Raw genomic sequence first — 56588 nt, forward strand, 5'->3', positions numbered from 1 at the left:
TTTTTCGCGTCACTTCAAATTTGCGACGGAACCCGACGAGCCGTTCGCCGCACTCGACGCGCTCACCCGTCTCAAGACGCAGGGGCTTGTCGCGTCGCTCTGGAAGACACATCGACCCGCCATTCTGCTGGTCACCCACGATGTCGATGAGGCACTGCTTCTCGCGGACCGTGTGCTGATCCTGGACAAGGGGCGCATTGCACTCGACTGGCCGGTCGACCTCGAGCGGCCACGGCGCCACGCGCAGCCAGGATTTGCCGAGTTGCGGATTGGTCTGCTGCGCGAACTTGGAGTCGAGGAGGAGAGCGCCGAGCCGCTCGAGCATCCGTCACCGCTCTGATCAAAACGCGGCCCGATCGTGATCTGATCGTGTCCCACGTCGGCGTAAGTTTATGAACAAGCAGGAGATTGGCATGACCAAGGACGTCGAGTTCATCGGGTTTGTCGGCACCCATTACGAATCGGAGATCCACCCGGGAGGAGGAGCCGTCATTGATCGGGACTACATCCGGGCGGTGGCACAGGCGCAGGAATATGGTGGCTTCGACCGCTTCCTCGTCGCCTTCCACTCGACCTCACCGGATAGCCTGCTGGTCGCTGCTTACGCAGCTTCCGTCACGGACCGTATCAACCTGATGATCGCGCACCGGCCGGGTTTCGTGGCGCCGACAGTGGCTGCACGCCAGCTCGCGACGCTCGATCAACTCGCCAACGGCCGCGCCGGCGTGCACATCATCACCGGCGGCAATGATCAGGAACTCAAGCAGGATGGTGACTTCCTGACGAAGGACGAGCGCTATGCGCGCACAAGTGAGTATCTCGATGTGGTGCGCGCATCGTGGACGAGCGCGACACCGTTTGACTATGCCGGCGAGTACTATCGCTTTGAGAACGCCTTCTCGACCGTCAAGCCGGTGCAGGCCCCGCATCTGCCGATCTATTTTGGCGGCTCATCCGAGGCAGCGATTGCCGTGGCGGGAAAGCATGCGGACATCTACGCCCTTTGGGGCGAGACCCACGCGCAAGTCCGCGAGACTGTCGCCCGGGTGAGGGCGGCCGCCGCCCGGCATGGTCGCGAAGACCACATTCGCTTCAGCCTGTCGTTCCGGCCGATCCTGGCGGATACCGAAGAGGTTGCGTGGGCGAAAGCCGAGGCGTTCCTCGATCGCACCAAGGCAGTCCGAGAGGCGAGGGGCCTCAAAGACGCAGCCCCTCCTCCCAATGAAGGTGCGCGGCGCCTGCCATAGCGCCAGCCAAGCTGGCGCACCTTTCCCCAACCGACGAGGCATCTTTTCATGAAGCTTTCGAAGATCACTCCCTTTTTGTCTGTCTCTGACCAGCTCACCGAACAGGATCTCGCGGCAGCAGCCGAGCGTCTGGGGCTCGCCTACCGGCATAGTCCCGTAGTGTCCGGTAGGTGACGGACGAGGATGCCGCAGCCTTTGGCCAGGCGCTCGGCGAGGTGAGGGGCCCCGTGCTGGCCTTCTGCCGGACCGGCACCCGCTCCACCACCTTGTGGGCCCTGACCGAAGCCTCGCATCACGATCCCGATGCCGCCCGCGTCGATTGACGCCGGAAGCTTTAAGCCTAAAGTATTTTCGCTTCCGACAGGCGAAGCATCAACAAGCTAAGGGGATTCGACTTATGAGCGATCCAGGCCGCCCGACGGAAGACTCCGGTCCCGCCTCCGAGGGGATGCACCGCCGTGGCTTTCTTCGCAGCACCGCAGCCTTTGCCGCAGCCAGTGCAGGAGCCATGACCCTCAGCCCCAAGACCGCAGACGCACAGAGCGCTGGGCCTTCCGCAACTGCCACGGGGGGAGAGTTGATCATTCGCGGGGGGCATGTCCTCTCGATGGACAAGAGTATCGGAGACCTCACCGCAGGCGACGTCCATATCAGGAACGGCCGGATCGTGCAGGTCGGTGAACACATAGAGGCACCCGGTGCGGAGGTCATGGAGGCCCGCGACATGATCGTGATGCCGGGGTTCGTCGATACGCATTCGCATCTCTGGAACGCGTTCCTGCGCGGTTCCATCCGCGGTGACGATCGGGTGCGGGGCTATTTCCCGACGACGAACAGAGCCGCGCCGCTCTGCACGTCGGACGACGCGTTCAACTCCGCCAGGTTTGGCTTGATGGAGGCCCTTCTCTCGGGAACGACCTGCGTCAACAACTTCTCGCACAACACCCGGTCCGTTGCTCACGCCGAAGCCGAGATCCGTGCATCGCTCGATGTCGGGATCCGTACGCGGTTCTCGTATGGCCCGCCCGGACGGGACCAAAGGCTGGATCGGGCCGGGCTCGAAGAGATGAACAAGCGGTGGAGATCGGCGAACCCTCTCGTAAGGCTTGGCGTCAATCTCGATACGCCGGCTCCGGATGTCCTGAAGAGCGGCCGCGACGATGAGGACTTCATCAACGATGTGCAGTTCGTCCGAAATCTAGGCTTGCCAATCTCATTCCATTACGGAAACACCGCCCACGGTCTCGTCGGATTGCTGAACAGGCACGGCCTGCTCGGTCCGGATATCCTGATGATCCACACCCAGGGCTTCACCGCTGAGGAGCGCGAAGCCATGGTTGCGAAGAATGTTCAGTTCTCGATGTCTCCTGCCATCGAGATCCCTTATTCGACGGTGCGCAACGGGTATATTCAGTTCGCGGAACTGGAAAAGCTGGGAGCAAGCCTCAGCCTTTCCGTAGATGCCTCGAGCGCCATGGCGACCGCAGACTTCTTCACGGTGATGAGGGCGCTGCAATGGTCCCATAAGCAGCGATCCGACGTGGATCGGACCCTGGAGCCGAAGAGGATCCTTGAAATCGCCACGATCGGAGGCGCAAGAGCCCTACATCTTGATGCCGAGATCGGGTCGCTCACGCCGGGAAAGCGGGCAGACGTCATCCTGATCCGGAAGAACGACATCAATATCGCTCCCGTGATCGACCCGTATTATTCCATCGTTTACTCCGGAAGCTCACGCAACGTGGATACTGTCATCGTCGGCGGTGAGTTGGTGTTGAGACAGGGCAAGCACAAGGCGCTGGACATAGCGGAAGTTGCAGGCGCCGCTGCCAAGGCTGGAAGGGACATGCACGACAAGCTGGAGAGAATCATCGCCAGCAGCAAGTGACGGTCCAAGTCAGTCGCTCGACGCGGACGGGGTGTCAGGGAGTTCCGCTCCCCGACACCTACTCATCCATGAGCGAGGATGAGCAGGGACAACGGTCTCCGTATGTGATCCGTTCACGCCATTGCCGACCTTCAAATCCGAGCTAGTTACCTCCCGATCCCAGGAGGTGCACCATGCTCAGGATCGGGGACAATCAGGGTGTGCGGCATGGCTCTCAATCACTCACCGAGATTCCAGGTCGATGAATCCGGCCTGATGACCGGATTGAGAGCCATGCTGCACATTGTTGCCGATTTACATCAGAGAAGCTAAGGCTCTTGCGCAGAGGTTAAAGGAGTGACCAATGCCCATTAATATTCGCAAATGGGATGCAGCAGAACACCTCGAAAGCGGAGAGGATGTTGCTGCCTATCTTGATGCTGCCCTCGAAGATGGCGATCCAAGACTCGTGGCGGCTGCTATTGGCGATATTGCTCGAGCTAAAGGCATGTCCCAACTAGCGCGCGACACCGGGCTATCTCGAGAGAGCCTTTATCGTGCCCTTTCTGCCGAAGGGAACCCAGAATTCGGAACGGTCCTCAAGGTCCTCCATGCCTTAGGACTCAAGCTTGAGGCACGACCAACCGAGCTGCCCGAGCGACAGTGCGCTTGAACTTTGACTGATGGAACGCGGTGGCGTCGATGACTACACTCGGCAAACGACTTATCCAGGCAGCAGAGGATGCCCGCACAATCGCACGCGGCGAGGCCGATCCTTCAACCTATCGCGTTCACGTCCCCGCTGACATCGATGTGAAGGCCATTCGCAAAGGCCTCAAGCCCACTCAGGCAGAGTTTGCCAACCGCTTCGGCTTTCCGCTCGCCACGCTTCGGGATTGGGAGCAGGGCAGGGGAAAACCTGACACGTCCGCCCGTGTCTTGTTGATGGTACGCGAGCCTCAGGTCGTCGAGCGCGCTTTGCAAGCAACGTGAGGGAGATCCTAATTGTTGAAGGACAGGTGGCTCGACGTGAGTGCGGCGCCGCATGATGGCACGCCAGTTATACTATGGCTGGAAGATGCCGAGGCTCCGCCCGCATTCCCGGTAACCGTTGGAGTTTGGGAGACCGACGAGGCGATGGGTCCCGTTGGCTTTTGGCGCGTGTTGGGCGCTAAGGATGGAACGTCCATTTACTTCGACCAGCAAGTCGTAGGTTGGAAGCCACTTCCCCCACCCTCAAGATAATCTCCTTTGATGAGCAACCACGATGACCGACAAGCCCAAGCCTGAAGCGATCAAATAATTAGGTTCCACACGATGAGTTATCAAGAGACCGTGGGCTCGTGATCCTCCAGGAGCTGGATGCTGAACTGCTGTTAATCGGTTTTTAGATGAGTGCGGAGAGGTCAGTAGACGCAGTAATCGCTGCCGCAACGCGGCTGCGCGGGAGCCGGTTCAACTGGGCTTGTATTGGAGCGCGTCTCAAAATTGCCCTGTTGACTTCCGAATACGCTCAAAAGGCACAACATCCGGTCATACAGGGGTTTCTGCGAATTATGCGGTATTTTTTCACGTACGTGGCACGCACGTGGGTATCTTCATCGAAGCACGAACTTTAATCTGATTAGGCCGTGAACTCATAAATGCATCATTCGTCGACCGATCGGAGTCCGCTTCTTGATGGTTTTCGGAAGTCGCCGAGGGCCGACGGGCCTTCCGTTATGTGCCAGTACTGGTCATCAGTCCGGATTAGCAGGTTAGCTAGCGTTGACCGTTCATCCCCCTCAACTGCAGGAGGGATGTCCCAAGGCTCACCCAGCGTTTTTGCTGCGAAACCCCAACTCAGATCATGGAGGAAATCACCTTATCCGCGATGTGGTGCGCTGGCCGTGGAGGGACTATTGCATTTGATCTCCCTAGCCTCTTTGCAAGGTTTTCTTTATCCTTTCGTGGTGGATCAGTCACAGCGAGCAGAGCGGAAGCTAGTCGCGATCCTCGCCGCCGACGTGGTGGGGTACAGCCGTCTTATGGGTCTTGACGAGACGGGCACCCTGGCACAGCTCAAGGCGCTTCGTCGCGATTTTTTTCACCCGTTAATCGCGAGCTACCGCGGCCGTATTGTGAAGCTCATGGGCGACGGGGCGCTGGTTGAGTTCGCCAGCGTAGTCGATGCCGTGGAGTGCGCCGTGGAGATCCAGCGTTCGATCGCAAAGCAACGCGACGCCCTTGCCGAGCACTCGCGGATTTCATTCCGTATTGGGATCAATCTTGGTGACGTCATCATCGATGGCGACGACGTTTACGGCGATGGCGTCAATGTTGCGGCTCGGCTGGAAGGGATTTGTGAGCCTGACGGGATCGTCATCTCCGGTACGGCCTACGACCAAGCCAAGAACAAGGTCGATGTGGGGTTCAAGTCGCTCGGTAACCTGCATCTGAAGAACATTGCCGACTCCGTCCGAGCTTATGCCGTCCTTTTGAACCTGCCGGCTGGGGCTCAGCGACGGCCATTGCGACAACGGTTCAGGCTAGTCACAATGATAATTTTCCTGGTTGTCGCGGCGGGATTTGGCCTGGTGCTTTGGCCTTACGCTTCGGCACTGTTGTCAGAACACCCACGCTTGGCTGCGCCTGCGGGAGGCAAGCCCACGATAGCTGTATTGCCTTTTGGCAGCCTCGGTGACAACGCCCAGGAGGACTATTTCGCGGACGGTCTCACCGACGACCTCATCACCGATCTGTCGAAGGTTTCGGGACTTGTGGTGATTGCCCGCAATTCCGCGTTTGCATTCAAGGGTCAGCCCAAGAACGTTGAGCAAGCCGCCCAGCAGCTAGGCGTTCGTTATGTCCTTGCAGGGAATGTCCGCCGCGCTGGTGATAGGATTCGCGTCAATGTCCAACTGGTCGACTCGGCCACCGCTAGCAACGTTTGGGCAGAGCGTTACGAAGGTGACCTCGCCAAAATTTTTGAGCTTCAGGATCGCTTGATCCACCATGTCGTCGAGACACTATCCGTCAGGTTGACCGAAAACGAAACGTCTCAAATCTCTCGCTTGCCGACCCGAAATCTTGAAGCCTATGATTTCTACACGCGAGCCGAACAAAAGGTCTATGCCGTTGATCGCAAAGCCCTTGGTGATGCCCTCTCCTTGTACGAGAAGGCGATTTCCATTGATCCAGAGTTCGCCGATGCCTACGCGGGCTATGCCAGAGCGATTGTAGACGTCCTCAGTTTCGACTTTCAGCCTGTGGTGCTCAGCGCCGTTGCCCGCCAACGTGCTTATGAGTTTGCGGGCCGAGCCCTCGAACTCAATCCAAAGATCCCGCGAGCTTATGCTGTCCTCAGCATCCTACAGATGCTCGACGGAGAGATCGACAGGGCAATCGAGTCGGTTCAACAAGCAGTGGCGCTCGGTCCGAACAGCGCAGACGCCAAGCTCAACCTCGCCATCGTCCTTACCTATGCGGGGCGAAACCCGGAGGCTCTCGCGGCCATCGAACAGGTCCTGCAACTCGATCCGAAACCAAAAGCGCAAGTCTATGACTACTATAGCCTCGTGCTGTACATGAACCACCGATACGAACAGGCGCTGAAGGCTCTTCGCTCCGCCGGACCTGACGATTTGGGGGATATCGGCTTAGAAGCTCTGGCAATGGCAAGCGCGCGATTGGGCCGCATGGCGGACGCACGCAAGGCCGTGGAGGCAATTCTCAAGCGGATACCTTCCCAGAACATTGCCAGTCTCCGCATTATGTATAGTCATCATCAGCGACAAGAAGATCTTGATCACCGGTTAGCCGCCCTCCGTGAGGCTGGTCTGCCAGAGTGGTCTTACAACATTCGGGGCCGTCCCGAAGATCGGCTAGACGCCGCAGCCATCCGCGCCCTAGCGATGAACAAAATCTGGATGGGACATCTCCAGGATGGCGTGCAGTTCATCATGCAACTGAGTCCCAACGGCGATTTCGCTTTGCGCGCGCAAAGGATTATGGTCGTTGGGAAGTTCACCTTCGAACATGATCTGTTCTGTACCCAATCCTCGGCAATCTTGCTCGGTAGAAAGTTCTGCAGCCCAGTATATCGCAACCCTGGAGGAAGCGCCGAAGCGCACAGTGAGTACGTTTATCCTGACTCAACTTCGGTTCGATACTTTTCCGTCGCTCAGTAACGTCAACTAATGAAACGCGCAGGAGTCGTAATACGCTTGACGATTCATCAGCATCGATTGAGATCGTCAGCACGGGCCATCTGAGCGTCTCGGCTCGGGATACGAGCACTTATATTGAGAGCCCCGCTCAGTTGCCATTCTGCCGCGCGCGGAACTCTTTCTGCTGGACCTCTGGCCACTTCAGGTCTGCCATCCCGATCACCGCAGCGGCACGGGCATCGAAATCCTCGTCAAGACCTTCCTTTCCGGAGAATAGATATAGCTTTCCGTCCACTATCCGCCAAGCTTCCGGATCGATGTTGGCTGAGGCTTGTTCATTGGCCGTTCCCAGTGCGCAGAAGCCGCCATACTGTGGCGCATACCGGATTGGGTCAGAGGCGAAAGTGTCCCGGTGCTTGGCCTTCGAAAAATACCAAGTGGCGCCAAGCCACGTCTGGCTGATGTCAGGAGAACCTTTCGTCGGCCGGCCCTCGGTGAAATAGGAAACTGGGTCATAGCCCCCAATGGCTACGTTGCCGAAGTACCCAGTGTTCACGCCGTCGGCAGCCACGGCAGCACCGATGCTCAAAGAAAGCAACAATGGCACCAGTTTCATTGGGCGAAGCAAGGATCCAAGTGTTGCAAGGCGGTGTGAGGTCATATCAAGAACTCCTCTTCGACAGTCAATTTCCAGCCGCAAGGCACGCCGCCTGCGATGAGCCAACTGTTTCCCTAGGTTGGCACTTGGCGCCGTGCCTTTTGAGTAACGCCATAACCTGCGCGCTCTTGTAGAAGGTAGCTCGGCTCAACGGGGTGAAGCCGTCGCCCTGAATCGCCTCAACATCAGCTCCCCGGGCGATCAACATCTCGGCTACAGCGGTTTGATTTTGCTCGGCAGCGACATGCAGAGGTGTAATCTTGTGCATGCTCCGCGCATCGACCGTGGCGCCACGGTTCAGCAGCAGCGCCGCTATACTTTGACTTCCCGAGTAGGCCGAGGCATGGAGCGCGGTGAAACCGCGGTCATTGCGTGCTTCGATGTCGGCTCCAGCCTCGATCAGCACCGCGGCCGCAGTTGGCTGATCGGCGAGGGCCGCCTCGATCAGTGGCGTCTCGCGGTTCTCATCGCGGCCGTTCACATCACCGCCTTGGGCGACAAGCTGCTTGACCTTGTCAGCATCGCCCGTCCGTGCAGCGTCATGCAGCGCCGCTGCATTCACTTTGCCGCCTGCAACGACGAGACAGAACGCGAAAGCTAGTTTCGAAATATATGGAGGTCGCATCACGCTCATCTCCAGCGTGTACCCGATCCAGATCGCTCCGGGTGGTTTCGCGCTTGGTGCGGCGGAAGCCAATGCCAACTCGGCTATAAAATTGAACCCAGCAGGCTGCATCGGTGAGGTAAGATAGTACGCCCGATACCCGAAAACGCAAACGACCATTCACTTGGCATGTGGGGCCTTGTAGTCATCCGTTTCGCTCGACCAGCGGGTCGTGCCCGCGTGGGAGTTGAAGGATGAGGTATTCAGCGGAGAGGATCGGCCCGGAATGGGACGACTGACCAGGGGGCCGAGACGGGAGGAAACAAGACGCTATGCCCCAGAGATGCAAATTATGGCTCAGCTTGGCCCGCTTCTTCTTCTTGTACGGGCAATTCACGAAGATCCAACCTCGAACGATAGAGTGCCCACATTGCGCGGAAAGTCCGTTCGGGGTCATTTTGAAGTAATTGGGCATCGTAGCTATGTCCGCTTTGACGGCAACTTCGGACGCGCGGATGGGGCCATTCCAACTCCCAGCCGGAGCTTTGGATCATGCGGTATGAACTCAGCGATCGCGAATGGGGTGTCATCAGGCCGATGCTCCCAAACAAGCCACGCGGCATTCCCCGTGTCGACGACCGGCGCGTTCTCAACGGTATCTTCTGGGTCTTGCGATCAGGTGCGCCTTGGCGCGATCTGCCGGTGGGCTACGGTCCCCATACGACTTGTTACAATCGCTTCGTCCGCTGGCGGCGGTCTGGCGTCTGGGATCAGATCATGGACGCGCTGGCAGAGGCTCACGATGCGGCGGTGCAGATGATCGACACGTCGGTCGTGCGGGTGCACCAGCATGGGGCCTGCATCGCGGGCAATCGCGAGCAACAAATGGGGCGTTCGCGAGGCGGACTGACAAGCAAGATTCATGCGGTCGTGGACGCCGATGGCCTGCCGGTGCGCCTCGGCCTCACGCCCGGTGAGGCGCATGACAATCGGCTTTGTTCGGTTCTTTTGACGGCATTGCAACCGCGAACAACGTTGCTGGCAGATCGCGGATATGACGCCGACTGGATCAGGGAGTTAGCGAGTCAGAGAGGCGCGTGGGCAAATATCCCGCCGAAACGCAATCGCAAGGAGCCGATCTGTTTCAGCCCCTATCTCTACCGAGCGCGTAACTTGGTTGAGCGGTTCTTCAACAAGATCAAGCAATGTCGGCGCGTCGCTACGCGATACGACAAACTCGCGGCCAACTATCTTGCCTTCGTCAAGCTCGCATCCATCCGGTTATGGCTGCGCTTTTATGAGTTCACGCCCTAAGTCGAGAGCCTTGGCATCCCACGGCATTGAAGCTGGTCTTGGTCAGCAGCTTGATAAAATCAGCATTGTCAGGCCCGTCCCAGCAAAAATCCGTCGATGGTCCCGTTGGGGAGCCTATCAATTCGGCTGCTTGGCAAGCCAAGCTCGTAAGGTCGCTATTTCGGCCTCCTGCGCCCGCACGACATCCTCGGCGAGCTTGCGAATGTCGGGTCCTTACCAAAGGCAACAGTGATCTTCGCCATTTCGATGGCACCCTGATGGTGGGCGATCATGGTCGCTGCAAAGTCCGCGTCCACATTGCCGGTCTTCGGGATTGTCATTCCGCGATGCATCTTGTCGGTGACTGCATTAAAGGCGAGGCTGGGCACACTGTCGTCGCCGCTGGGCCGCGTAGCGGCATCCGACATCGCCCCCATGCCGCGCCCCGCCCATTGTGCCTGCCATGCCGCTCTGCATCATGGGGCACATCATCATCATGCCACCTTGGCCACCCATCATTCCGGACATGCCGGGCATCGGCTGAGCCATCGGCATCGATTGTTGCGGCTGAGCCGCCGGTTGATTTGGTGAGCTACCTGTTGGAGGCTGCGCCATTCCAGGCATATCCTGTCCCTGAGGGCCACGCATCATCCCTGGCATGCCCGGCATACCGGACGTTCCGGGCATCTGGCCCTGAGCGAGAGCCGGGACGGCGAGCGTCATTAACGTGACGGCGGTGAGGAGTTGGTTCTTCATGGCAGTCGTCCTCTCCGTGAGTTGGAGCGACGAGACCGTCGGCCGAGGCCTCCTGGTCGGACACGGCGAACGGGGCCGCGTAGAGGACATCTTAGCATGACGAGCGGGCCGGCTGTTAAAAACCACAAGCAGGGTATTCCCGCCCTTTGGCTCGCCTTCCTCTATCCTGCGATCGTACTGGCTCCAGTCGTCGCCGCATTTTGGGGGCCGCCCCCGCTCAATTGGGCCGCCGAGTTGGGTAGTGCCGCCGGGCTCGCCGCCGGGTCTATGCTCATCCTGCAATATGTGACCTCAGGTCGCTTCGAGAAAATTGCTGGGCGCGTCGGCATTGACCGCGTGATTGGCTTCCATCGTTTCGCCGGATGGGCTCTCATCATCGTCCTCCTGGCTCACATCGTTGCTCTGGCATTGGCTGGAGGCGGCGATCCTGCACAGGTCCTGCGGCGGCTCATTCGTCTCCTGACCGCGCCCAGCCTCCTGACCGGGGTCGTGGCGGCTGTCCTGATCGGATTGGTCGTTTGGGCCGCTCTGCGGCGGGACCATTTTGGCTTGCGCTACGAGATTTGGCGCTTCTCGCATAGCGTTGGCGCGACCGTCGCGCTCGTCTGCCTAGTAGACCACGCCCTCGCACGCGGTACCTACATCAAGGTTCCGGCCGTCGCGCTGATCGCCTCGGCTCTGGCTCTGGTCGCTGTAGTCTCGTTGCTGGATATTCACGTGTTCCGTTCAGCCCGTGTGCTGGGCGCGCGATGGCGCGTCGAGACGGTCCGACCTCTCGGACCCAAACTATGGGAGTTGCTGCTTCGTCACGAGGCCGGTCGGCTGTTTAAGTTTCGTGCCGGCCAATTCGCCTGGGTCTGCTTCCACGGCCAGCCGACCTTCTGTGACAACCCGTTCTCGATTGCCTCCACGCCTGACGAACTGCCTGCCCTCCGCTTCGTGATCAAGGAGGTGGGCGACTTCACCAGCGGGATCGGCCAATTGCCGCCCGGCACTGTGGCGACGCTGGATGGCCCGCATGGCAACCTTGTCGACTGCGACGACGCAGCATCCGCCGTAATCCTGATCGCTGGTGGGGTGGGTATAGCACCCATTATCGGCATCTTGCGTTCACTTGCGAGGTCCTGCGACAGGCGGCCGGTGCGCCTCGTCGTTGCGACCCGCACAGCCGCCGAGCAGGTCTTCGCCAAGGAAATTTCTGCACTCGGGAGCGAACTCGACTTCAAAAGCATCGGCGTCGTGGAGGTATCTTCGCCAGACTGGAGCGGTCGCGTCGGGGAGGTCGATGACGAGGCGCTTGCGTCATTGCTTGAGGGGCTGGACCGGGAGCGTGCCATTTCCCTTCTGTGCGGCCCCAAAGCCATGATGGAGTGGGCTGCGGGGGCGCTCGACCGCCTTGGCATACCGAGTGACCGCATTCGGTACGAGCTTTTCGACTACGGCACGGCTGCCGATGCTTCGAGCCGGCGTGCCAAGCACATATTCCAAGTGATGCTGCTGGCAATCGGCCTCGGCCTTGTCGCTTTCGCAACGCGCGCGCTGGTTAGCGACGGTTGAGCGTCGCCAGGTAATCGATGATCGCACGGCGCTGCTCCGCATTGCGGGTGTAGTGCCGAGCGAGGAAGCGGTCGAGCTGAGCCTGGGTCGCCGGATCGTTGAGGCTCCCGGTTCGGCTGATGACCGCCGACGGGCCGCCATGACAGGAGGCGCAGGTCGAAGCATATGCCACCTCTCCGGGCTGTGAGGTGCTCACCTGGGCCGCACTGCCCGTTGAAGCGAAGGCCGCACTTAACGTTATCCCAAGTGTACTCAAGGTTTTGATATCAGCGACCATCACGCCCTCCCTGCGGGCCTAGTCCCTCATGGGCAGCTTGGGTGCTGCGCCAGATCCTCAAGCGCGAGCGCGCCTAGCTCAACTGTCGGCCTTTAGAATACGCTTGTTTCGCCATGCTCTCACTATCAAGCGGCACGGCTCGAGGCCTCCTCAGCCCGCTGAGGGATGTTCCATAAACGGGTCCAGCTTTCCTGTGGTAGCTTCCAGTAGCAGTAAGGGTGATGATAATGCCCAAGATGAAAGTTGCGATCTTCGTCGAACCCAATCGGATCGTCCTAGATGAGAAACCAATCCCCGCGGTCGGACCTCTCGACGCGCTGTTACGCATTACCACGACCACAATCTGCGGCACCGATATCCACATCCTCAGGGGCGAGTATCCGGTCGCCAGAGGGCTAACTATCGGTCATGAGCCGGTCGGCATCGTCGAGAAGCTCGGCTCGTCCGTGCGTGGCTACCGCGAGGGGCAGAAGGTTATCGCTGGCGCGATTACGCCAAGCGGCTACAGCGAAGCATGCCTATGCGGATTTCATTCGCAGGACGGGGCTGGCACCAAGCATGGCTGGAAGCCGCTCGGCGGATGGCGCTTCGGCAATACCATCGACGGAGCCCAAGCGGAGTATCTGCTCGTTCCCGACGCGATGACTAACTTGGCTCCGGTGCCGGATGGCCTCTCAGACGAGCAGGTGCTCATGTGTCCCGACATCATGTCGACGGGCTTCTCTGGGGCGGAGAGCGGTCGTATCCGCATCGGTGATACCGTGGCGGTGTTCGCGCAAGGGCCCATCGGGCTCTGTGCCACGGCAGGGGCGCGCCTGATGGGCGCCACGACCATCATTGCTGTAGAGAGCGTGCATGATCGAATGGAGATGGCGCGGCGGATGGGTGCAGATCACGTCGTTGACTTCTCGAAGATCGATCCGATCGAAGAGATCCAGCGCCTGACCGATGGACGGGGCGTGGACGTTTCCATCGAGGCGTTGGGGCGGCAGGAAACCTTCGAGGCCGCATTGCGCGTGCTTCGGCCAGGCGGAACATTGTCGTCGCTCGGTGTTTATTCGGGCGATCTTAGAATTCCTCTTGATGGCTTCCTCGCGGGACTGGGCGACCACACTATCCGGACGACGCTCTGCCCTGGTGGCAAGGAACGCATGCGGCGGCTGATGACCGCAATCGCGTCGGGCCGGGTCGACACGCGCCCCCTCGTGACGCACCGCTTCAAGCTCGATCATATCGAGGAGGCCTACGATCTGTTTGCCCACCAGCGAGATGGCGTGTTGAAGGTGGCTATTACACCGTAAGGTTTCGATACTAGGCAATTGAACTCATTGTCTCGGCAGAGGCGAGTTCACGAGTTCAGGTTTCAAGTTCTGATAGGCCGCAGGCACTCACTCACGGGCCCGGCAATGAAAAACGGTGACCTGAATGGCCCGCATCGCCATCATCCAAGGTCATCCCACGCCGGGAGGCAAGCATTTCTCCCACGCGCTGGGAGAAGCCTACGCTGAAGGCGCCGCGGCCGGCAGCCATGAGGTACGGTTTATCGCGGTGGCCGAACTCGATTTCCCGCTAATCCGATCGAAAGCCGATTGGGACGGCGCTCCGCCCCCGCTCGTCATTGCAGAGGCACAACAGACGATCAGTTGGGCCGAACACCTCGTCATCTTCTATCCCCTTTGGCTCGGAGGCATGCCTGCACTCCTCAAAGGTTTCCTAGAGCAAGTCTTGCGACCCGCTTTCATGACAGGTGGCCGGGAAGGCGCGAGTTGGAAGAGTGCGCTCAAAGGCAAGTCTTCCCGGATCGTCGTCACAATGGGCATGCCGGCCTTCATCTATCGTTTGTATTTCGGGGCTCACAGCCTCAAGAGCCTCAAGCGCAGCATTCTTTCCTTTGTTGGGTTCGGCCCGAACCGGCACACGCTCATCGGCGCGATCGAAAGCATGGACGACGCCAAAAGGAAGGCATGGCTTGATGTCATGCGCAAACTCGGCAAAACGTCTCGATAACTGCGTGGTCCTTTCTGGCGGCACCGCTTGCATCGACTGATGCGAAACCTCCTAATGGTGACAACCTTCCACTCGGAATGGACCTGCCCATGCATGGTGTTGAGAAAACCAACTCGTCAGCCTCTCATTGGCTTTGGCTTTCCCACACGCCGACGGTCCCATCGCTGCAGGACCTTCACAAGCTTATCCGCCCCATCCTCGTCATTTTGCCTACGTTGGGGCTGCTTCTGGGCTTCGGCGCACGTTTGGTTGGGAGCGGGCAGTGGTCCGAGACGATTTGGGCAGCGGCGACCCTGCCAGTGCTGGGAGCGTTGCTCGTGGGGATCATCGCGAGCCTGCGGCGCGGCGACGTCGGCCTGGACATCGTTGCCGCCCTCTCAATGACCGGGGCACTTGTCTTCGAGGAGCACCTCGCGGCCGCCGTCGTCGCTCTAATGTATGCGGGCGGGCAATATCTCGAGAGTTCTGCGGAGCGCCATGCCAATCGCGAGATGACGACGCTCTTGGCCCGCGTGCCGCGAACCGCTGTTCGCTACCGGAATGGCACGCTCGAAGAGGTCGGCCTTGATCTCATCAAGCCTGGTGATCGCTTACTTATTCCCCAGGGCGATGTCGTACCTGTCGACGGGCTTATCATCGAAAGGACGGCTACCCTCGATCAGTCAGCGCTGACTGGCGAGTCGGTGCCCGTCCGGAAGATGGCCGGCGAGTTAGTTATGAGCGGGGTGACGAACGCAGGCGATGCCTTCGACCTCTTCGCCAAGCACCCGGCGGCTGAAAGCACATATGCCGGCATTGTTCGCCTGATTGAATCCGCGCAAGCCTCAAAGGCGCCCATGGCGCGGCTCGCGGATCGCTTTGCCATCGCGTTCCTTGCGGTGACAGTCCTTCTCGCTGGCGGGGCCTGGCTGTGGAGCGGCGATCCGATCCGCGCCTTGGCAGTCCTCGTCATCGCGACGCCGTGCCCCCTGATTCTTGCCGTTCCTGTCGCCATCATGTCGGGCATATCACGCGCGGCAAAGGCTGGGGTGCTGGTGAAGGGGGGGAGGGCGCTGGAGACGCTTGCTCGCGTGAAAGTTCTCGTTGTCGACAAGACTGGAACTCTCACACACGGGCAGGCGCGAATCGTCGGGATCCGCCCGGTGGCGAACTTATCCGCCGAGAAGCTCCTTCAACTCGCTGCATCACTCGACCAGGCGTCGAAGCACATCATTGCGCGTTCCCTTGTCCTGGAAGCGAAGGAGAGAGGGCTTGACCTCCTGCTTCCCACTGAAGTCGAGGCGGTCCCGGGCGAAGGGCTAGAGGGTATCGTGGACGGCCGGCACGTTCTTGTGGGCGGGACACGATTTGTGGCGGAGCGCGTTCCGAGTGCCTGTGAGATTGTTGCCAGCGGTCAATACCCTGTAGGTTCGGTGGTGGTGGCTGTGGCCGTCAACGGTCGACTCGCGGGGGTCCTGATCCTGGCGGACAGGTTGCGCTCGGAGGCGGCGCAGGTGATCAACAGCCTTCGTCGGTTGGGGATTGACCGCATCGTCTTAGCCTCGGGTGACCGCCGCGATGTGGCGGAGGCAGTCACCGTCGGATTGCACCTCGACGCGGTCCATGCCGACCTCACGCCAGACCGCAAGACCGCCATCGTGCAAGCTGAGCGCCGCTACGGGCCCGTCATGATGATCGGCGACGGTGTCAACGATTCCCCGGCCCTTGCGGCTGCCGACCTCGGGGTCGCCATGGGGGTCAGGGGGGCGGCCGCATCCGCTGAAGCCGCCGACGTGGTTCTCCTGGTCGATCGGATGGACAAAATTCCTCTCGCAATCCAAATCGCGCGCTGGTCCAGGCGCATCGCGCTCCAAAGTGTTTATACCGGGATCGGCCTTTCCTTTGCAGGCATGATCGTGGCTGGGCTTGGGTATCTCACCCCTGTGCAGGGAGCTCTAATCCAGGAGGTCATCGACATTGCCGTGATCCTGAATGCCCTCAGAGCTCTTCGGGCACCGACGGCGTTGTAGCCCTGACTCCCTGCAGCTGCCCGCTGACTACCGACACTCCTGCAGGAGTTCAATCTGGAAATCTTATATTCCGGCAAAGGCGCTCCCACTGGCGGTTGACGAGATTGTTGAGCTTATCCTGCAGGTGTCGGATCTCCAGCTCGGCAGGTAGCAGGGGATGTGTCGGATCAAACCTCCAGCTGTGCGGGAAGGAAACTTAGCCGCTCGACACCCCAGAGCCTAGATGCGATGCTGACCATCCCAAGTCCTTGGCGTCGGGATCGTTTCGCGAGCGGGCCAGCCCATTTCGCCGCATCCCAAGCGCGAATTTCAAGGGAGTGCATCTTGTCGCTCCGACTTCACTTTTACGGTGCCGCCGGTGCGGTGACGGGATCCTGCTTCATGCTCGAAACGAGCGCGGTGCGTGTTCTCGTCGATTGCGGGATGTTTCAGGGTTCGAAATCCGAGCGTGAGCTCAACTACCGCCATTTTCCTTTCCGGGCTGCCGGCATCAGTGCCCTTTGCCTCACTCATGCGCATATTGATCACAGCGGCCTCATCCCAAAGCTGGTGAAGGCCGGATTCGACGGTCCCATCTACGCGACCGAAGCCACGGCCGATCTCGCGTCCATCATGCTTCCGGATTCCGGCCACATCCAGGAGATGGAGGTCGAGAACCTCAACCGTCGCAACAGCCGCCGCACGCGACCCGCCGTGTTTCCCATCTACACAGCCGAGGAGGCTGCCGCGAGCCTGTCGACGTTCCGATCGGTGCCTTATGGGCAATGGGAGGCGATTGCTCCGGGTTTTCGAGCCCGGTACTGGAATGCGGGCCATCTTCTTGGCTCGGCCTCCATCGAAATAGAGGTAACCTCCGAAGGAGGCGAAAAGCCGATACGCCTTCTGTTCTCTGGTGATATCGGCCCAGACCACAAACTGCTGCAGCCGGGGCCTGATGGCCCGCCTGATTTCGACTATGTCATCCTGGAGTCCACATACGGAGACACAGACCGTGCTGGCATGACAATCGAGCGGCGCCGGCGGATGCTCCGCGACGAGGTGCGGGCGGCAACGCGACCGAGCGGGGTACTGCTCATCCCGTCGTTCGCCGTCGAACGGACGCAGGAACTGTTGGTCGATCTTATGAAACTGATGGATGCTGGCGAGTTGCCCGATATTCCGGTCTTCATCGACTCACCCCTTGCCTCGAAGGCGAGCGCGATCTTCAAACGCCACGCGGGAGAGTTGCGCGAAGGTCAGGATCTCGTTCGTGCTTTAGAATCGCGGTGGGTGCGGTTCACGGAAAGCGTGGACGAAAGCAAAGCCATCGACCGGATCCATAGCTTTCACATCATCATCGCGGCGAGTGGTATGTGCGACGCAGGACGGATCCGACATCATCTCAAGGCTTGGCTCTGGCGCGAGGATGCGACGGTCCTCTTCGTCGGATATCAGGCCCAAGGTACGCTGGGCCGGATTCTGCAGGAAGGCGTCTCGCGCATCAGGTTGCGCGGGGAAGAGATCAGGGTCAGAGCCCGCTTGAGAACGCTCGATCTCTATTCGGGGCATGCAGACGCGCCGGAGTTGCTAGCCTGGTTGAAAGATCGCCTGCCAGTCCGGCGCGGAGTTTTTCTCGTCCACGGCGAGGCACCAGCGCTGAATGCTCTGCGCGCATCAATGCCCGACGTTGTTCCCGCCCATAGGACAATCATCGCCAGCCTCGACGAGATCTACGAGTTGTCGGGAGAGGCGGCCGTCTTGATCGAAGATCAGGAGCGTCGTCTGTCGCCTCAGAGCGTGGGACATCGTGACTGGCACAACGACTTCTCGGAGCTTCTCCTCGATCTCAATGCGGCCATCGAGAGGGCAGCCGACCGCAAAGCCAAGGAGGCCATCATACGCCGCGTGAGGCGGGCTCTGGAAACGGAATAGCCAGAGCAGGGTGCTGCCACAGCACTCGGTTGATCGAGATCAAAATGGAAGCAGCGCTTCCAGCCTAGACTTTCGCGGGCAGCGCGTTCTACCACCTCAGGACCCGGAGAGATCCAAGTGCTTCATCACATCACGCTCCATCTGGCTCGCAGCCGTGAGTTCCCGGAAGGGAGTACGCTGCATGGCTACGAGATCACGGCGCCTCTCGACGCGAACGGAATGCTCGAACCGGGTGAATGGGCGAGCAAGCGAGCGCACTGCCGTGTCAGGCGGTTTTGGCCAAACGCCGCGGACCGGCAAGGCGTCCTGATCCACCGGCAAGGTGGATCGGGCGGTGCAACGTGGATGATCGACTACAACACGGACCGTCCGGGCGACGAAGAGGCGGGCTACCGCCTGAACCAGCATCGCTTCGCACCAGGTGAATACGTGACCATCGAGGATGAGAACGAAAAGCCCTATACGTTCGAGGTTGTGGCGGTACGTGCCGCCGAGCAAACCGGCTCTGCGAAACATAGCTGAGATGGGACGCGCTGGAAAAATTGGCTTCGCGCTGGCGTCGATCGCCATCGCGACTTCGGCCGCCGTGATGGCCCAGGAAGGCCGGGTGCAGCGGGGACTCGTCTTTGTACGCACGCACTGCGCGCAATGCCACTCTATCGGACGGTTCGGCGATAGTCCCCTTGCTGAAGCGCCACCTTTCCGGACATTGCACACGCGTTATCCCATTGAAAATCTTGCAGAGGCATTCGCTGAAGGCATCACGACCGGGCATCCCTCTATGCCTGAATTCCAGCTGGACCCGGCCCAGATCAATGACCTGATCGCCTATCTGAAGTCGATCGAGCCCTGAAAACCGCCAGGGTGAGCGGCTCGCCTGTGCCTAATAGACATCCTGTTGGTCCCCGCTGCGGAAGTCAGCGGCTAGCCGAACCGTTGCTTAAACGGACGTCGAGCTTTGGCCGCATGATTGTGTAAATCCCAAGAATGCCCAGCAGCATCGCACCTGCGAGCGCAGGAGCCCTCCAGTCGCCGGTGGATACGCGGACTGCGATCAGCGCCAGACACACCATCGCGCCCAAGGCTGGAATAATCGTCGGGATTTCGAAGCGGCCTTGGGGCTCCCCGGCTCGACGCTTGAGCAGGAACAAAGCCCCGTTCACAATCGTGAACACCACCAAAAGCATCAGCACTGTCGCGGAGGCGAGTTGGCCGATGCTGCCAAGCGCGATCAGCGGTGCGAGGATCACTAACAGGCACCCGACGGCAAGATGTGGCGTACGAGTGCGTGCGTGAATGTTACCTAGCGATTCCGGAAGAAGCCCCTGGCGTGCCATGCCATAGATCAGGCGGGACGCGGTGACGTAGTTGACGAGTGCAGTGTTCGCGACCGCGAACAGCGTGATGGCCGTGAAGACGATGGGCGGGAACGCGGGCGCGGCGCGGCTCATGACGGCGTCATGGCTCTTACTGAGTCCCATGCCGGGACCGATCTTGGACTGCTGAAGACGGGAGCCAAGCTACAACTAGACGGCAGCTACAAAATCACAGGCACTAAGATCTTCATCTCATCTGGAGACCATGACTTTGGGGGCAATATAATTCATCTTGTTCTTGCCCGCTTACCAGACGCGCCCGACGGGGTGAAGGGCCTCAGCCTCTTCCTCGTCCCTAAATTCCTTAGCAACGAGCAGGGCGAACCGAATACACCCAATGACCTGAGTGTAGGTGCGCTCGAGCAAAAGATGGGGATCCATGCTCAGCCGACCTGCGTCATCAACTATAATGGCGCGAAAAGCTGGTTGATCGGCGCGCCTAACTGCGGCCTCAGCGCCATGTTTACTATGATGAATACCGAGCGTCTCTTCGTCGGCATCCAGGGGCTTGGTATTGGCGAAGCCGCCTATCAGGGGGCGCGCCAGTATGCTTGTGAGCGGCTACAAGGGCGCTCGCTCGACGGCAGTCGTGCACCAATCCCAATTATTGAGCATCCCGACGTGCGCAAGATGCTTCTGACCGCACGCGCGTTGACCGAGGCCGGTCGCGCATTGTCTGCCTGGACGGCCTTGCAAATGGATCGTGCGGCCCGTGACCAAGACAAGTGTAGGCGGGCGACAGCCGAGGGTTTCGTTGCTCTCTTGACGCCTGTGGTTAAAGCCGCGCTTAGCGATTTCGGCTTTGAATCGGCTGTCGTCGCACAGCAGGTCTTAGGCGGCCATGGCTATATCAAAGACTGGGGTATGGAGCAGCTCGTACGTGACGCCCGCATTACCCAGATTTACGAAGGCACAAACGGTGTGCAAGCAATGGACCTTGTCGGTCGGAAACTCGCTTACGAGGACGGGAACCTCGTTTACAAATTCATAGGTTTGATGCGAGACGACGTTGAGAGCCTCAGCCATGTTGCGGGAATCGCGGAAATCGCGCAAGAAGCTGCTTCAGCCATCGATCGTCTTGTTGTGGTTACCAACGCTGTCCGAGCAAACTTCAATAGGCCTGGTTGGACAGGTGCATCAGCCACTGACTATCTGCGCTTATTCGCGTTGGTTAGCTATGGCTGGCTCTGGGTGAAGATGAGCGCAAAGGCGGCCGAGAGGCGAAACGATCTATCGGTCTTCGCGGAGGGGAAGCTACAGGTCGCGCGTTTCTTTATCGCACGCATTCTGCCGCAAACGCTCGCACTTGAAGCGGCAATCCTTGCTGGTCCGGACTCGATTCTCGTTTTTGACAATGCGACCATATAGGTTACTCGTGTTGCAAGCTAGCAGACATTGGGCCCCGTAAGGTCTTGAGCCGCCTGGCATGGTTGTAGGCATCCACCAACGAGATGCGCGGATATTCGGAGCACGCGCAGGAGGTCATCAAGCAACCCGGACACCTTGCCTGGAACATCTATGACGAGCGTTGCGAAAGGCCGGCGCTCGGATTTCATGATTATCGCGAGATCACGAAGCTCGGGTCGATCAAGCGCGCAGAGACGATCGAGGAGCTTGCAGCGGTAACCGACCATCCCGTCGAAGCATTGAAGCGGCCGTGGAGGATGTGAGGGATTATGCCGCCGGAGTGAACCCGATCCTCTGGGACGTGACTTCACGCAACAGCCACCGCTGGCAGCGCCTTATCTCGCGGTGAAAATAATGGCGCTCTGTTCCACACGCAGGGCTGGTTGGTCATCGACACGCAGACCCGTGTGCTTAAAAAAGACGGCACGCCGTTGCCCAATGTCTTTGCGGGAGGCGGCGCGGCGCGTGGCCTCTCGGGGCCTTATGATCCCGAACTGGATAAGGGCCATCCGGCAGGCCGACCGGCCCGCGTCGCCGTCACGATGAAGGATGGAACAGTTGATCGGGCCGATGCCAGCATTTCCCGTCGCGATGTGGCCAATCCCCTGACAACGGAAGAGCGCCGGGAAAAAGCGGTGGCCTTGTTCGACGCAGGCCTCGGCACCGGTAAGGCATCGGTCATCCTCGCCGCGATCGAGAACTTGGCCGGGACGGGATCCCTCAAAGACCTCGGCACAGCCCTTCGTAGCTCATTCTGACTTATCCTTCTGACAAGGTAGCGCGGATCATGGAATCGATCAGGACAATCGCCATCATCGGCTGCGGAACAGTGGGTGCGAGCTGGGCTGCCCTTTTTCTCGCCGGTGGCTATGATGTGATAGCGACCGATCCGGGGCCCGATGCCGAGCGCAAACTGAAAGCCTTTATCGAGAGAGCGGCGCCTCAAGCCTCAACTGGCGGCCCTCGGACTTGCGAAGAACGGCACCCTCAACTTCGTGGACACGCTGGAGGAAGCGGTCGCGAAGGCGGATTTCGTTCAGGAGAACGCTCCCGAAAATGAGGCGTTCAAGCGCGACCTTCTCGCCCGGATCGACGTCGCGGCCCCGCTCCACGCGATTGTAGGCATCAGCACATCGGCGCTACTGCGCAGCAGGATCGTGGCGGATTGCAAGAATCGGAAGCGCCACATCGTGGCACATCCTTTCAACCCGCCGCACCTTCTGCCGCTAGTCGAAATCGTCGGCGAGGATGATGCGATTATCGCGCGAGCATGCGCATTCTATCGCTCGCTCAACCGCAGGCCCGTCATCCTCAAAAAGGAGGTCCCGGGGCTTTGTCGCAAACCTTTTGTTTCAGAGTTTCAGCTACTGGGATGGCGGTCTCAGTAGCGGAGGAACGGGTGTTCAAGGGCAGGCATTTTGATCGTTCGGTAATCCTGCTCTGCGTTCGGTGGTATCTGGCTTACAATCTGAGCTTACGGAACCTTGAGGAGATGATGGCCGAGCGCGGGATCTCCGTCGACCACGCCACGGTCGGCCGCTGGGTGGTCCGCTACTCACCCGAGCTTCTCGAGCTGTTCAATCGACGCAAGCGACCCGTCAGCCGGAAATGGCATGTGGATGAGACGTATATCAAAGTCCGCGGGCGTTGGATGTATCTTTACCGGGCCATCGACAGCAACGGCGACACGGTTGAATTCTGGTTCAGCGAGCGGCGCAACCTAGCTGCTGCCAAACGATTCCTGGGCAAGGCTCTCAAGCGACATGGTCGGCCTGAGCGGATTGTGATCGACGGCAGTCAGACCAACAGAGAGGCGATCTTGTTCTGTGACGCAACCAGCCGGCTCGAGGACAGATCGGGGGGCAAGCTGAAGCCCATCGGGATCAGGCAGAGTCAATATCTCAATAACCGCATTGAGCAGGATCATCGCGCAATCAAGCGCCGTGTGCGTCCGATGCTCGGCTTCAAGTCCGTCGACAGTGCCCGTATGATCTTGGGTGGCATCGAGTTGATCCATATGATGCGAAAGGGACAGGCGAAGTATGCCGGGAATTCGCGACTCTCGCTGGCTGATCAGTTCGAGCAACTCGCCGCATAAGCGCCAAACGAGAATGATCTCCGGCTTTATACTCGAGCCCAAATTTGCGACAGAGCCTCCGGCTGGTCGTTACGCGTTCTCAATTCTCGATGAGAGCGGCACTTCTCACGACATTCCCTTACGAACGGCCATATGATTGACGGTTGAGGATCCGCGGTTCGGGGCGTTCCCTCACAGCGGTGAGGAATGCCGGGCAAACAAAAAGGCGAGTGTCTTAGCGCGTGGGTTTGGAAGGATGAACTGTTGCCGTTCCTGACTGAACCTGAGCCCGAACGGCGCCTGCCGATACCAGTGGCTTCGGGCATCCGGCGGATTGTCGCGTCGAACCCGAGCCTGATGACCTATCATGGCACCAACACCTACCTGATCGAGTCGGAGGAGGGCACCATCGTGCTCGATCCCGGGCCGGACGATGACGGCCATCTCGAGGACATCCTGCGAGCGACGGGCGGCCGGATATCATCGATCCTGCTCAGCCACACGCATTCGGATCACTTCGGCTCGATGGCGGCGCTGAAGGCCCGCACTGGCGCCCGAACCTTTGCGTTTCATCTCAGCGCCGACTCGGCCTTCGCGCCTGATGTGCCCTTGAAGGACGGCGACACCGTTGCCGGGATGGTCGCTCTCCATACGCCGGGTCACGCCAGCGACCATCTGTGCTTCGCCCGTCCTGATGGCATCGTCTTCAGCGCGGACCATGTCATGTCGTGGTCAAGTAGCATCGTGTCGCCGCCCGGGGGCGACATGGCGTCCTACTTCACGAGTCTGAGGCGGATGCTGACCCGCGACGACCGGCTCTTCCTGCCGGGCCATGGGCCACCGCTGCCGAACCCGGCGCCGTACGTCCAGGAACTGCTCGATTCCCGACTCAAGCGCGAGGATGCGATTGCCGCCGCTCTGCTCGACGGTCCGCACGGAACCTGGGATCTGGTCGATCGCCTCTACTCGCAAACGCATCCGTGGTTGCGCCAGGCTGCCGAACGCAATGTCACCGCTCATCTGCTCAAGCTGCGATCGGAAGGCCGGGCCGAGCAGCATGGCGAAATCTGGGTATCGACTGATTGGATGATGAAGGACGTTACGAATTCTCGATCCTGAATGAGGCAAGCGCACGCCAAGACATCCCTCTGCGCCGAAGGTAGAGTTGCAATTGACATCATACAGAGCGGTCATCAGCGATCTCCGATCGCTCTCATGCAGGCCTGGCGAAAAGTGAGACAGAAGGGTCTTTCAAACGAACACCAGCGATCCCAGGCGCCATTCGGCGTTGCGCCAACACGGCCTGAGAATTGCTAGACGGCACTGGGCGAGGATCGCGAGCCCGAATGGCAGGCTGAATGGCTAAGGGACAAATGTGAGCAGTTCAGAGCGGAATCGCTCTCTCACTACCGCCAGCGGATTGCCATCTCCACCGATGATCACCGCGTCATGCGCGAGAATGATCCGTGGAACGTGCTGACCCGCGCCTTGCCCCATCGGAGCCTCCCAATTGTTCCGATCGGGATTCAGCGGCAAGGAGCGGACACGGAACGTGTGACGGGAAGGATGGAGGGATTGGATGACCATCCCAAACGGCACGTCCGTACTCTCCAAAATCTCTCGCATTCTCGGCCGCATGCGGTGCGGCAGGAACCAGTTATCGGCTTCTGCAAGCGCAAGCTCGCCGCGGACCAGCCGGACACACCGATGGAGGATCGGCTCCCCTGCGAAGGGATGAAGCCTGGCCAGCACTTCGTCGTCGATTGGCGCACTCGGAACAGGGGCTTGGCGGACGGCTGAAATTGGCCCGCTCGAAAGCGCGTGCGCTTCACACCAGGCCAAGAGAGCCCTGGTCGCGCTCGCACTTGCGAGGAGGCGCGCACTCAATTGCGCTATCAGAGCACGAGTGTCGTGCGATACAGGCGGAGCTGGAACCACGAAGCGTAGTCGATCATTGCCCTCGCGCTTGGTGTCACCCATTGACGGCTCCAAATAAGTTTCTACCGCACTTCCGTGTGCGGTTGCCTGCTTTCCACCACAACCACTTGCCGCCCCGGTCGTGAGATTGCGAGCAGTTCACAAAATTCCGCTAAAAAACCCTTTTTACCACCGCCTGAGGAAGCCCCCCACCAGCATAGCGGCGATCTTAGCCTATCCGTCGGAATGATCGGCCAGGCTTGGGCGGCCGAAATTGCCCCGTCGTGTACTGGCGGATCGTGACAGAACCGGAAGCCTTGGCAGAATTCTCTTGGGTTTGTGTCACTGGGTACTCCCTTTCGTGAAGCAGTCATAACCAAGTGTTGTAGAAGAACCGCTCAAAAAGCGCTCGCCTGGCACGCTTCTGCTCACCGCGAGACTAGGTAGCGCGGGGGCAATAGTTTACGGCTGTGTCGGAGCGCTCGTCGTGGAGGACGTCCAATCCAAGATCGAGGACCGGCGCGCTATGGGTGATCCATCCGGTCGAGATGAGGTCTACGCCGGTCGCCGCAATCGCCGGTGCTGTCGCGGCCGTGATCCGGCCGGAGGCCTCGGTGATGGCGCTTCTTCCAATGCGCCTGACCGCCTCCGACAGGATGTCCGGGGGCATGTTGTCGAGCAGGATGGCATCTACGCCAATCGCCAGCACTTCTTCAAGTTGATCGAGCGTATCCACCTCGATCTCGATTTTGACGAGATGCCCAACCCGGCCGCGAGCTCGTTCAAGCGCAGGCCGGATCCCGCCGGCGATGGCGATGTGATTGTCCTTGATCAGAACCGCGTCGTCGAGCCCAAAGCGGTGATTGAACCCGCCGCCGGCGCGCACCGCGTATTTTTCTAGCGCGCGAAGGCCGGGCGTGGTCTTGCGGGTGCAGACGATGCGAGCGTGCCCATACGGGCGAACGGCCTCGACCAAAGCCGCCGTCGCCGTCGCGATCCCGGACAATCGGCAAAGCAGGTTGAGCGCCACCCGCTCGGCAGCGAGAACGGAACGCGCCGATCCTTCGGGGCGCATGACCGTCTCGCCGGCCCCGACGCGGTGACCGTCAGGGCGATCGATTGTCACCGCGAGCGATGGATCCACCAAGGTAAAGGCGAGGGCTGCGACCTCGGTTCCGGCAACGATCCCAGATTCGCGAGCCGTGATGACACCGTAAAGACGTGCGCTCGCAGGAATCACCGCGTCCGTGGTGATATCCCCTGCGCGTCCGAGATCCTCCAGCAAGGCGCTCCGCATGAGTGGCTCGACCAGAAGTCGATTCAACGGCGCCAAGTCGGTGTGGTCGCGTCCGGTCGTTGTCATGCCACTCTCCTCGCGGTCAACACCGCCGCAGCGTCAGTCTTGGCGGCGAGGATCAGCGCTTCATCCAGGGTCAGTTCGGTATGCTGCCCAGGTCGGGGCGCGAGATCGGGAAAATCCGTTCGTTGATGAGCGCCCCGGCTCTCCTGGCGCTGGCCCGCCGCTATTGCGATCAGAAAACTCACGAGAGCCGCATCGCGTCGTTCGGTGGTTGCAGTCTCGTCCACCATCATCGCCTGAAGGGTCCGCACGGCGCTGTTCAACCCCGCGGCATCGCGTAACACACCGACGTCACGATCCATGAGAGTTCGAAGGGCATGCAAAGTGGAACCCTCGTCGCTGGCGCGCGGTGACACCTGTGGCAGACTGCGCAAAGTTGAGGAGGATCGTGACCACGTCGGTTGCGGTGAGCCTTTCAGATCCACGGCAATCCAATCTGCAAACGCCAGCGCCTCGAGAAGAGAGTTGCTCGCCAGACGGTTGGCGCCGTGGAGGCCGGTCGAGGCGACTTCTCCGCAGGCCCACAGCCCCTCAACCGTGCTGCGTCCACGGTGGTCCGTCATAACGCCACCCATGTGATAATGGGCGGCAGGGCGCACGGGAATCGGTCGGCGCCCCGGGTCAATGTCCGTTTTTCGACAAAGCGCGGCCACGCCCGGAAACAGGGTGCAGAACCGACTGCCAAGCGCCTCTCTGGCGTCGAGGTAGACGCTTCTACCGGCGGCGATCTGGGCGAAGACAGCGCGCGCCACCACATCACGGGGGGCCAGTTCTGCGCCCGGAACAGCTTCCATAAACCGTTCGCCGGAATCGTTGATCAGGGTCGCACCCTCACCACGCAGCGCTTCCGTCGCCAACGGCATGGGATCGAGGCCTACGGCTATCGCCGTCGGATGGAATTGAATCATTTCGAGATCGCGAAGGACCGCGCCGGCGCGAGCCGCAACGGCAAGTCCACCGCCCATCGCGCTCAGCGGGTTGGTGGTGTGGGCGAACAGCCCACCGATGCCACCGGTGGCGAGGATCACCGCTCGAGCCGGTATAAAGATGGACCGGTCTGGTACTTCGGTTGTGGCACAAAAGGCGCCCGAGACGCGGCCCTCATCGTCGCGCAAGAGATCCGTGACGCGCAGGTTCTCGCGGATCTTGATCGAGGGAGTAGTCCGCGCGGCCCGGATAAGGCCCTCCAGCACACGTTGCCCAGTCTGATCCCCTGCCGCATGAACGATACGTCGATGCGAATGAGCAGCTTCAAGGCCCAGCAAAAGTGCGCTGCCAGTGTCCCCCGATCTATCAAAGCGGACGCCGTGAGCCTCCAGCCACGCAATACAGGCAGGCGCCGCATCAGCCACTCGCTCTGCCACACGTGCGTCCGTCAGGCCCGCACCGGCTTGAATCGTGTCGCGAGCATGAAGGCTTGGGTGATCGTCGTCGGCAAGCGCCGCCGCGATGCCGCCCTGTGCCAGCAAGGTCGCGGCCTCGCGCCCCAGAGGTGCGGCGACGATGAGGGTGACAGGAAGGGGTGAGAGGCGCAAAGCCACGGCGAGACCCGCGACACCGCCGCCGACGACAAGGATGCGACCTGAGTCGGGATTGCACATCAGGTCGGTCACTTCACCGCGAGCATGCGCTCGACCGCCAAACGTGCGCGCCCGGCGATCGCCAGGTCGATCGTAACCTCGTGTTGCCTCAGCTCAAGCGCCTGTCGGATGTTGGAGAGGGTGATCCGCTTCATGTGGGGGCAGAGATTGCAGGGTCGGACAAACTCGACCTCGGGATAACGGGCGGCGATGTTGTCGCTCATCGAGCATTCCGTTACCAGAGCGACGCGGGCTGGTCGGTTCACCTCGACAAATTCCGCCAGCGCCGCCGTCGAGCCTGAGAAGTCAGCTTGAGCGACAACCTCCGGCGGGCATTCCGGATGGGCTAGGACCATCACGCCCGGATAACTCTCACGCACCGAGGTGATGTCCTGCGCTGTGAAGCGCTCGTGGACCTCGCAATGCCCTGCCCAGGTGATGAACTCGACATTAGGCATGAAAGCTGCCGTGTTTTGCGCCAGAAACTCGTCCGGCAACATGATCACGCGCGCGACCCCGAGCGATTCGATGACGGCTTTGGCGTTGCCCGAGGTACAGCAGATATCGGACTCGGCTTTCACCGCCGCCGAGGTGTTGACATAGGTGACGACCGGAACGCCAGGGTGGCGCGCACGCAGTTCGCGAACGTTCGCGGCGGTGATCGATTCAGCCAGCGAGCAACCCGCCATTCTGTCAGGAATGAGGACGGTTTTGCCGGGATTCAGGAGCTTTGCCGTCTCAGCCATGAAGTGAACGCCGGCCATCACGATGATGTCCGCGTCGGTTGTCACCGCCTCACGGGCAAGCGCCAGACTGTCGCCGACGATGTCCGCAACCGTGTGGAAGATCTCAGGCGTCTGATAATTATGCGCCAGGATCACCGCGTTGCGTTGGCGTTTGAGAGAGAGGATCGCCGAAATATCGTCGGCGAAGACCGGCCACTCGACAGGCGGGATATGATGCGTAACCTTCGCGTAGAGTTCTGGGAAGGGCAGGGCTCCGGACGCGACCGGCACAGGATGGGACATGTGATCTCCAATGCTCAGTTTGAGCATTAGTGCGCCAAAATAAGTCCGACTGTGAGCCGGCTGCCGTTATGCTAAGGCTGAGTATAACGGTCCGTCAACCCGCTTTCTTCGCCCGTTTCATGGACTGACACGCTTCGAGCCCGGTAGACGCACCCCTGGAGCAGGGCGCTCGACCAACACCTTCTGACGGAACCGGACGAGCCGGGCGGGGCGCCCGCCGGTTGCAGTCGTGACCTCGCCGGTCTCCTCCACCAGGCCCTCCGACTCGACCAAGCGGCGAAAATTTTGCTTGTGCAGGCGAATCCCGGACAGGGCCTCGACCGTCTTCTGAAGGTCCAGCAGGGTGAAGGATGCCGGCATCAGTTCGAAAATCACCGGACGGTATTTGATCTTGGCGCGCAGGCGACCAATCGCTGTCGCCAGCATGCGTCGGTGATCGAGGACCATGGGAAGCCCGGGTGCGAGCCGGGCGGGCGCCTTCTCGTCGCTGCGCTCACGCCAGGCTTCCGGTACGAGACTTGCCTCGAACAGGAGCTCATAGCGCTCAAGCACGCGCTCGTCGCTCCAGGCGCCACTGGCGAGCCCGAAGGTCATTTCGACGCGCTCCGCACGGAATTGTTTGAGAGGCGGGCCGCCCGCGCGGACCCATGCCTTCAGGGTGGGCTCGATGATCTTCAGAGCTTTCGGGGTGCCTTCGCGCCAATCTTCCCAGGGCAGATAGGCATACCAGTCCCGCCAATGTGCGCGATCCATCCGCGATGGCGATGCGTCGCGCACCAGCGCCAGATAGGCGATGGACAGGGCGTGACCTTTGACTCGCGCTCTGCCCTTGGTTCGATCACGGTCTCCGAATGTATAAAGTTGCTCCACATAACCCAGCTTGAGCGCCGTCTGCTGTTCGACCCAACTCCGCAATGCGGTCTCGAGCGTTCGATGTTCAGACAGCAACGGGCCCGATGGTAGGCCGTCCTGCAGGTTCTGCTTGGCCGGCACAATCAGCACTCGCGGTTGATCCGGAGTGGCGGACATGATGACCGCGCTCAAATCGGCAGCCAATGACGGTTCGCCCGCGCGGCCGGCTTTTTGGGAAGGTGGGCTCGTCGACATGCGGATGTGTACAACGAAAAACAACGGCTGAGCAGCAAAATGTCTCTGCGGCGGCAGCCGTCTGCCGACGCCAGCAATTACAGCCCGTTTCTTTAATCGAACGGCTGTCACCTGCCTAAGCGACGGAAACTCTCTGCCCCAGGAAGCAATGGGAGATATCATTTCTCCGCGTGCGCGTTCGATAAAAAGAACATTCTCGTTGACAGGGCTTGTTGTGTTGGCAGATCATGAAGATGTGTTCGGGAGACATCGATAATCTCATCGATTAAGTTTTGCGGTTCTTGAAGTCGAGAATGATTTCACTTGCTGTGATTTGGTCTTCACAAAAGAGTTCCTCAATGAGCATGGCGATAAGTGTCTATGAAGGGCTCGCACGCGCAGAAAATGGTCTCGTCTGCTGTTGTTTGACTAACGAATAGGCCGATCCGGCCTCACGTCATCAATTCAGAACCAAGAATTTCTCTTTTCATGCCGCAGCTGACCAGCGGAGGGAGATCTGTTGCCATGAGCTTGCCTCGTATCGTTGGGTTCTCGGGGAACCTTCGTCGACCATCCAAAACGAGAGGCCTCGTCGAGGCTATCGGTGCAGAAGTTGTGGCACGGCGGCCCTTTCGGTTTGATGTCTTCGACGTGATCGATGCCGGACCGGGGCTGGGCTCCGCTATGAAGCGCGAAGACCTGTCGCTCCCTGCCTCGCGGATTATCGATGCAATCGAACGTGCCGACGCTTTGATCGTCGGCACACCCGTGTACAAGGGCGCCTATACGGGTCTTTTCAAGCATGTCTTTGATCTCGTCGAGCCGCAGGCGCTGGCCGGCAAGCCCGTGATCATCACCGCAACCGGAGGGGGCCCACGCCACGCATTGGTTGTCGAGCATGCCTTGCGGCCGCTCTTCGGGTTCTTCACGGCGCTGACTGTTCCGACCGCAGTTTACGCGAGCGATTCGGATTTCCAGAACGGACAACTTGCGGATGCCGGCGTTGTGGCGCGGCTGCGGGAGGCCGCGGCCCAACTGGTTGCTTTGCTCGAATTGAGGACAGCGGGGGCCAACACCGAAAGCGTCCTCGCGTCCGAACATCGCGTCTCGAGAGTGGCGGCGGCCCGATGAGTACCTTTCCCGCATCGCCACCCTCAGCTACGATGCCCGCTGCATGGTTGCGCTACCGCCGCTACCTGCCGCCACTGCTGATCATCGTGCTCTGGCAGGCGGCATCGAGCCTTGGCCTGCTCTCGACTCGCACGCTCGCTTCACCGTTGATGATCGCGCGAACATTTGCAGATCTCGTTGTGACCGGAGAATTGCCACGGCATCTGCTGGTGTCACTCGGGCGCGTCGCAGCCGGGTTGTCGATTGGTGTCTTTCTCGGCGTGACATTGGCGTTGATCACGGGCCTCTCCCGTCGGGGCGAGGATTTGTTCGATGCGTCCCTGCAAATGCTGCGGACATTGCCGTTCCTCGCCCTCGTACCGCTGTTCATCCTGTGGTTTGGCATCGGTGAAACACCCAAGATCGCGCTCGTTGCGCTAGGCACGATGTTCCCGATTTACCTGACACTGTTCTCGGGCATTCGAGGCATCGACGCCAAGCTCATCGAGGCCGGAAGCACCCTCGGTCTCACCCAACGCGAGCTGGTCCGGCACATTGTTCTACCCGGCGCATTGCCGGCGGCGCTTGTCGGCTTCCGCTACGCGCTGGGTGTCGCCTGGCTCAGCCTGGTGGTGGCCGAACAAATCAATGCAGAGAGCGGCATCGGTTATCTCGTCATGACCGCCCGCGACTTTCTGCGCACCGACATCATTCTCGTCGGGCTCATCGTCTACGCCGCTCTGGGCCTTAGCGCCGATCAGATTGTCCGCACGCTTGAGCGCAGTGTTCTCGCTTGGCGCCCAAGCTTCGTGAAGGAGTGACCGATGAATGTCCACGCCGCATTTCACCAAACCACTGCGGCTGTGCCGCCGATCGTGCAAGTCTCAAATCTCGTGCGCTCGTTCGACGCTGGCACGAATGTGCTTGATCATCTCGATCTGACGATCGGCGATGGTGAGTTCGTGGCGCTTCTGGGCAGGTCGGGTTCGGGCAAGTCGACCCTGCTGAGGACCCTCGCAGGGCTTGATGCGGCGCCTGAAGGGACTGTCTCGGTCCCGCCGCAGCGCGCTGTGGTGTTTCAGGAGCCGCGGCTAATTCCCTGGAAGCCGGTCTGGGCGAATGTTGCGCTTGGGTTAGGTGCATCGGACGCCCGGGAGAGAGCGGTCGCGGCCCTCACCGAAGTCGGTCTGGGGCACCGCCTCGATGCCTGGCCGCTGACCTTGTCGGGCGGGGAGGCGCAACGCGCTGCGCTAGCGCGGGCGCTTGTGCGCCAGCCGAAGCTGCTTCTGCTCGATGAGCCGTTCGCCGCGCTCGACGCGCTTACCCGTCTCAAGACTCAGGGGCTTGTCGCGTCGCTCTGGATGACACATCGACCCGCCATTCTGTTGGTCACCCACGATGTCGATGAGGCACTGCTTCTCGCGGACCGTGTGCTGGTCCTGGACAAGGGACGTATCGCACTCGATTGGCGCGTCAACCTCGAGCGGCCGCGCCGCCATGCACAGCGGGGATTTGCCGAGTTGCGAGCCGGCCTGCTGCGAGAACTCGGAATCGACGAGGAGGAGGAGGGCGTCGAGCCGCTCGAAAGCTCCGTCGCCGCTCTGATCAAAGCGCAGTCCGGCGGCAACCCATCGCCCGTCGATCGTGATCTGATCGTGTCCCACGTGGGCGTGAGTTTGTGAACAACAGGAGATTGGCATGACCAAGGACGTCGAGTTTATCGGGTTCGTCGGCACCCATTACGAATCCGAGATCCATCCGGCAGAAGGGGCCGTCATCGATCGGGACTACATCCGGGCGGTGGCACAGGCGCAGGAATATGGCGGTTTCGACCGCTTCCTCGTCGCATTCCACTCGACCTCACCCGATAGCTTGCTGGTCGCCGCTTACGCGGCTTCCGTCACGGACCGTATCAACCTGATGATCGCGCACCGACCGGGTTTCGTGACGCCGACAGTCGCTGCACGCCAGCTCGCGACGCTTGATCAACTCACCAACGGCCGCGCCGGTGTGCACATCATCACCGGCGGCAACGATCAGGAACTCAAGCAGGATGGTGACTTCCTGACAAAGGACGAGCGCTATGCACGTACGAGCGAGTATCTCGATGTGGTGCGAGTATCGTGGACGAGCGCGACACCGTTTGAATATGCGGGCGAATACTATCGCTTCGAAAAAGCCTTCTCGACTGTCAAGCCGGTTCAGAGCCCACATTTGCCGATCTATTTCGGCGGGTCATCCGACGCAGCAATTGCCGTGGCCGGAAAGCATGCGGACATTTATGCCCTTTGGGGTGAGACCCATGCGCAAGTCCGCGAGACTGTCGCTCGGGTGAGAGCGGCCGCCGCGCGGCATGGTCGCGCGGACCACATTCGCTTCAGCCTGTCGTTCCGGCCGATCCTGGCGGATACCGAAGACAAAGCATGGGCGAAAGCCGAAGCCTTTCTCGATCGCACCAAGGCGGTCCGGGAGGCGAGGGGCCTCAAGGACGCAGCTCCTCCTCCCAATGAAGGTGCGCGGCGGCTGCTCGCTGCGGCCGCGCAAGGCGATCGGCTCGACAAGCGCCTCTACACGGCCATTGCCGCGGCGACCGGAGCGCAGGGGAATTCGACCGCACTCGTCGGAACGCCGGATCAGGTTGCCGATGCCCTGCTCGATTACTACGACCTCGGGGTCACGACCTTCCTCATCCGCGGCTTTGAGCCCCTTGAGGATGCAGTCCAATACGGGCGAGAGCTCATCCCGGCCTTCAAACGGCTCCTTGCCGAACGTACCCATCATCGCGCCGTCGCGGCCGAGTAGGAGACAGATCCATGAAGCGATTTTTAGTTGTCGCGGCAGCGGCCGCTCTCGCCTTGTCACACACACCCGCCTGGGCCGAGAGCGTCCTGCGGGTGGGAGATCAGCGTGGCGGGTCGCGCGCCCTGATGGAGGCCGCAGGCGTCCTCGCGGGCGTGCCCTACACGATCGAGTGGAGCGAGTTTCCGGCGGCCGCGCCCCTGCTCGAGGCGTTGAATGCCGAGGCCATCGATACGGGAATTGTCGGAGACGCGCCCTTCACCTTTGCGGTCGCCTCCGGCGCGCCGATCCGCGCCATCATGGCGACACAGCAGGATCAGGGTGGGCTTGCCATCCTCGTTCGGCCTGAATCACCGGTCAAATCTCTCGCCGATCTGAAAGGCAAGCGCATTGGAACGGGACGTGGATCGGTCGGCCATCAGCTTGTGCTGGCCGCTCTCGAAGACGAGAAGATCGCGAAGAGCGAGATCAGCCTGAGCTTCCTGCTTCCGGCCGAGGCCAAGGCGGCGCTGACAAGCGGTTCTCTTGATGCATGGTCGACCTGGGAACCCTATACCTCGCAACTTGTCCTTTCTGGCGAAGCACGCATCGTGCGGGATGGACAAGGCATCACGCCCGGCCTCGGCTTCCAGGTCGCGCATGTGGCATCCATTGGGTCCAAGCGCCCGGAGCTTGAGGATTTCGTTCACCGCCTTGCGAAGGCCCGGGTCTGGGGAACCGCCAACAACGACTTGTATGCGGCAACCTGGTCAAAACTGATTGGTCTGCCGAAAGAAGTCCCTCTCCGGTGGTTCACGGGTGCCAATTCCCGCCCGACTCCCATCGATAGCGCCGTGGTCGCGGCCGAGCAGCGCACCATCGACCTCTATGTCCGCAGCGGACTCATTCCGAAGCGGCTCGACGCGGCAGAGGTTCTCGACCCGTCGTTCAACAAGGCAATCCTGAGCGGCGCCCAGGAAGCATCGTTGCGCTGATCAACCAACATCGAAGCTGCGCGTTGTTGTCGGTCAACACGGCGCGCGGCTTGCCGCCAACATTTGATTGAAAGAGCCATGAGCAGCGATCACAAGCACGACCATTCCCATACGTATGACGACGCGGAACGCTGGAAAAATGACGGCGTACGGGTCATCAAGGGAGACAGACTGGACCCCAACACCGCCCAGACGCCGGGCATGTTCCGTCAGGCCGCGGTCAACCACGCTCGTGTCGGCGCGCAAAAGATATGGGCGGGCACGGTGTCGATCCAGGCCAACGCCAAAACCGGAGTCCACCACCACGGCGAGCTCGAAAGCGTAATCTATGTCGTGCGCGGCAAGGCGCGCATGCGCTGGGGTGACCACCTTGAATATGTGGCTGAAGCCGAACCGGGAGATTTTATCTATGTCCCGCCTTTCGTTCCACACCAGGAAATCAACGCAAGCCCTGACGAACCGCTCGAATGCGTACTCGTCCGCTCGGACAACGAGGCCGTGGTCGTCAATATCACCGACATCGATCCGGTCGAGCAGCCGGAAGAAGTTTACTGGACGGACCCCATCCACAAGCACCCCTGAAGAACTGGTCACCGACCCGTCCAGCCGGATGCTCATGCACTGGATTTCCTATGAATAACGTTCGCCTTACATTCCTGTTTGTCTTCGCAACTGCAGCATCCCCGGCTCTCGCTCATACCGGCGTCGGCAGCGGGACGAGTTTTCTGAGCGGTTTTCTCCACCCCTTGAGCGGAGCAGACCATATCCTCGCGATCATTGCCGTTGGGCTTTGGGCGCGCCTGCTCGGTGGGCGCGCGCTAGTGGTATTCCCCGCATCCTTCCTGATCGCCATGCTCGGAGGTGGCGTCATTGCGATGGCCGGTTGGACATTGCCAGCCATCGAGGCCGGGATTGCTGCATCGATCCTCGTGCTTTGGGCGCTGATCATTTTCAGGGCACGACCACCTATCCTCATCGGGAGCGGTCTTTGTGCAGTCTTCGCGGTCGCTCACGGTTACGCTCATGGCGCAGAATTGGCGACAGGTTCAAATCCGGCACAATATGCTGCAGGCTTCCTTCTCGCGACAGCTGTGCTGCTGCTGATCGGCAGTAGACTGCCCCACCTGGCAGGTGGGATCAAGGGCGAGGCTTAGCCGCGACAATCCTGCCGTTCTGAGGAAAGACTGTTCGGCGATTGCAAACGAGTGACATCGAAGGCCTCGATGGAGTCTCGTCTTGCGGCATCAGGGGATGTAGTCCCGCGAATTCCTTCGCTTTCGTTGTGAGCTCTGGAGCAACCCTTCGACCCTTGCGTGATGTGATGGGATAGACATGGGATTATGAAATGAGAAGACGGTTGAGACGACGAAGTAACTGTCAAGTCACCTCAATCCCCGACTTCCTCTGAATGTGGCATGCGGTGCTTCATCATTGGGCTAAAATGGAAATCAAGTCAGACACTCTTGCCGCGATCGGTAACACGCCTCTGATCAAGCTGCGAGGTGCGTCGGAAACGACGGGCTGCACGATCCTCGGAAAAGCCGAGTTCATGAATCCCGGTCAATCCGTCAAGGATCGAGCGGCTCTGTTCATCGTTGAAGGTGCCGTGCGACGGGGCCTCCTGCATCCTGGCGGCATCATCGTCGAGGGAGCGGCCAGGCAATACCGGGATCGATCTTGCGCTGGTGGCCAACGTGCTCGGCTTTCGCACCCTCATCGTCATTCCGGAAACGCAGAGCCAGGAAAAGGACATGCTGCGGCTCGCTGAGAGGGTGCGCCGATCGATCACGCACTCCAGGTTCCGGATGAGGAGGCGCTGCCGATCATCTTCGATCTCCTCGAACACGAAGGCCTGTGCCTCGGAGGCTCGTCGGGAATCAATGTTGCGGGGCCATCCGCCTCGCGAAGCATCTGGGTCCGGGCCACACTAATGTGACCGTCCTGTGCGATTCGTGATCGCGCTATCAGTCGAAGCTCTTCAATCCGACGTTTCTTCGGGAGCGTAGGCTTCCGACACCGAGATGGCTCGGGAAGCCGCAAACTGACCCAGGCTTTGTTTAGTCGCTCCGATGGGAGGTTGAATCTGTGACGTTCAATCGCCCCGATATCGTACGACCGCCTCCTTTGAAATGGCGGCCTAACCCGCAGATCTGAAACTCTGAAGTTGACATGTCATCCGAGGCGCGGCTCGGGCTGGCGCCGCGGCACGTCGCCCGAGGGTTCTGTGCCCATTCTTCACCAACTTGGGCGTTTGGGACGAGTCCTGCCGCTCTCACATTATCGCGACGCTTCGGATCGGGAACCGGCAGGAGCCCCGTCTCGAAGCTCCGTGCCTCATTCGTCGCCGAACAGATGTGGTGACAACGAACACGGAGTACGTTTCCGCCTTGCGCGTGCCCTTGGTTCAGAATTTCCTTCTTTATGAAAGGCTCCGGGAATATCGTCTGCGGTATTCGGCGCGCGCTCGTTCCGTCATCCGTGTGAACCTGTTCCTTATTGTCTGGTCCTTGCCTCATGATCTCGCAAACATTCGTCCTGACACTGTCCTGTCCGAATAGGCCGGGCATTGTTGCAGCAGTTGCCACGTATCTGTACGAGTCGGGCTGCAACATCCTCGACGCCCAGCAATTCGACGATGTGCCGACCGATGCTTTCTTCATGCGGGTGGTTTTCAATCGTCTCGACGGCGCGCGGGCCATCTCGGTCATTATGGAGCGTTTCACGGAGGTCGCGGAACGTTTCGGCATGGATTGGAGCATCCGGGATCGGGCCGAACGCCGCCGCGTCATGCTCCTCGCGTCGAAGACCGACCATTGCCTGGCCGATCTTCTCTACCGCTGGCGTACGGGAGAACTTCATATGGAGGTTTCTGCCATCGTCTCGAACCATCACCGCGACGTTTACGGTCATCTCGATTTCGGGGACATTCCTTTCCATCACCTGCCCGTCACCAGAAACACGAGACTCCAACAGGAATCAAGGATCTGGAACCTTATCTGCGACACAAACACCGATCTCGTCGTGCTTGCACGCTACATGCAGATCCTGTCCGATGGGCTGGCGGCTAAACTCGCCGGCCGCGCGATCAATATCCACCACTCGTTTCTGCCAGGATTCAAAGGGGCAAAGCCCTATCATCAGGCCTTCAATCGTGGGGTAAAGCTCATCGGTGCTACCGCGCATTATGTCACGTCGGAGCTTGATGAGGGTCCTATTATCGAGCAGGACGTCGAGGTCATCAGCCACCGCGACATGCCCGACGATCTCATCAGGAAAGGGCGCGATATAGAGCGTAGGGTGCTCGCGCGGGCGGTGCGCCATCATCTGGAAGGGCGGGTTATCCTCAACGGACACAAGAGTGTGGTGTTCACAGACTAGAGCGCGCTGATTGTGTGGGTTGGAATGGCGATGCGAGCCCTCGTTACAATTGGCAACCTCGGTGACATGCCGGGGACCCGACCGCGACGCCAGTTGCTGCATTTGTGATTTATCATTAAATCAAATACTTAGGTTCCATAAGATAGTTTGGAATTGTTGGTTACCTGTGATGACTTGCCGCCATGTCTTGGAACCGAGCAAGGCGCGGATCGGATGAGAACTCCGCTGCGGTAAACTCGATTCCTGATCTTGGGTTCTCACAGACTGCCTGAACGCCGTGACGTAGTAACCGCATGTGCCAGCTTTGCTGATGCAGCGGAGCAGGGGAGGCAAAAACCCGACACGTCAACCAGGTATACGTCGCCCCGCCTGACGGACACCGCACCGATTTCGACCGGATTCCGTCGGCGCCGACGGCGCGTGCAGAGTCCGCAAAATCCTGCGTCGTGGAGTAATCGGCCTTGTGAAACAGCTCGTGCCGATTTGACTGCGCAATATCAACGAGACGATCCGTCCGCACGTCCACGGCGAACGCGGTGTATTCCGCAAAGCCGTCGGGGAGTGGTGTCTCCGGCGATTCGGCGAAGAAGAGCATGCGATAGAACGCCATTTCGGCCACGGCCGTAGCGACCGTCGCCGCTGTGTAATAGGCACCCTCACGCTGCCCTGCGCGACGAAATCGCGATCCTTGGGTCGGAACATATCTAAAGGGTGTGTAGAGAAGCGGGCTGAGGTGGCGGCATTCTTCCGGAATAGGTGGTTTCGTCCCATCGATCAGCTGTTCCAGGCGCGCCTGCTCCTCCAGACCGTCGACCAACGGAATGGTCGAGATCACGTACTGCGACTCCACCATTCGCCAGCAGAGCCCTTCAAATGAGAGAAAGTCAGAGGGGAGCGCGACGTGAGTCAAGGTATTCTATAATCTGGTAGAGGCCGGTGATCCGCTGGATGGCATCGACCGGGCGGGCGTTCAACGCCGTATTGAAGCTATTAAGCCAGCGTCCTGCAACCGTCGCATCGCCACCCACGATCGCATCAAGTGAGCGATAGGCGCGTAGGAACAGAATCGCGAGCTCGAACGACTTACTATCGGGCGCCAGAACGTACGATCCTTTTTTCAAGCGCGAGATGGATGGCTCCGACAATCCAATCGTGGCGCCCAGAACCTTCCCGGGAAGACCGAGCCTCTCGGCGGCGCGAGAAACGGCCTTGGCGACGATGGCCGCGTCGTGGCTTTGGATGGAAGCTGCTGGCGCTGCAGACATGGCGAATTTCTCCTTTCTAAGGAAATATAGCATGCCGTAAATTTCTGTAAAGGCTTTTTGCCTTGGTGAATAATCTCCAGCGGCTCGCCCAGCCGCTTGCCATAATGCCGTCACTCTGCTTCTAGAGCTCCGGTCCGCCGCTGTCTCGACGTGGGCCTTTCTTCCGCTTTTCCGGCTTCTTCATGCCAGGTAGTGAGGGCTGTCCGACATTTGCTGCTGGTGTCGGACTTGCCAGCCCGGGTTTGGCGCCATCCTTTTCGCTTTCATTCTTCTTCTCTGTGGCGTCGATCCGGATTGCCGTCGAGATTGTCAGACCTTCAGGCTTCGAGTTTGCAACGGAAGGTGGGTCGATCCGGACATACCCCTTTTCAGTGGACGGAGCTTTTTTGGTCTCCTCCCTTCGTGTCACCACGACGGTGGGAATCACCGTTATGGGATAGATCGGCAATGCGTTAATCGTGACGCTAGGCTTTGCCTCTGGCTCTTTCACAGCCGGCTTGCCGCTCCCCGTAGAACCAGGCTTCGAGATCGGTTTTTGCTCGAGAACGACCTTTTCGTTTGTCACAGGTTTGGAAACTGGTGCGACAGGCGATGAGGCCTTGGCATTCTGATTGCCGCCAGGGGAGGGCTCAGTCGTCGGTTTGGAAGGAGCGGGGACCACAGCAGGCTTTTCCGTGGGCTGGTTAGGACGCGGGGCTGAGGGAACCGGCTGTTTGACCGAACCTGGTGCGACGGAAGGTTGGGCTGCTACCACAGACTTTGCGGGTTGGTTTGGAGCAGCTGCCGCGGCCGGTGGTGTGGCGGGGAGAGGCCTCGCATTCGTGGTCGTCGGACCAAGCGTGGTCGCGGGACGGCCGGCAAATGATGGAGCTGCCGCGGCCGTCGAAGGCTTGCTGGCTGGTGCAGGTTTCGTCGGCGCAAACGCTGGGTCTCTGACCCGCGGCGCGGGTTTCGGAAACGGCTCAAACCGGAATCGCGCCCGCGTCCCTCGCTCGGGGGCAGGAGGCGCCTGGACCTTTGCTTCTGCAGGCTTCTCAACGGGCGTTGACGATGCCGGAACCGACGAGTCCATTTGGACGCCGACTGGAGCGATCACAGACGGGGAGGGTGATGGAATACTTTCACCGGATGGTTCCTGTTTACCAGCGGCACGATTTTCCTTTTCCAACTCCTTCATCTTGAGTTCGACAGCCTTGATAATCTCGGGCTTCGCTTTATCGATGTAGACATTGAGAGAAGCCTGGACGCGCTCCATCCGCTCCTCCTTTAGTTTTTTCACCTCTTCTGGATCGAAGTCGTAGAGTTTGAGATCGACATAGCCGGGCTGGCGAGGGTCGAGTGGGTGCTGCTTCGGATTTTTTATGAAATGATCCATCCGGTCCATCAGAGTATAGAGATGGTGCTGCACCTTCCGGACCTCTGCTCCCCACTGACCATCCAGCGTCAAAGCACTTTTGAGAACAATCGATACAAATTCACTCGCCTCGATGGCCTCTTCCCCTAATGGCAGTGTCGCACCGTTGGTGGCGTTGGCGACCGGGTTTTTCCGCGGCCGCCCTCTCTTCTTCTTTCCTTGCTCAGTCATCGCATCATAGACGATCAGCTTGGCTCTCGATGTGGTGCGATCGACGACAACGCGAGTGAGGTCCTGAAGCAGTTCAGCCCTGGCGACGCGCTTGGCGTATCCAGTCGCTAGTTCTCTAATGCGTTTAATTTCCTTGGAAGCAACTTCCTTATGGGGATTTCCCTTTAACAGAAGGGCTTGCGCCTTCGCTGCTTTTTTCGTGACCTTACTCTCGAGCGCGAGCGTGCGTTTAGCGCTCACACGGATCATCTCGTCCCTGACGTTGTCCCACTGCCGACGGGCCAGGACGACGCCCTCGTCGGTCAGCTCCCCCTTCCGCTCCTTGTTGAAGGTCTTGGACGGGATATGCTTCAGGGGATCGATTTGGATGCCCATCTCCTTGTAGGTTCGGCGGTCGTACCTCTTCTCGAGGCCGACATCCTCCATCACCTTGTTGGAGACCTGCTCCCAATGAGCGCGGAGCTTGGAAATCCAATCCTTTCCACTAGCCTCTCGAGATTTGTTCTGAGCATAGGGATTTGTAACGCGCCGAGTGTAATTTTTGTAAATTGTCTCTTCGCGAATCGCGAAGTCCCAGACTTGCGCTCCGTTGGGAGCCGTAGGATCTTTCATTTTCGCGCAAGGTCTATCGTAATAGACAATATGAACGTGGAAATTTCGCTTGTCGTTGTTTTTGTCCGGCGCGTGGATAACCGCCCAGAAGGGGAGGTCGTTCTCGGTCAGCTTATCCGTAAAATTGCGAACGATCCGGATACGATCTTCCGCTTCCAACTCAAAGGGCAACTCCGCGATAATTCGAGTTTGAACGCGTCCGCCGCGGCCAGGTTCGATATCAATGGGTATTTCTGAATTTAAATTCGAAGCCCACTTGTAGATCTCAAAGGCCTTTTTTGTTGGCACCATCGTGAGGACGATATCTTCAGCAGGATCGCCCGCCTTCTTATCGGCGAGCTTCGATCGAAGAGATTGAGGAGCCAACTCGATGTTGGAGAGCACGAGATCCCACCACCGCGGGTGTTCCCGCAGGGGCAGGGTGATTTTGTCGCCCCTGGGATCCTGTTCGAGCTTTTCAACCTCGTTCCAAAAATGATGACGCTCCTGAAGTGTTTCACCAATGGTGCCAAAGGAAGCATATTCAAGTGCACCTATCTCGCCGTCCGAGAGATTCTTCAGACGGACGCGTTCGACAGCTCCCAGGCGCTCAAGATAATCCTGCTGATCGTTTGAGCTCCGATTGGCTGTGGCTTGCTCCATTTCCTCAAAAGGGTTCTTTGATTTTTTGAGTTTTTCCGCGACGCCCTCGCGCTCGATATAGAGCAGATGATCGGTTGCTTTGGAGTTGGAATATTTTCGGCCGCCATGAAATTCCCGGATGAGTTGCTGGATCGGAGATGTTTTGGATTGAAAGCTATGAGAGAAGTGGAACGAGGTTGCCCCGTCGGCCGATTTGGGCCGAGAACTCGTTTTGGTGAGGTCGCCGAACCGAACGCTCGGATTATGGTACCCGGAGGCAACCGCCTGGTGGATCATATTTGAGTATATTGAACCGATGCTGGACTTCAGTGCCAACCGAACATTCGCTCCTGATCCATTAGACGCAGGCAGAGAAATGCCAGAACTGCTCACACCCAGTCCACCCAGTGTGTAGGATCGAGGATTAGGCGCGAGGCTCTTAAATGATAATTTGGGATTTTGAGTGGTTGCCCGACTGATCGAGCGTGAGAGGTGCTCGAGTGAATTAAGGGCAATGTGCGCAGCGGTAACACGAGCGGCCATGAAATGACTTGAATTATGAGAAATCGGAAATTCGATTTCTATTATTTTATCAGGTCAATCGTAAGAGGGCTAGGCCGCCCCAATATCCCGGCTTGAATTAACCCTCGTTAAGTGTCGTTGTAAGTAGAGAGGGGTAGCGGGAATTTGCCTTTGCTGTTTGCTACCGAGATGTCTGTTCGGGAGCGCCTCGTTGCGGCAGGCTTCACTCGCATCGGACATGGGTTTTGCGATGCTTCCAGGTCAGGCGGAGGTTAAACCCGGTATCTACGCTTTCTTCGAGGGGGACAATCTCTGCTATGTCGGAGCGACACTGCGTGGCATCGCTAGCCGGATGCGTCACTACCGACGGAACCAGGCGAACCCGGGATCGATCGAGCCGGCCCGCCGATGGTCAACTAGCTGAACGCCTCGGATTTGGAGCGCAGGTCGACGTTTATGTCCTCATCCCGAAATCTTATATTGGCGCGGTCTTCCGTCGATTTGATAGCGGGTCTTGAAGAGGGCCTCATCCGTCACATCCAGCCCAAATGGAACCTAGGGGGCGCTTCATTGAAGGGTCGAAGCACAGTGGATCTCGCTGATCGCTGAGCGTGCCGTCGATTCATGCCCATTAGGCGGCTATCGAATATCCGAATGCAGGCTCAGGATGGTTCGGTGGATGTGCCGACGTTCCATAGCGACGTCTCTAAAAGTGCAAATGAGGCTCGGCTAGTCCGTCTATTTGACGGGTAACGGCGTTAGCAGAACGCAGCTCCTATGGCGACCTTGGATGGTCGTTCTGGTCAGGGTCGGGACTCGCAGGAGGCCCTACTTAAGGCGGAGAAATTCGAGTGCAGCGGCACATAATTAAGTCCCATATTACGGTTGCCTGGCGAAGGCCGGACGACCTCGTGATCATCGACGAAGGTCGCCAGGGACCGACGAATTTCCATGCCGTATTTTCTGACCAGCTTGTCTTCAACAGCCTGATTGATCCGGTAACAGACCAACATCGTGCAGGATGCCGAAGGGCGTCCGAAACCCTGCAGAAGCCATCCGAAACAGTCGTTGAGGCCCACGAAGGCGGGGGCGTCACCCATGATCTGAGCAGGCAGGGAAAGGGTGTCTGGAAGAGGTAGCAAGGGGTGTGTCGAAGACCGAAATAAGGTTCAAGGAACCTAGCAGTTTTTGTGTTGTCCGGAGGGACCCACAAAAACTGCGGTATTGAGCCTATTTTATTATCGGGAATCTCCTGAAGTCCGGAGTGGTTGTATCATAACGGGCAATAAGCCCGGAGTGGTTGTATCATAACAGGGCTTCAGGGTTCTTGATGGGGCGTTCTTATCGGGAGGTTTTGGGGTCTGGATGGGCCTCGGTCGGGCATCCTTTGACCCGTTCTTTCCGGGGCTTCTGTCTGGCTCCGTGAGGTCGTCAGATCCGGGCATGGAGCTCCGTTCTCACCGGGATCCACTTTGGGCAGTTCTCTGGGCTCCCGTAGCAGCTGCCGTTCTTTTCTGGGGCCGTCTTAAAGGGCAGGGCCGTCCAGCTGCCCTCGCCTGGGGTTTCAAGCGATCGGCAAAATAAGGGCCGGCTGGCTCAAACCCCTTATTCTCTAGGGCTTTGCGCGTTGTTTCTGGGGCTGTGACGGGCCTCTCGAGGCGAGCCGAGGGATTGGCGCCGTCGTGTTCTCCATGGGACTCTCGGGTCCTCTCTGGGGCTTCTCAACCTGGCTTGGCTGCCTTCGCCGGCCGATCGCCTCGATGCGAGCGTGTCCGGGCGGTGGGGCAGCAGCACTTTTCCCGTCTCAGCGGCCTGGGACGCCCTTGCTTAGGTTCGTGGAGGATTGCGCCTGAAATCCCCCTAAGGGCACTCCACGGTCTTCCTAGGGAGCTTTCATAACGACGTTGCGATTGCGGAGCAGCGCCAGGTTCCTCTGGAGCCTTTCTAGGACCCATTTCTCTCGGGATGAGGCGCTCTCAGGCCTGCTTCTCGCTTCGCCGCGTCGGAGGGCCGGCCAGGCGCTTCCTACGGCCAAGTTAGATTCGCATAATATGAATTATGGAACCTAAGTATTTGATTTCATTGATATTTTTGGCATTGACAGACTCAACAAGCGGTTTGCATTTCAATTCGCCGACCGGGGCGATTTATCGTGCCGCGATTCTCGTGAAACGTCGGCGAGATCAATAGCTTGGCAATTCGCAAGTGCAATTTGCGTGGCGCCAACAAAACACTCCTGGCCCGATCGACCGCAAATCTGAGGCACATCTAACTTTCACCGGTGCTGCGAAACTGTGCCATTTTCTCGGCACCTGTTATTGCCGCAACCAATCAGGTGCCAATAATTGTGTGAACTTCTAGTCATAACAAATAACACACGTCCTGCAATTTCTCCGGCTGCGTTCATTGACAGTGCTCTCCCGGCCATTCGTCGGCGATCAACTCGACCTCTGAAAGAGTGCTGCAGACCCGGTGCAAAATTTCAGCCCGGATAATCAGCAGTATTCTGCCTGTCCTCATCGGATGATGAGCGGGACGTTCCGGGCAAGCGGCAAGTGCGATTTTCTCGTCCAGACGGACCTATCATTTCGTTGCCGCGCGACTGCCGCAGGCGGAGGACCGAGAAGCTTGAATTCGGAAGCGAGTGGCTCCGACGGGGAGAACTCACGCGCCCGAACATTTCGGTAAAAGCAACGACGGGCGCGGATGAACGGGCGGTCATTGGCCACCGCCCGCCCTAGTGCCGAGCAGACACTTCCCACCGGTCTCGCAGACGTCGTTTCGCCGCCCGGCGGGGTCGATCACGATAGGATGTCGGCGGGATGTTGCGTCATGGCGAAACAGAGGGTGCCCCGACAGGCCTTGATCCGGATCAAACGAGGATCTGTGGCACGACGGCGATCCTCGAAAGTGTAGATCAACCGAGCGCAACCAAAAAACCGTGCTTTCTGAAATTTTCTGCGAATAATCTTTCGGCTATTGGCACATAGCCGTCCGATCCGATAAAATGTCTTTTCCAACAGTTAGAGCAGCGACGATCCTGCAATCTAAGTTGGTCTTTTTCGGCGACATTTGTTTAGGAACTCGCGATGAGCGGCTTTGGATACATCTGGGGTTACGAACGTCCCAAGCAGAAAGAGGCGCGCCATCTTCGTAATATTGCGGTGGTGGCCGAGGCTCGCCGAGTGGAATTGCGCAGGGCATACGAAGACGGGCTTGCCGCTGTTGATCGGGACGTGAAACTGGAGGAAACCCAGCTTGAGATCGTTCGGCTGTCATGCCCAGACGGCCGCTATGACAGCGAAATTGCGACGAAAGTGGCCACGAAATTCGGTGTCGTGGCTGCCAGCGTTCCCCCAAAGCGTCCTCGCGGCAGGCCTCGCATCTATGGCCTGAACGATCCCCGCCCTCCGCGTCCTTCCCGGGCTAAAACGCCTGCGGGTCGTCTCCGAGCCGCCTCGATGCGATTCGCGGCGAAACGTTCGTCCCGTCGCGCGCCTTCGTGTGAGATATCCGCCATTCCATCGTCCGCTCGCACGTCGGTACCGAAGATCGCCTCAGAGATCGGTCGTTCTTTGATGGAGTCGACGATCGCTGGCAGCCGTGGTGTGGATGCCATTGAGGCGGATCAGATCCGGATCGAGGTCGCGGTGAGCGATCATTCGATCTCTGTCGACACTCATATCGACCGTGAGCTGGTCGAGCTGAATTCCGTTGCGCCGGAGACTGTTGAGACTGCGGTGATTGACGCGGCTCTCGCCGAGCCGACGGTGGAGGTCGAGGAGCCGAAGCCGAAGGAGCTGATCAGCTTTCTGACGTGCGATCGCGATGACACTGAAGTGGCGATTGATGATTTCGTCGGGTACTCTGCCCTTCAGCATCATTATTACACGACGCATGAGTTCACGACCATTTCGCGCGGTGAATTCGAGCATCGGCTCGATTATGATTTCACGGATGCTGGTTCGATCGAGAAGGCGGCACCTGAAGTTCGGGCATTGTTCAAGGGCTATGGCCTCAGCACCCATTTTCCGACCTATGACCAAAAGCAACCCGAACTCGGGATGAAGGATGAGGATCTGCTTGAATGGCTAAAGGTGACGCTGTTTGCCCCGCCAAGGGGACACAGCGACCTTGAAAATTATCTTCGGGAATATGACACGCCCCGCGCTCTTTATCGCATGTTCCGAAGCACGGTCGAACCCGACATTCAGGAAGAGCGGATTCGTGTCGAGGAGGTTTGGCCCGCGATCGACGATCGCCTGTGGTATGTCGAGCTCCATTACAATGACTATAAATCCGGCCGGATTTCGTTGGATTGCGCACTCGTGCGGGTGGCATTCGAAGACCACCAGAACTTAGGCAATCTGTCGGACGAAGCACAGGCAATCTGGGACAAGGTCGTTGACGCCATGAACTGGTTTGACGGTTTCTCCCGTCTGGACATGGCTAAATGGGCGGGTCGTGATTTGTCGGTTCCTCACTGGCACAGGACGCATGAGGGGTTCCCGGGATTTATGTACCCCGAGCGGCTTCATCATGCGGTGTTGTCTGACGCATTCCGGGAAACCGAGCTTTTTCTTAAATATACGCCCCCGACGGATGATGAGTTGGAAGAGGTCAAGCGGACCATGCCCGACCCATTCCGGGTGCATGACTGAGATCATTTAAGAGAGGGCGGCCATCGCAAAGGTGAACCGCCCTTTCCTTTTGGGCGAGATCCAGATTTCGGGGTTTGAGCCGATAGGTATGAAAAAGGGCGGCCGTTGTGAGACGGGCCGCCCTTCCCTTTTGGATCGTTCGCTACTGCTTAGCAGCCTTCCGTCAATCGGTCTTTCGCATGTTGCCGCCGAGTAGGCTTCGAGATCTGCGAGCCCTTTTGTCAGCCAGGCTTTGGCCGTGCGGATCGCATAGTCCTTCATCTCGTCCTTTGCTCGTGAATGTCTTCTTCAGCCGTTGGTCAAAGACCGTGGCAGAGTAGGCATGCGGCCTTGGGTCGTCACGTGATCGCGATTCTGAGGCGACTGTGAGAGTGCCCGCGGGACTATGGAGCCGCTCACCGTCACCGTATAGGGCGTGGGTCCCAGGTCGGGACGGGTCGTTCGGTTGGTGTCTTTTCGGTCATGACCGTTCCATTCGATTTAGACTGCGGCGCTGACCGCATCCGCGTGTGGCGGATGTTGAGTCGGACCCGGGGTCTGATCACGCGGCGATTTTGATCGCATCCGAGTGATCCCGGAGAAATTGCCTTCGCTCGCATTTCCGTCCTCGTCGCCTCCAGCCAGATCAGCAGCAGCTTCATTGTTGCCGACATGATCACACTTTCCGTCACCCTCGGTGCCATGCTGGCTGGCGCAAAGCGCGGCGTGTTCAACCTTTGATCAGCGCCACCGGAGTTACTTGACCCGTGGTACTGGGCTCGCGTCCGGCTGGGCATCGTCCGGCCAAGCAGCTTCATCACCGCCAGCAGCTTTATCTCTGTCCGGTTTCGCTGATCAATTAACGGCGCCCTCCGAACGGGTTCGTTATAGTTAGACCGTCAATCGTCTGGCCGTCGTGCAGGTCCTCGGAATAAAGGATCGCACACCCCGCGCGGGCGGCAGCAGCAACGATTGAGCTATCGTAAACTGAAAAGCCGCAGCGGCGTCTGATATCAAGAGCTTGATCGTGAATCTCGACCGTGAGGGGCTCGATGCCACAAAAATGGCGAACCCCGGCCAAGACACTGCGTACCTCGTCAAGATCCATCTTGAGCTTCCGGATCATCACGTTGGCGGCTTCGTTGAGTACCTGAACGCTGATTGTCCCACCTTCAGCAAGGAGAGCCTCGGCACGATCAGCCTTGTTCGTATCCGACGACATCAGATAAAGAATAACATTCGTATCGAGGAAAGGCTTAGCGCTCATTGGATTCTAGCCGATCAAACCGGAACCCAGAGGGGAGGCGGCCGCGGAATTGGCGCAAGCGAGTTAGAATCTCTGCTGCCTCGGGTGTTTTCGATACCTCAAAGGCTCGCTCGCCAGCAACAGCTATCTCGATGTCGTCTCCTTCCTTCAGCTTTAAAGCCTCGACGACAGCGGCAGGGAGGCGAACCGCCAGTGAGTTTCCCCATTTTGCAACTTGCATGTCATCCTCCTAGATATACATCTCTTAGTTTGTATATCTAATGCGATGGGTTCACAGAGACAAGTGCCCGTCTCAGTATCAGACTGATCGATGCAGCCCGTTCCTGGTCACTTTCGGTTCCTAACCCTGGGAGCCCAAGAGGGTCAAAGACCGACGAGGTGTGGTCTCCGAGGTCTTTGAGAGCACTCCAGATCACATCACCCCTGAAGAACCTTTTCACTCAAGATCAAAGGTGTCGAATGAACCCATCCTAACGTCCACGCGGACAGCCCGAGATCCGTCGAGAACAGGAATCCTTCGGCACCGAATGTCTCACCGGTCACGCTCTCGGCCTTAAGGCCGATGCGATTCGCAACGCTAGCTTCGACGAGTCACGGTCGTCGGAAAATATGCCTCGGCATGGCTGAAATGCTGGCACCCGGACGTCTTCTGCTGGGTCGTCAATTCCCAGCTGATGGGCTTCTACGCGCCAGCTCAGATTGTCCGCAATGCGCGCAGTCACGGTGTCGAGGTTGACGTGACATCTATCATTGACTAAGTTCAATAAACTAAGTCTAGAGATTGCCCATGGAAATCGTCAATATTCATAAGGCGAAGACCCATCTCTCCCGCCTCGTCGAGAACGCCGCCAAAGGCGACCCCTTCGTGATCGCCAAGGCAGGAAAGCCGCTCGTGCGGGTCAGCCCGGTCGACGCTCCGGAGGGCGGGCAGATCCGTCGTCTTGGATTTTTGGAGGGCCATCTCAAGGTCCCGGACGATTTTGATCAGATCGGCGCCGACGAAATCGCCGCCTTGTTCGGCGCAGAACCGTGAAACTCTTGCTCGACACGCATGTCCTGCTCTGGGCCGCCGGAATGCCGGACAGACTTTCCGACGCGGCGCGGGCACTTCTCGACGATCCTGTCAACGAGCTGATGTTCAGTGCCGCGAGCCTGTGGGAGATCGCCATCAAACGCGGGCTCGGCCGGCCCGACTTCGTGGTCGAGCCGCGGCTCCTGCGTCGCGGCCTCCGTGACAACGGTTACGGCGAACTGCCGGTCACCAGCGAGCATGCCGTCTCGATCGAAAGCCTGCCGCCGATTCACAAGGATCCGTTTGACCGCATGTTGATCGCTCAGGCGACGGTGGAAGGGATTGCTCTGGTGACCGCCGATGCGATCGTGGCGACATATCCAGGACCCATCCGGCTGGTCGGACCGCGGTAAGATTGTCCAGCCGCCGGACAATCGGCCGAGCTTATCGGAAGGCTCGGCGACGCCGGGACGATCGCCGGCAACCGGTCAATCAGCCAGAAGTCCCACCTCGCGCATGGCAGCTTCAAAGATGGTCCGTGCGTTTTCGAGCTCGCCCCTGCCCTGCAAGACGTCATGACAGGCCTTCATGGCGGTGCGGACAAGGTGGTCGCCCTGCGCCATCCCGGGAACCTCGTAGAGCAGGATTTCGGCCGCCTCGTCGACCCGGGAAACGATGCGGCGGCCTGCTCTGGTACAGACCACCACCGGCCCTGAGAATGCCTGTCCTGTCATGGCGCTATTCTACCACGATGCCGGCGGAAAGCTGCGTCCCGGCTGGGACTAACCCTTTCGGACCTGACGGCCGCCGGCAGCGATGCAGTGACGTCAAGACTGTCCAACCGGCAGGCAGTGGCAGTCAATCGCTCCCCTTACCAGGCTGCCCGGCCTCTTGGTCGATCCAGGTGAAGGCTTTTGCCAGCAGCGCCTCGCGGTCGGAGGCGAGGATGACCACCGGGCGCTCGCGGCGGCGGGCGACGAAGGCGATCCAGTCGGCGGCAGTGCGCCGGAGCCGGATCTTGTGGCCCTGGTGTTCGACGAGCTCGACCACGCGCTCGCCCTCCGGATGATTGCTCATCCCCTGCCCCTTATCGACTCATTCACGTTGCCGCAGTCCTTGACTGCTGTTGCCGCGGAGTAAACGGGGCCGACGACGGTTTGTCGAGGCCGGTTCGCTGACTTTGCCCATTCACGGCAGCGAGCTTCTGGCCGGAACCTTCAGCACGCTCTCCCCGCTCTCCGCCTCCATGAACTGTCCATCGGTCGGGATGACGAAGCCGCTGCCCATCGGCGGCAGCCGGCGCAGTCGCCGGCAGGCAATTGTCGCGGTGACGTCCGCACGCTGTTCCGATCCGACCAGCCTTGTCGCCTGTCTGGAGGAGTCGATCCGGCCGGTGATGACGAGGCGCTGGTCGGGAAAGGTCCAGCGAAAACGGCCTTCGCGCTCCTCCCACGATCCCCGCCATCGTCCCGCCGGCGCGCGGGAGGTATCAAACAGATAGGGACTGACCGCACCGTTCTGAATCTCGCCACCGCCGACGCCGCCATCGGCGTGAAACACGATGACAAAGCGGGACTGGTCACTCGCCCGGCTGCAGTGCCACAGGGTGTCAGAAAGCGAGGCGCCGTTCGCCGCCCCAGCCGGCAGTGTGAGGAAAAGAGCCACGATGGCAGCGGGCAAGCGGTTCATCAAAGCGGGGGTCCATCGGAAGGCGGAAATGTAGGCAGATCTCACAGGACACGGGCAAGCGCTCCTTCCTGCGGGTCATGTGCGTTGACTACGCGCAAATCTCGCAAATTCTCGACATTTGCCTGCGGCAAAACCGGTAGCGCTACGCCCCAAGTGCCGTGGCGCAAAGAATCCCAAACAGGTCAGCCCACTCTCGGGGCGGGAGCTGATCCGAAATAACCGCTTCCCGCACGGCCTTCCGTTACGCTACGCTTTATCGAAACGGGTCGCTGGCACAGCCACGACCGACCTCTGGGATGGAAAGCAAAAACCGGATGAGCCAGCGCATCTTCCTCGTTGCGGCGCCGTTTGCCCGCCTCGCTGCCCGCGCCGAAGGCGGTTCAAGGATCATGGAGGGGCATTTTCCAGTCACGCCGGAGCGCGGCACCTCGGTCGAGATCGCCGGCGAGACGGCGTCCCTCATCGTGACAAGCACCCTCGATGGCAGCGCTGATCGCACCGAAATCCCGCGTGCTCATGCCGACGCGCTGATGGCGGTCACCGCAGGGCGCATCGATTGCCTGCAAACCAGCCTGATGCTTGACCGCCGCCCGGTGCGGCTGAGCCGTATCGTTACGCCGGGGCTTCTCGACCTCGTCACCGTCGACTTTGACAGTGACGAAGAAGCCCGCGCCTTCGCGCCGCCGGACTGGTTCGGGCCCGAGGTCAGCGACGACGCGGGTTATCGCAGCGGCACCCTCGCCTTGCAGGGCCTGCCGGAGGCGCGCGAGATCACCGTCAGCAATGCCGGACTCGACAGCCTGCTCGATACGCTTGAGAACCGCGCCTCGCGCCAGGCTGCCCGGGCCCTGACGGCGCCGGTCGAGAGGCCGCGCCCGGCTCCGGAGCGCAAGCCGGCGGAGACCGACGATCCCGAGGTCACGAAAATCGAGGACGACGTCATCCGTGAGCTCGCCCGCTCGCTGCAGCCGCAGCGCCGGTGACCCTCGCCACACGATGACGGAGCGCATATTCCCGCAGCGGCTTGCCGACAGCTTCGGCCAAAAGGCTTTGGCATGAGGCCGCGCGGCGGCTAAGACCACCCTCCACAAACCACAAACAAAAGGTCGATCAGGAGCGATCATGGGACGCGGAAATTCGCATCGGGAGCGCGACCGCTCCAGCACCCGCCATGCCGAGGATTCATGGGGCGACGCGCCGCCGTCTCCGCCACCGGTGCGACCGAGACTGCCGTCGACGTCCCTGCCGGAGGCCGGCGCCGGCGTGACGGCTCGGGTCAAGTGGTTCAATCCCGACAAGGGATTCGGTTTTGTCGCCCTCGCCGACGACTTGGGCGAGGCGTTTCTGCCGGCGCGAGCGCTCGAGGCAGCCGGTTACCGCAGCCTTGAGCCCGGCGTCACCATTGTCGCCCGCCTGAATCCCGGTCCGAAAGGTCCGCAGGTGGCCGCGATCATCAGCGTCGATTCCAATACCGCCGCACCCGAGCCGCGGCGGCTGCTCCGTCCTGACCGGCCCGCCTTTCTCGGGCGGGAACGGCATCCTCAACCAGAATCGAGCACGGGAGCCGCAACTCCCGACCGCGACGGTATCGTCAAATGGTTCGATCCCGTCAGGGGCTTTGGCTTTGTCACCGTCGCGGGTGAGCCCAAGGACCTATTTGTGCATGTCTCGGTCCTGCAGAGGACTGGCATCAGTGCCGTCGCGCCGGGCCAACCGGTTCGGGTTGCAGTGATGGCGGGCCGCAAGGGCAATGAGATCGGCGCGCTCAGCCTACTCTGATCGATCCGACGATCTGGCGTCGCCGCTGCGTTGTGGCTCGTGGTCTGTCCCCTCACCGCTTGCAACTCCGCGGCACGGGTTTTCTCGTTCATGACCGTCAAGGGGTCGCGGCATCGCCGGGATTGCGATCGCCGGCGATGCCGAGCCAGGCGCGAATTTCCTCGAGTGTCGCGAATTCATGTTCGAGCTCGCGGAATGGCGCCGGCCGCTCGGCCGGCGGCAGATCGCGCAAAAGCTCGACAAACCAGCGCACCTGCTCGCCCGAGGTGCGAACGACGCTGCCGATGATGCGGCTATCGTAATGAAGATCATAGCTTCCCGGCGCGAGTCGGGTCAGGGAATAGGGCATCGCCGGTTTATGAGCCTTTCGCGACGATCGGCAAGCGCGAATGGGACGTGGCAGAGGCCGCGGGCGTTCTCAGAGGCGACCGATTCCGGTATGGTCCGATTCGACGACAATCTGTCATGCTGGCGGCGCCGCGCTTGGCGACTCGCCACAAACCTGTCCTTCGACTGGATATTGCCCGTTGAACGATGCCGTCGCCGACGCCCGTCAGATCAAGCTCGCGCTCGATCGCGCCCGCAGCCGGATCCTGGGTTACACCGGTCTTGACGCCGGAGACGATCTGATCGGCGCGGTGCTCGCCGCCTGTGCCGACGCCGCCTTCGGGGTCGCGCCGCATTCCGAGCTCGAGGAAGCCCAGCGCGGGATCGCCGCTCGGTGTCGGCGGCTGGTCGATGTCACGAATCGCTTTGTTGTCCGCGATTTCGAGCTGATCGCGCTGTCACGGCGGCGGGCGATCGCCGCCGTCGATGTGTTTCAGGACGTGATCACCGGCGGCCATAAGGGCGGCGTGGCCCCTCAGCTGTCTGCAGCAGGCCTGCTCCGCGAGCGGGCGCGCTAGGCAGCCTCGCCCTGCGCGATGCGATCACCCAATCTTCATTCAGGAAAGCGGCGTCTTCCAGGGCCCATAGGAGACATAGGCCAGCTGGATAAAGAGCAGCTGCAGGGTCTTCTGTTGCGCGATCCGCATCTCTTGCGGTGCGCCGGTCCTGGTGTCGTAGAGAAGCGTGCAGCTTTGTCCGGTCTGATCGAAGCGGGTGTGATGCCACATCAGGTCGATGCGGATCTCGCCCGGCGCATGGGTCACCTCATAGCCGCCGATGCGGTGGACCGGCGGCGCCTTCAGCGCGATGCGTCGTTCCCTCCCCTCCTCGGTCATCGTCACATCGCCGATTCCGGCGGCCTCGCCCTTGAAGTGGCGGCCCGGGCTCATGAGGGTCCCGATAAACGAGAACTTCGCGGCCCGCGTCACCGGAACAAGGTCAATCAACCGGCGCGCGTCGGCGGACGAAAATGTGGCGCCGTCAGTGACGAGACGGTCGATGAGCGCGTTCGCCTCAAGCCGCGCCGCATGATCAAGACTGGGGCCGGTCATCGGCGGAGCCTTGCCGGGTTCGGTGCGGACTGCAGCGGGCAAAAGCTGATGGTGGAGGGTGTCATGGAGACTCTTCTTTGAAACATGGAATGGTTCACCGCGATCGCGAGCGCAAGGCGTTTCGCTGTTGGCGCGGCTTGGTGATCGGTCCGGGAATCGAAACGTGCTGGTTTTGGCTCGGGCGACATGACTTTCTCGCCGGATGCCTCAAACGAGCGTCTTACTCCTAGCTGTTCAGCGGGCGCGTTCCTTTTTTGGCGACCGCCGCCGGCGCGACCGGGACGACGCCGATGTCGTCGCCGTCCATCACCAGCCGGACGCGCGTGGCGCCGGCCTTGCGGATCTCTGCGAGGCGCAGGTCGAGGGTCGCGCAGCGACGCTGGAACGCCCCTGCCGAGACGCCAAGCGCCGAGGTCATGGCGCCAGCGAGCACTTCGGCATCGAGACCGTCCTTCGCCAGGGTCAGCCCGTGCGAAGCGACCTGCTGTTCGAGACGGCGTCGGCACGCCTGAGCCAGTTCTGGCAGGCTCAAACCCTCGAGGCAGAAGACGGCGTCGACACGGCGCAGCAGCGCCGCCGAAAGACCCGCGTCGGACAAAAGCTTGAGGCAGGCGATGTGCTTGTGGTCAGCCGACAGGCCGGCGCGGGCGAGCTGACTCACGCTCTCCTGCGCAACGGCAGTCATCAGTACAAAGATCGCCGCATCGATCGGAATTCGAATTCCCGCCGTGTCGAGAATAAAGCCACTACACCAGCACGCCATCAGGCGCTCGAGCGCATGCGGGTCAGCCTGTTCAATCCCATCGAGGATGATGACCGAATGCGGCGCGGTCATCAGCTGATGAGTCAACGATCCCGGACGCGGACCCGTCGGCCCGGACTTGAACAGCCGGGCGGCGGACAGCTCCGGGTCGGCGAGATTGTAGAGGTTCCAGTCGTAGCCAAGGACTTTGGCAACGCCGCAGGCGATCGCGTCTTTCACATGGGCGAGGTCGTGACCGGCAAGGAGGAAGATGCCTGTCGGTTGTGTGGGCTTGGCCAGCGTGAGCTGATCGCGCAGTTCGGCGGCGAGCGCGAGAAGCGTTGCGTCATGCCCGATCACGGCGCTGCCAAGGGCATCGGCAATCATGGCGGCCGACGGCGCGGGCGCCACGGGATTGCGCTTCGGAGGAGTTTTCATCAAGTGGTTCCTAGGGTGGTTTCGAGTATTGGAATTTGCGTCGATGGCTTCGGCGCCGGTTGAATATGAATCTTGCTAATGGTCTGTCTGAGATATCTTGGTTCTTCCGGGATTTAAGATGCCTCTCCTTTTGTCGTCTGTTGCGTTTGATTGATTTTATGCTTCTCTCTTCTGGCGGCGGCGTCAGGCTCTCCGCCGTCATCACCAGCGGCGGCATGACCCCGCTCACGGCCTGTGCGGCAGTTCGGCATTGGGAGTTCACCGGTTTTCATGCGACGGCCCTTGCAAGGACGGTATGATCGGACCTATCTGGAGAGGGCTTGAGTCGCAGGAGTGACCGTCCCCTCCCCGGTCCGCCGTGACCAGGCCGATCCCCTCAAACTTGCCGGGCCAGCAGGCCCGGATTTTCTGTCAGGGTTCGGAGGTTTCCGTAACCGGCACCTTTTTCCAAAGAAAGCGATCTCCGGGTGCCGAGGTCTTCAGGCCGGAGTGCGGCACGCGTCAGCGACACGGGTCTACAAACAGTAAGGAATGGAATGCTTCGCCAGCAC

Annotated in this window: 56 protein-coding genes and 3 pseudogenes (1 of these 59 cut by a window edge); 39 read left to right on the forward strand and 20 right to left on the reverse strand. The window is 59.9% G+C overall.

What is annotated here, in order from left to right:
• The 7 genes and pseudogenes from FEZ63_RS25120 to FEZ63_RS07360 form a co-directional block, all read left to right on the forward strand.
• Positions 1-340: pseudogene (locus FEZ63_RS25120) on the forward strand (hypothetical protein); the annotation flags it as partial.
• Between the two features lie 73 nt (positions 341-413).
• Positions 414-1241: pseudogene (locus FEZ63_RS07330) on the forward strand (LLM class flavin-dependent oxidoreductase); the annotation flags it as partial.
• Positions 1242-1417: 176 nt separating this feature from the next.
• Positions 1418-1570: a beta-lactamase hydrolase domain-containing protein gene (locus FEZ63_RS25125; RefSeq protein ID WP_201274110.1), complete on the forward strand. Its 153-nt coding sequence runs from the start codon at positions 1418-1420 to the stop codon at positions 1568-1570.
• 74 nt (positions 1571-1644) lie between these two features.
• Entirely contained in the window at positions 1645-3135 is a 1491-nt protein-coding gene (locus FEZ63_RS07340) for an amidohydrolase family protein (protein ID WP_150942988.1), read from the forward strand.
• 343 nt (positions 3136-3478) lie between these two features.
• Positions 3479-3787, forward strand: coding sequence for an addiction module antidote protein (locus FEZ63_RS07345; protein ID WP_150942989.1), 309 nt, complete (start codon positions 3479-3481; stop codon positions 3785-3787).
• A gap of 29 nt (positions 3788-3816) precedes the next feature.
• Entirely contained in the window at positions 3817-4107 is a 291-nt protein-coding gene (locus FEZ63_RS07350) for a helix-turn-helix domain-containing protein (protein WP_150942990.1), read from the forward strand.
• Positions 4108-5015: 908 nt separating this feature from the next.
• Positions 5016-7283, forward strand: coding sequence for an adenylate/guanylate cyclase domain-containing protein (locus FEZ63_RS07360; RefSeq protein ID WP_244622688.1), 2268 nt, complete (start codon positions 5016-5018; stop codon positions 7281-7283).
• Between the two features lie 127 nt (positions 7284-7410).
• Here FEZ63_RS07360 and FEZ63_RS07365 read toward each other — a convergent pair whose 3' ends face one another.
• Positions 7411-7923, reverse strand: a complete 513-nt coding sequence (locus FEZ63_RS07365; protein ID WP_150942993.1) for a YHS domain-containing (seleno)protein — start codon at positions 7921-7923, stop codon at positions 7411-7413.
• Positions 7924-7945: 22 nt separating this feature from the next.
• A complete protein-coding gene (locus FEZ63_RS07370; RefSeq protein WP_244622689.1) occupies positions 7946-8617 on the reverse strand; it encodes an ankyrin repeat domain-containing protein in 672 nt (223 codons plus the stop codon).
• Positions 8618-9076: 459 nt separating this feature from the next.
• On the opposite strand from FEZ63_RS07370, the gene FEZ63_RS07375 reads away from it, so the two are divergent.
• Positions 9077-9838 carry an IS5 family transposase gene (locus FEZ63_RS07375; RefSeq protein ID WP_150942994.1) on the forward strand — a complete coding sequence of 254 codons (762 nt, stop codon included), beginning with the start codon at positions 9077-9079 and terminating at the stop codon, positions 9836-9838.
• Between the two features lie 155 nt (positions 9839-9993).
• Here the strand turns inward: FEZ63_RS07375 and FEZ63_RS07380 are convergent, their stop codons facing one another.
• Positions 9994-10254, reverse strand: a complete 261-nt coding sequence (locus FEZ63_RS07380) for a DUF305 domain-containing protein (RefSeq protein ID WP_420846264.1) — start codon at positions 10252-10254, stop codon at positions 9994-9996.
• A 415-nt stretch (positions 10255-10669) separates the two neighbouring features.
• On the opposite strand from FEZ63_RS07380, the gene FEZ63_RS07385 reads away from it, so the two are divergent.
• Complete coding sequence (locus FEZ63_RS07385; RefSeq protein WP_150942995.1) at positions 10670-12130, forward strand: ferredoxin reductase family protein; 1461 nt, start codon at positions 10670-10672, stop codon at positions 12128-12130.
• Here FEZ63_RS07385 and FEZ63_RS07390 read toward each other — a convergent pair.
• Entirely contained in the window at positions 12117-12407 is a 291-nt protein-coding gene (locus FEZ63_RS07390) for a cytochrome c (RefSeq protein ID WP_150942996.1), read from the reverse strand. The genes FEZ63_RS07385 and FEZ63_RS07390 overlap by 14 nt on opposite strands.
• 227 nt (positions 12408-12634) lie before the next feature.
• Between FEZ63_RS07390 and FEZ63_RS07395 the strand changes: the two genes are divergently transcribed.
• From FEZ63_RS07395 to FEZ63_RS07420, 6 genes are all read left to right on the forward strand, one after another.
• On the forward strand, positions 12635-13708 hold the full coding sequence (locus FEZ63_RS07395; protein ID WP_150942997.1) for an NAD(P)-dependent alcohol dehydrogenase: 1074 nt from the start codon (positions 12635-12637) through the stop codon (positions 13706-13708).
• Positions 13709-13832: 124 nt separating this feature from the next.
• Positions 13833-14414, forward strand: coding sequence for an NAD(P)H-dependent oxidoreductase (locus tag FEZ63_RS07400; RefSeq protein WP_150942998.1), 582 nt, complete (start codon positions 13833-13835; stop codon positions 14412-14414).
• An 89-nt stretch (positions 14415-14503) separates the two neighbouring features.
• The gene (locus tag FEZ63_RS07405; RefSeq protein WP_150942999.1) at positions 14504-16423 is read left to right on the forward strand and encodes a heavy metal translocating P-type ATPase; all 1920 of its coding nucleotides are present in this window, start codon (positions 14504-14506) and stop codon (positions 16421-16423) included.
• Positions 16424-16747: 324 nt separating this feature from the next.
• Complete coding sequence (locus tag FEZ63_RS07410) at positions 16748-18334, forward strand: MBL fold metallo-hydrolase RNA specificity domain-containing protein (RefSeq protein ID WP_275552337.1); 1587 nt, start codon at positions 16748-16750, stop codon at positions 18332-18334.
• A 117-nt stretch (positions 18335-18451) separates the two neighbouring features.
• The gene (locus FEZ63_RS07415; protein ID WP_150943001.1) at positions 18452-18856 is read left to right on the forward strand and encodes a hypothetical protein; all 405 of its coding nucleotides are present in this window, start codon (positions 18452-18454) and stop codon (positions 18854-18856) included.
• Between the two features lie 67 nt (positions 18857-18923).
• Positions 18924-19187, forward strand: coding sequence for a c-type cytochrome (locus tag FEZ63_RS07420; protein ID WP_244622692.1), 264 nt, complete (start codon positions 18924-18926; stop codon positions 19185-19187).
• 64 nt (positions 19188-19251) lie between these two features.
• Here the strand turns inward: FEZ63_RS07420 and FEZ63_RS07425 are convergent, their stop codons facing one another.
• Positions 19252-19785, reverse strand: coding sequence for an amino acid permease (locus FEZ63_RS07425; RefSeq protein WP_162419690.1), 534 nt, complete (start codon positions 19783-19785; stop codon positions 19252-19254).
• A gap of 9 nt (positions 19786-19794) precedes the next feature.
• Here FEZ63_RS07425 and FEZ63_RS07430 point away from each other — a divergent pair, with 9 nt between their 5' ends.
• The 7 genes from FEZ63_RS07430 (at position 19795) to FEZ63_RS07455 (ending at position 24313) form a co-directional block, all read left to right on the forward strand.
• Positions 19795-21078, forward strand: a complete 1284-nt coding sequence (locus FEZ63_RS07430) for an acyl-CoA dehydrogenase family protein (protein ID WP_150943004.1) — start codon at positions 19795-19797, stop codon at positions 21076-21078.
• 83 nt (positions 21079-21161) lie between these two features.
• A complete protein-coding gene (locus FEZ63_RS07435) occupies positions 21162-21380 on the forward strand; it encodes a hypothetical protein (RefSeq protein WP_150943005.1) in 219 nt (72 codons plus the stop codon).
• A gap of 120 nt (positions 21381-21500) precedes the next feature.
• Positions 21501-21875, forward strand: a complete 375-nt coding sequence (locus FEZ63_RS07440; protein ID WP_150943006.1) for a hypothetical protein — start codon at positions 21501-21503, stop codon at positions 21873-21875.
• Positions 21876-21904: 29 nt separating this feature from the next.
• A complete protein-coding gene (locus FEZ63_RS25910; protein WP_275552338.1) occupies positions 21905-22177 on the forward strand; it encodes a 3-hydroxyacyl-CoA dehydrogenase NAD-binding domain-containing protein in 273 nt (90 codons plus the stop codon).
• Complete coding sequence (locus FEZ63_RS07445; protein ID WP_275552339.1) at positions 22113-22505, forward strand: 3-hydroxyacyl-CoA dehydrogenase NAD-binding domain-containing protein; 393 nt, start codon at positions 22113-22115, stop codon at positions 22503-22505. Before FEZ63_RS25910 ends, FEZ63_RS07445 begins: the two co-directional genes overlap by 65 nt.
• A gap of 11 nt (positions 22506-22516) precedes the next feature.
• Positions 22517-23215 (forward strand): IS6 family transposase, encoded by a 699-nt coding sequence (locus FEZ63_RS07450; protein ID WP_420846265.1) that lies wholly within the window; start codon positions 22517-22519, stop codon positions 23213-23215.
• Between the two features lie 243 nt (positions 23216-23458).
• Positions 23459-24313, forward strand: coding sequence for an MBL fold metallo-hydrolase (locus FEZ63_RS07455; RefSeq protein WP_150943007.1), 855 nt, complete (start codon positions 23459-23461; stop codon positions 24311-24313).
• A gap of 1237 nt (positions 24314-25550) precedes the next feature.
• On the opposite strand, the gene nadC is transcribed toward FEZ63_RS07455, so the two are convergent.
• From nadC to FEZ63_RS07475, 4 genes are all read right to left on the reverse strand, one after another.
• A complete protein-coding gene (nadC, locus tag FEZ63_RS07460) occupies positions 25551-26474 on the reverse strand; it encodes a carboxylating nicotinate-nucleotide diphosphorylase (RefSeq protein WP_150943008.1) in 924 nt (307 codons plus the stop codon).
• Positions 26471-28072: an L-aspartate oxidase gene (locus FEZ63_RS07465; RefSeq protein WP_150943009.1), complete on the reverse strand. Its 1602-nt coding sequence runs from the start codon at positions 28070-28072 to the stop codon at positions 26471-26473. The genes nadC and FEZ63_RS07465 overlap by 4 nt, the downstream gene beginning before the upstream one ends.
• Before the next feature lie 8 nt (positions 28073-28080).
• Positions 28081-29079 (reverse strand): quinolinate synthase NadA, encoded by a 999-nt coding sequence (gene nadA, locus FEZ63_RS07470; protein ID WP_150943010.1) that lies wholly within the window; start codon positions 29077-29079, stop codon positions 28081-28083.
• Positions 29080-29196: 117 nt separating this feature from the next.
• On the reverse strand, positions 29197-30108 hold the full coding sequence (locus FEZ63_RS07475; RefSeq protein WP_244622690.1) for an NUDIX hydrolase: 912 nt from the start codon (positions 30106-30108) through the stop codon (positions 29197-29199).
• 582 nt (positions 30109-30690) lie between these two features.
• Here FEZ63_RS07475 and msuE point away from each other — a divergent pair.
• The 9 genes and pseudogenes from msuE (at position 30691) to purU (ending at position 38426) form a co-directional block, all read left to right on the forward strand.
• Positions 30691-31296, forward strand: coding sequence for an FMN reductase (gene msuE, locus FEZ63_RS07480; RefSeq protein ID WP_150943012.1), 606 nt, complete (start codon positions 30691-30693; stop codon positions 31294-31296).
• A complete protein-coding gene (locus FEZ63_RS07485) occupies positions 31293-32096 on the forward strand; it encodes an ABC transporter permease subunit (protein WP_150943013.1) in 804 nt (267 codons plus the stop codon). Before msuE ends, FEZ63_RS07485 begins: the two co-directional genes overlap by 4 nt.
• Before the next feature lie 3 nt (positions 32097-32099).
• Positions 32100-32957, forward strand: a complete 858-nt coding sequence (locus tag FEZ63_RS07490; protein ID WP_150943014.1) for an ABC transporter ATP-binding protein — start codon at positions 32100-32102, stop codon at positions 32955-32957.
• 16 nt (positions 32958-32973) lie between these two features.
• Positions 32974-34077: an LLM class flavin-dependent oxidoreductase gene (locus FEZ63_RS07495; protein WP_150943015.1), complete on the forward strand. Its 1104-nt coding sequence runs from the start codon at positions 32974-32976 to the stop codon at positions 34075-34077.
• Between the two features lie 11 nt (positions 34078-34088).
• On the forward strand, positions 34089-35048 hold the full coding sequence (locus tag FEZ63_RS07500) for an ABC transporter substrate-binding protein (protein WP_150943016.1): 960 nt from the start codon (positions 34089-34091) through the stop codon (positions 35046-35048).
• A 78-nt stretch (positions 35049-35126) separates the two neighbouring features.
• On the forward strand, positions 35127-35630 hold the full coding sequence (locus tag FEZ63_RS07505; RefSeq protein ID WP_150943017.1) for a cupin domain-containing protein: 504 nt from the start codon (positions 35127-35129) through the stop codon (positions 35628-35630).
• Positions 35631-35680: 50 nt separating this feature from the next.
• A complete protein-coding gene (locus tag FEZ63_RS07510) occupies positions 35681-36202 on the forward strand; it encodes a HupE/UreJ family protein (protein WP_162419691.1) in 522 nt (173 codons plus the stop codon).
• A 287-nt stretch (positions 36203-36489) separates the two neighbouring features.
• Positions 36490-37109, forward strand: a pseudogene (locus FEZ63_RS07515) (pyridoxal-phosphate dependent enzyme).
• A gap of 453 nt (positions 37110-37562) precedes the next feature.
• Complete coding sequence (gene purU / locus FEZ63_RS07520) at positions 37563-38426, forward strand: formyltetrahydrofolate deformylase (protein ID WP_150943019.1); 864 nt, start codon at positions 37563-37565, stop codon at positions 38424-38426.
• A gap of 160 nt (positions 38427-38586) precedes the next feature.
• Here purU and FEZ63_RS07525 read toward each other — a convergent pair whose 3' ends face one another.
• The 3 genes from FEZ63_RS07525 to FEZ63_RS07535 form a co-directional block, all read right to left on the reverse strand.
• Positions 38587-39279 (reverse strand): RES family NAD+ phosphorylase, encoded by a 693-nt coding sequence (locus FEZ63_RS07525; protein ID WP_150943020.1) that lies wholly within the window; start codon positions 39277-39279, stop codon positions 38587-38589.
• Between the two features lie 31 nt (positions 39280-39310).
• Positions 39311-39691: an MbcA/ParS/Xre antitoxin family protein gene (locus tag FEZ63_RS07530; RefSeq protein ID WP_150943021.1), complete on the reverse strand. Its 381-nt coding sequence runs from the start codon at positions 39689-39691 to the stop codon at positions 39311-39313.
• Positions 39692-39812: 121 nt separating this feature from the next.
• Positions 39813-42845 (reverse strand): MobA/MobL family protein, encoded by a 3033-nt coding sequence (locus tag FEZ63_RS07535; protein ID WP_162419692.1) that lies wholly within the window; start codon positions 42843-42845, stop codon positions 39813-39815.
• Between the two features lie 3353 nt (positions 42846-46198).
• Here FEZ63_RS07535 and FEZ63_RS07540 point away from each other — a divergent pair.
• Entirely contained in the window at positions 46199-47692 is a 1494-nt protein-coding gene (locus FEZ63_RS07540; protein WP_150943023.1) for a hypothetical protein, read from the forward strand.
• Positions 47693-48530: 838 nt separating this feature from the next.
• Here FEZ63_RS07540 and FEZ63_RS07545 read toward each other — a convergent pair.
• Positions 48531-48938 carry a PIN domain-containing protein gene (locus FEZ63_RS07545; protein WP_150943024.1) on the reverse strand — a complete coding sequence of 136 codons (408 nt, stop codon included), beginning with the start codon at positions 48936-48938 and terminating at the stop codon, positions 48531-48533.
• Complete coding sequence (locus FEZ63_RS07550) at positions 48928-49158, reverse strand: AbrB/MazE/SpoVT family DNA-binding domain-containing protein (RefSeq protein ID WP_150943025.1); 231 nt, start codon at positions 49156-49158, stop codon at positions 48928-48930. The genes FEZ63_RS07545 and FEZ63_RS07550 overlap by 11 nt, the downstream gene beginning before the upstream one ends.
• Positions 49159-49725: 567 nt before the next feature.
• Between FEZ63_RS07550 and FEZ63_RS07555 the strand changes: the two genes are divergently transcribed.
• A complete protein-coding gene (locus FEZ63_RS07555) occupies positions 49726-49971 on the forward strand; it encodes a type II toxin-antitoxin system Phd/YefM family antitoxin (RefSeq protein ID WP_150943026.1) in 246 nt (81 codons plus the stop codon).
• The gene (locus FEZ63_RS07560; protein WP_150943027.1) at positions 49968-50363 is read left to right on the forward strand and encodes a type II toxin-antitoxin system VapC family toxin; all 396 of its coding nucleotides are present in this window, start codon (positions 49968-49970) and stop codon (positions 50361-50363) included. The genes FEZ63_RS07555 and FEZ63_RS07560 overlap by 4 nt, the downstream gene beginning before the upstream one ends.
• A gap of 75 nt (positions 50364-50438) precedes the next feature.
• Here FEZ63_RS07560 and FEZ63_RS07565 read toward each other — a convergent pair whose 3' ends face one another.
• The 3 genes from FEZ63_RS07565 to FEZ63_RS07575 form a co-directional block, all read right to left on the reverse strand.
• Positions 50439-50684 (reverse strand): DUF982 domain-containing protein, encoded by a 246-nt coding sequence (locus tag FEZ63_RS07565; RefSeq protein WP_150943028.1) that lies wholly within the window; start codon positions 50682-50684, stop codon positions 50439-50441.
• 124 nt (positions 50685-50808) lie between these two features.
• On the reverse strand, positions 50809-51027 hold the full coding sequence (locus FEZ63_RS07570; RefSeq protein WP_150943029.1) for a hypothetical protein: 219 nt from the start codon (positions 51025-51027) through the stop codon (positions 50809-50811).
• A gap of 111 nt (positions 51028-51138) precedes the next feature.
• Positions 51139-51639 carry a hypothetical protein gene (locus tag FEZ63_RS07575; protein ID WP_150943030.1) on the reverse strand — a complete coding sequence of 167 codons (501 nt, stop codon included), beginning with the start codon at positions 51637-51639 and terminating at the stop codon, positions 51139-51141.
• A gap of 314 nt (positions 51640-51953) precedes the next feature.
• Between FEZ63_RS07575 and FEZ63_RS07580 the strand changes: the two genes are divergently transcribed.
• Both FEZ63_RS07580 and FEZ63_RS07585 read left to right on the forward strand, forming a co-directional pair.
• Positions 51954-52622, forward strand: a complete 669-nt coding sequence (locus FEZ63_RS07580; RefSeq protein WP_150943031.1) for a hypothetical protein — start codon at positions 51954-51956, stop codon at positions 52620-52622.
• A 139-nt stretch (positions 52623-52761) separates the two neighbouring features.
• Positions 52762-53418 (forward strand): cold-shock protein, encoded by a 657-nt coding sequence (locus FEZ63_RS07585; RefSeq protein ID WP_150943032.1) that lies wholly within the window; start codon positions 52762-52764, stop codon positions 53416-53418.
• Between the two features lie 97 nt (positions 53419-53515).
• Here the strand turns inward: FEZ63_RS07585 and FEZ63_RS07590 are convergent, their stop codons facing one another.
• Positions 53516-53767: a hypothetical protein gene (locus FEZ63_RS07590; RefSeq protein ID WP_150943033.1), complete on the reverse strand. Its 252-nt coding sequence runs from the start codon at positions 53765-53767 to the stop codon at positions 53516-53518.
• 178 nt (positions 53768-53945) lie between these two features.
• Between FEZ63_RS07590 and FEZ63_RS07595 the strand changes: the two genes are divergently transcribed.
• Positions 53946-54323 (forward strand): hypothetical protein, encoded by a 378-nt coding sequence (locus FEZ63_RS07595; RefSeq protein WP_150943034.1) that lies wholly within the window; start codon positions 53946-53948, stop codon positions 54321-54323.
• 39 nt (positions 54324-54362) lie between these two features.
• On the opposite strand, the gene FEZ63_RS07600 is transcribed toward FEZ63_RS07595, so the two are convergent.
• Together FEZ63_RS07600 and FEZ63_RS07605 are read right to left on the reverse strand one after the other, a co-directional pair.
• Complete coding sequence (locus tag FEZ63_RS07600) at positions 54363-54857, reverse strand: hypothetical protein (RefSeq protein WP_201274111.1); 495 nt, start codon at positions 54855-54857, stop codon at positions 54363-54365.
• Between the two features lie 226 nt (positions 54858-55083).
• Positions 55084-56037 (reverse strand): P-loop NTPase family protein, encoded by a 954-nt coding sequence (locus FEZ63_RS07605; protein WP_150943035.1) that lies wholly within the window; start codon positions 56035-56037, stop codon positions 55084-55086.
• 158 nt (positions 56038-56195) lie between these two features.
• Here FEZ63_RS07605 and FEZ63_RS24800 point away from each other — a divergent pair, with 158 nt between their 5' ends.
• Together FEZ63_RS24800 and FEZ63_RS07610 are read left to right on the forward strand one after the other, a co-directional pair.
• Positions 56196-56336, forward strand: coding sequence for a hypothetical protein (locus FEZ63_RS24800; RefSeq protein ID WP_153245853.1), 141 nt, complete (start codon positions 56196-56198; stop codon positions 56334-56336).
• Between the two features lie 237 nt (positions 56337-56573).
• Positions 56574-56588: the 5' portion of a hypothetical protein gene (locus tag FEZ63_RS07610; protein WP_150943036.1), read on the forward strand. Its footprint extends 480 nt past the window's final position; 15 of the gene's 495 nt are visible here — the first part of the coding sequence; it begins with the start codon at positions 56574-56576; its stop codon lies off the right edge, out of view.

The sequence above is a fragment of the Microvirga brassicacearum genome (assembly GCF_008757455.1).
Classification (GTDB): domain Bacteria; phylum Pseudomonadota; class Alphaproteobacteria; order Rhizobiales; family Beijerinckiaceae; genus Microvirga; species Microvirga brassicacearum.

Coding starts and splice junctions, on each gene's coding strand:
- FEZ63_RS07340 (WP_150942988.1), top strand. CDS start 1,645: ATGAGCGATCCAGGCCGCCCGACGGAAGACTCCGGTCCCGCCTCCGAG.
- FEZ63_RS07345 (WP_150942989.1), top strand. CDS start 3,479: ATGCCCATTAATATTCGCAAATGGGATGCAGCAGAACACCTCGAAAGC.
- FEZ63_RS07350 (WP_150942990.1), top strand. CDS start 3,817: ATGACTACACTCGGCAAACGACTTATCCAGGCAGCAGAGGATGCCCGC.
- FEZ63_RS07365 (WP_150942993.1), bottom strand. CDS start 7,923: ATGACCTCACACCGCCTTGCAACACTTGGATCCTTGCTTCGCCCAATG.
- FEZ63_RS07375 (WP_150942994.1), top strand. CDS start 9,077: ATGCGGTATGAACTCAGCGATCGCGAATGGGGTGTCATCAGGCCGATG.
- FEZ63_RS07380 (WP_420846264.1), bottom strand. CDS start 10,254: ATGGGGGCGATGTCGGATGCCGCTACGCGGCCCAGCGGCGACGACAGT.
- FEZ63_RS07385 (WP_150942995.1), top strand. CDS start 10,670: ATGACGAGCGGGCCGGCTGTTAAAAACCACAAGCAGGGTATTCCCGCC.
- FEZ63_RS07390 (WP_150942996.1), bottom strand. CDS start 12,407: ATGGTCGCTGATATCAAAACCTTGAGTACACTTGGGATAACGTTAAGT.
- FEZ63_RS07395 (WP_150942997.1), top strand. CDS start 12,635: ATGCCCAAGATGAAAGTTGCGATCTTCGTCGAACCCAATCGGATCGTC.
- FEZ63_RS07400 (WP_150942998.1), top strand. CDS start 13,833: ATGGCCCGCATCGCCATCATCCAAGGTCATCCCACGCCGGGAGGCAAG.
- FEZ63_RS07405 (WP_150942999.1), top strand. CDS start 14,504: ATGCATGGTGTTGAGAAAACCAACTCGTCAGCCTCTCATTGGCTTTGG.
- FEZ63_RS07420 (WP_244622692.1), top strand. CDS start 18,924: ATGGCCCAGGAAGGCCGGGTGCAGCGGGGACTCGTCTTTGTACGCACG.
- FEZ63_RS07425 (WP_162419690.1), bottom strand. CDS start 19,785: ATGAGCCGCGCCGCGCCCGCGTTCCCGCCCATCGTCTTCACGGCCATC.
- FEZ63_RS07430 (WP_150943004.1), top strand. CDS start 19,795: ATGGCTCTTACTGAGTCCCATGCCGGGACCGATCTTGGACTGCTGAAG.
- FEZ63_RS07435 (WP_150943005.1), top strand. CDS start 21,162: ATGCGCGGATATTCGGAGCACGCGCAGGAGGTCATCAAGCAACCCGGA.
- FEZ63_RS25910 (WP_275552338.1), top strand. CDS start 21,905: ATGGAATCGATCAGGACAATCGCCATCATCGGCTGCGGAACAGTGGGT.
- nadC (WP_150943008.1), bottom strand. CDS start 26,474: ATGACAACGACCGGACGCGACCACACCGACTTGGCGCCGTTGAATCGA.
- FEZ63_RS07465 (WP_150943009.1), bottom strand. CDS start 28,072: ATGTGCAATCCCGACTCAGGTCGCATCCTTGTCGTCGGCGGCGGTGTC.
- nadA (WP_150943010.1), bottom strand. CDS start 29,079: ATGTCCCATCCTGTGCCGGTCGCGTCCGGAGCCCTGCCCTTCCCAGAA.
- FEZ63_RS07475 (WP_244622690.1), bottom strand. CDS start 30,108: ATGTCCGCCACTCCGGATCAACCGCGAGTGCTGATTGTGCCGGCCAAG.
- msuE (WP_150943012.1), top strand. CDS start 30,691: ATGAGCTTGCCTCGTATCGTTGGGTTCTCGGGGAACCTTCGTCGACCA.
- FEZ63_RS07485 (WP_150943013.1), top strand. CDS start 31,293: ATGAGTACCTTTCCCGCATCGCCACCCTCAGCTACGATGCCCGCTGCA.
- FEZ63_RS07490 (WP_150943014.1), top strand. CDS start 32,100: ATGAATGTCCACGCCGCATTTCACCAAACCACTGCGGCTGTGCCGCCG.
- FEZ63_RS07495 (WP_150943015.1), top strand. CDS start 32,974: ATGACCAAGGACGTCGAGTTTATCGGGTTCGTCGGCACCCATTACGAA.
- FEZ63_RS07500 (WP_150943016.1), top strand. CDS start 34,089: ATGAAGCGATTTTTAGTTGTCGCGGCAGCGGCCGCTCTCGCCTTGTCA.
- FEZ63_RS07505 (WP_150943017.1), top strand. CDS start 35,127: ATGAGCAGCGATCACAAGCACGACCATTCCCATACGTATGACGACGCG.
- FEZ63_RS07510 (WP_162419691.1), top strand. CDS start 35,681: ATGAATAACGTTCGCCTTACATTCCTGTTTGTCTTCGCAACTGCAGCA.
- purU (WP_150943019.1), top strand. CDS start 37,563: ATGATCTCGCAAACATTCGTCCTGACACTGTCCTGTCCGAATAGGCCG.
- FEZ63_RS07525 (WP_150943020.1), bottom strand. CDS start 39,279: ATGGTGGAGTCGCAGTACGTGATCTCGACCATTCCGTTGGTCGACGGT.
- FEZ63_RS07530 (WP_150943021.1), bottom strand. CDS start 39,691: ATGTCTGCAGCGCCAGCAGCTTCCATCCAAAGCCACGACGCGGCCATC.
- FEZ63_RS07545 (WP_150943024.1), bottom strand. CDS start 48,938: ATGAGCGCTAAGCCTTTCCTCGATACGAATGTTATTCTTTATCTGATG.
- FEZ63_RS07550 (WP_150943025.1), bottom strand. CDS start 49,158: ATGCAAGTTGCAAAATGGGGAAACTCACTGGCGGTTCGCCTCCCTGCC.
- FEZ63_RS07555 (WP_150943026.1), top strand. CDS start 49,726: ATGGAAATCGTCAATATTCATAAGGCGAAGACCCATCTCTCCCGCCTC.
- FEZ63_RS07565 (WP_150943028.1), bottom strand. CDS start 50,684: ATGACAGGACAGGCATTCTCAGGGCCGGTGGTGGTCTGTACCAGAGCA.
- FEZ63_RS07570 (WP_150943029.1), bottom strand. CDS start 51,027: ATGAGCAATCATCCGGAGGGCGAGCGCGTGGTCGAGCTCGTCGAACAC.
- FEZ63_RS07575 (WP_150943030.1), bottom strand. CDS start 51,639: ATGAACCGCTTGCCCGCTGCCATCGTGGCTCTTTTCCTCACACTGCCG.
- FEZ63_RS07580 (WP_150943031.1), top strand. CDS start 51,954: ATGAGCCAGCGCATCTTCCTCGTTGCGGCGCCGTTTGCCCGCCTCGCT.
- FEZ63_RS07585 (WP_150943032.1), top strand. CDS start 52,762: ATGGGACGCGGAAATTCGCATCGGGAGCGCGACCGCTCCAGCACCCGC.
- FEZ63_RS07590 (WP_150943033.1), bottom strand. CDS start 53,767: ATGCCCTATTCCCTGACCCGACTCGCGCCGGGAAGCTATGATCTTCAT.
- FEZ63_RS07600 (WP_201274111.1), bottom strand. CDS start 54,857: ATGACCGGCCCCAGTCTTGATCATGCGGCGCGGCTTGAGGCGAACGCG.
- FEZ63_RS07605 (WP_150943035.1), bottom strand. CDS start 56,037: ATGAAAACTCCTCCGAAGCGCAATCCCGTGGCGCCCGCGCCGTCGGCC.
- FEZ63_RS24800 (WP_153245853.1), top strand. CDS start 56,196: ATGCTTCTCTCTTCTGGCGGCGGCGTCAGGCTCTCCGCCGTCATCACC.